This window comes from Microbacterium sp. Soil_N32 (assembly GCF_057655505.1).
On record NZ_JBDGME010000018.1, the window covers coordinates 276,855 to 331,781 of the forward strand.

Below are 54,927 nucleotides of genomic sequence, written 5' to 3' on the forward strand. Positions count from 1 at the left end.
GCGCTCGCGGAGGTAGTGCCACAGCGTGACGAGGGCCGTGCCGCCGACGGCGGCGAGCAGGATGAGATCGATGTAGCGCTCGACGAAGTCGGCCACGGGCGGGATGAACCCGATCGCGTAGCCGAACATCGTGAGGCCGAAGCCCCACAGCACGGCGCCGATGAGGTTGTACAGCGTGTACTTGCGCCACGGCATGTGACCGACGCCCGCGGCGACGGGGGCGAACGTGCGCACGATCGGCACGAAGCGGGCGAGGATGACCGTGATGCCGCCGAAGCGCTCGAAGAATGCATTCGTGCGCTCGACGTTCTTGCGGCTGAACAGGCCGGATTCCTTGCGTTCGAATACGGCGGGCCCGCCCTTGTGTCCGATCACGTAGCCGACCTCGCCGCCGACGAACGCCGACAGGCCGATCAGCAGTGCGACGAACCAGACGTTGATGCCGAACACGCCGTGCTCGGACCCGGCGATCGGGTGCGACAGCAGGCCGGCGATGACGAGCAGGGTGTCGCCCGGCAGCAGGAAGCCGACGAGCAGGCCGGTCTCGGCGAACACGATGAAGCACACCACCAGGAGCGCCCACGGGCCCGCGGCGCCGATGATCGTGGCGGGGTCGAGCCAGGGGAGGAGTGCGGCGTGATGCATGGGTGTCCCGTCGAGTGTTGCGGTGCGGCGGTCGTGCAGACGACCGCGGACAGCGGCCGATCGGTGCGGAAGGTGGGACTTGAACCCACACGCCCTGGGGCACAGGAACCTAAATCCTGCGTGTCTGCCAATTCCACCACTCCCGCGCGCGCCCAGTCTACCGAGCCGGCGTCGCTTCTCACCGGGAATCCGCCGCGTGAAGAGCGTGCGCGGAGCCGTTTCGAGGGCGATCCGCACGCGCTGTGGATAACTCCCGAGGCCGGAGCGCGATTCTTGCGAGGATTCCTCGCGTGCATTCCCCTTCCTTCACCGTGGCCGACCGCGTTCGGATGCGTCTGCGCCGTGACGGCACCGATCCGCGTACCGACCCCGACGCGGCGCAGCGGGCGGCGGAGGAAGAGGTGCGGCGGCACAACGATCTCGCGCTCGCCCGCGGGGGCGCGCTGATCGACGACGAGGCGCGGTCGGTGCGTGAGGTGCTCTCGGTCGTCCACGGCTACGGCGTGCTGCAACCCCTTCTCGACGACCGGGGCATCGAGGAGATCTGGATCAACGGCGACGGTCGAGTGCACGTCGCCCGAGGCGGGGTGGGGGAGCGCATCGACCTGCGTCTCGAAGGCCCGGCGATCCGCGACCTGGTCGAGCGGATGCTGCAGGCGACGGGGCGTCGGGTCGACATCGGTCAGCCATTCGTCGACGCGTCGCTGCCCGACGGTTCCCGGCTGCACGTCGCGATCGCCGACGTGGTGCGCGGGGGGTGGGCGGTGAACATCCGCAAGTTCCTCCCCGGCCACCGTACGCTCGACGAGCTGGTCGCGCAGGGCGCGCTCCCCGCCGACGTGGCGGGAATGCTGCGGGCCGCGATGAGAGACGGGCGCACGGTGATCGTGTCGGGGGCGACGCATGCGGGCAAGACGACGATGCTCGGTGCCTTGCTGGGCGCGTGCGCGAATGTGCAGCGCATCGTGACGGTGGAGGAGACATTCGAGCTCGCGGTCGACGGTCCCGATATCGTCGCGCTGCAGGGGCGCCAGGCGGGCCTGGAGGGAACGGGTGAGATCACCCTGCGGCGACTCGTCAAGGAGGCGTTGCGTATGCGACCGGAGCGTCTGGTCGTCGGCGAGGTGCGCGACGCGGAGGCGCTCGACCTGGTGCTCGCCCTGAACACCGGGGTGCCCGGCGCCGGGACTGTGCACGCCAACTCGGCGGCCGACGCTCTCGAGAAGCTCGGCCTGCTCCCGCTCCTCGCCGGACGCAACATCGATCGGTCGTTTCTTCTGCCCGTCCTGGCCACGGCTGTCGACCTCGTCGTGCACTGCGTGCGGGAGCCGAGCGGTGCGCGACGAGTGGCCGAGGTGATCGCTCCGACGGGCGAGGTTCGCGATGACCGCCTCGTGACCGAGACGCTGTTCGCCGGGGCCGGCCTATGAGGCTGCTGCTGGGCGCCCTGCTCGCGGCCGGACTGCTCCTGTGCGTGTCGCCGTGGCTGTGGCCTCGACGCCCGAAGGTCGAATCCGAGCGGCCCGCCGGGCGCATGGCGCGACTGCTCCGCGAGGCCGGAGCGGCGGCGGTCACACCTCGGGCGCTGCTGACCGTGATGGCGGCGGCGGGCGCGACCGCCGCAGCGCTGGCCTGGCTGCTCTCGGGACTGACCGTGCTCGCGGTCCTGGCGGGGATGGCGGCGGCGACAGCGCCGATCGCTGTGCTCCGTGGGCGTCGATCGCGGCTGCGGCGCATGCGCCGTCAGCTCTGGCCCGACGTCTGCGATCTGCTGATCGCCTCGCTGCGGGTGGGACTGTCGCTCCCCGATGCCGTGGCGGCGCTCGAACAGTCCGCGCCGGTGGTGCTCCGCCCGGCCTTCGAGGTGTTCTCGCGCGACCTCGTCGCGACCGGTCGGTTCGACGAGGCGCTCGACAGGCTCAAGGAGTCGCTCGCGGATCCGATCGCCGACCGCATCATCGAGACGCTGCGGATGGCGCGGCAGGTCGGAGGCACCGAACTGACGGCCGTGCTGCGGGCGCTCGGTGCGTCGGTCCGCGCCGACGCCGCCGTCCGCGGCGAGGTCGAGGCGCGGCAGTCGTGGATCCGCGGTGCCGCCGTCCTCGGGGCGGTCGCCCCGTGGGTCATCCTGGGGCTGCTGGTCCTCCGGCCGGAAGGGGCGGAGGCCTACGGCACCCCGGAGGGCGTGCTCGTGATCGTGATCGGAGCGGCCGTGTCGGTCACCGCCTTCCGCATCATGACGCGCATCGGCCGTCTACCCGAGCCGCGGCGGTGGTTCGGATGAGCGGGGGTACGGCGCTCGCGACGGCTCTGCTCGCCGGAGGTGCGTTCGCCGCCGGCATCCTGTGCCTCCTCTCCCTGCTGCCCGCGTGGCGCGCGGCGCCGCTCGCCGTGCGCATCGCGCCATACGTGCGCGACGTGGTGCCGGACGCTGCGCTCCCCGGTGGGGTGCGACCCATCCTCGGGCTCCTCCCGAGCGGGCGGCCGCTGCGTGAGCAGGTCATCGCTCTCGCGGATCGGATGCTGGGCGGGAGCGTGATGCTCGGACGCAGGTTGGCGCAGGCCGGACTCGACACGTCCGCGACGGTGTTCCGCTCCCGACAGCTCGCGTGGCTCGTCGGTGGCCTGATCGCGGGCGCCTGCGTGGTCATCGTGCTGGCGCTGACCGGGCGCATGTCGCCGCCGGTCGTGGTGCTCCCCGCGCTGACGGCGCTCGGCGCGGCTGTCGCGTGCGACATGCAGCTCACGGCTCGGGTTCGTGCGCGTCGTTCGCGCCTCGCCGACGAACTGCCCACGACGCTCGAGTTCCTCGCGCTCTGCCTCTCGGCGGGGGAGGGCTTCCCCGACGCGCTCCGACGCGTCGCCGCCATCGGATCGGGCGAGCTCACCGCCGAGCTGCGCCGCGCGGTGATCGCCGCGGGAACCGGGTCGCCGCTCGTCGAGGCGTTGACCGAGATGGCGTCGCGGCTGCAGTTGCCCGCGCTGTCGCGGGCCGTCGATCAGATCGTGGCGGCGTTGGAGCGCGGGGCGCCCCTGGCCGCCGTGCTCCAGGCCCAGGCCGGCGATGCGCGAGAGGAAGCGAAGCGCCTGCTCATCGAGCAGGCGGGCCGCAAGGAAATCCTCATGCTGCTGCCGCTGGTGTTCCTCATCCTGCCGCTGTCCGTGCTCTTCGCAATCTTCCCCGGTCTGTTCATCCTGAGACTCGGCATCGGCTGAGCTCCCGCAGAGAAGGAAATCCATGACGACGATTCGACGATCCTGGTCCGCCACCCGTGCCTGGGCCCGCGACCTGCGCGCCGACGAGCGAGGGGACGTGCCCGGCTGGGTGCTCGTGACCCTCATGACCGCGGGACTCGTGGTCATCATCTGGGCCGTTGCCGGTCCCGCCCTGACGTCGTTGTTCGAGCAGGCCATCCAGCGGGTCTCGGGGCTGTGATCCCACGGTCTCACAGACTCGGTGACGAGGGGTCGAGTCCGGTCGAGTTCGTGCTCGTCGGATCGCTCCTCACGCTGCTGACCCTCGCCGTGCTGCAGCTCGCGCTCGCCGTGTACGTGCGGAACGTGGTGCACGACGCGGCGGTGGAGGGGGCCTACCACGCGGCTCTCGCCGACACCGACCTCGATGCGGGCGTCGACCGCACGCGAGAGGTCATCACCCGTGCGATCGGCGCGGCCTACGCCGAGGACATCGCCATCGGAGTGGCCGATGTCGGCGACGCGGAGCGGATCGATGTGCGGGTGCGCACCTCCCTCCCGGTCGTCGGGCTCATCGGGGTCGCGGGTGTGCTGGAGGTGACCGCGCATGCGCCGAGCGAGAGCCTGGGTGACGGATGACACGGGGTCGGCCGCGCTGGAGTTCATCACGGTGGGGGTCATCCTGCTCGTACCGCTCGCCTACCTCGTGATCGTGCTGGGTGCGCTGCAGACGCAGTCCTTCGGGGTGGAGGCCGCCGCCCGGCACACCGCGCGAGCGATCGCGCTCGCGGACGGCCCGGAGTCCGCTCGGGAGATCGCCGAACCCGTGCTGGCGAACGTGGTGGCCGAGTACGGGCTCGACCCGGAATCGCTCGCGATATCGATCGATTGCGCTCCCGCAGCGGGTGACTGCCCGGAACCCGGGGCGATCGTCACCGTGACGGTGCACGCCACCGCACGGCTGCCTTTCGTTCCGCCCGTGCTCGGACTCGACAGGGCGACGGCCATCCCCGTCGAGGCGTCATCGGTGCAGAGGATCGGCGCGAAGGGAGCGGGATGACCGGTTGCGGGCCGCGAGGCCACCAGTGGGGCGGTGCACGCGTACACCGGCCAGGCGACGAGGGCAGCGTGCTCGTGCTGACGCTCGGGTACGTGCTGCTCGCGCTCGCCGTGGTGCTCGTCTGCGTCTGCGCCACCGACCTGCACCTCGCCCAGAAACGTCTCGATGCGCTCGCCGCCTCCGCCGCTGCCGCGGCTGCCGACGGGTACACCCTCGAACCGACGGCGGATGGGGTGAGGGCGGTCGTGACGGATGATGGCGTGCGCGAGCAGGCGGCGCTGATCCTGGCTGCGCTCCCCGGTGACGCGCGGCTCGTCTCCGCGGAAGCACCCGACGGGGTCTCCGCCCGGGTGACCCTGTCGGCCACCTGGCATCCGCCCCTCATCGCCCCGTTCGTCCCCGACGGCGTCGAGCTGCGCGCCGTCGGCACGGGGCGCACCGCGTTGCAGTGAGGCGGTTCAGCAGAGAAGCCCGACCACGGATATGCTGCCGCGATGATCGGCGTCTGGAATCGACTTTCCGAGGAAGAGAATCGCGACGCTTGGGACCGGTTCTACGACCGCTTCGATTTCGTAGCCACGGGTGGGCGGCCCGAGCGAGCCATTCGAGAGCCCTCACCGTCGATCACCTTCGGGCTCGGCCCGGTGTGGGATGCGGAACACCCGGACCGGTCGGATGCGGCGATCGAGGCGGTAGAGGACAGTGCCAGGCGCGCGTTCCTCGCTGTCCTGGGCACGGACGTCGAGCTGCTCGTCCTCGATTGGCAGCATCCGGGGTTCCGTGTCAGGCCTGCGCAGACCGTCCCGTCCGATCAACGCTCCGATGGATGGTGGACTCATCCGACCGTCGTTCCGGACGGTGACTACTACATCTACGCGTCTGCCGATCTGTCGGAGGGGACGTTCGGGCATCCCTGGGAGCAGTCGTTGTGCGTTTTCGGACGGGGAATGACTCGTACGCTCGGCAGCGAGTTACGTACCTGGTTGCCGGTGATCCGCGAACGGACCGAGTGAGCGCGGTCTGCAGAGGGTGGAGCAGCGTCAGAGCGTCGTCATGCCGCCGTCGACGACGAACACCGAGCCGGTCGCGTAGCGCGACTCGTCGCCGGCGAGGTAGACCATGATGCCCTCGACGTCGGCGACCGAACCGGCACGACGCATCGGGATGCGGGAGAGGATGGCCGTGCGGGCCGCCTCGTCTTCGACGATGCCCGACACGAGCGGCGTGAGGATGTGGCCGGGAACGACCACGTTCACGCGTATGCCCGCATCGGCATAGTCGGCCGCGGCGGTGCGCGCGAGGCCGTGCACGCCGGCCTTCGAGGCACTGTAGGCCGCGAAACCGGCGCCCTCGCCGTTGAGCGCGGTGGGGCTGCCGGTCACGATGATCGACCCGCCGTCGGGAGTCATGGCGCGCACGGCGTACTTCAGCGTCAGGAACGTGCCCGTCACGTTCACGTCCTGCGTGCGGCGCCACACGTCGAGGTCGAGGTCGCCGACCCGGGCATCCGATCCGATCAGCTGCACGCCGGCATTGGCGACCACCACGTCGAGTGGCCCGGCCTCGGCGAACGCGGCAGCGACAGACGCCTCGTCGGAGATGTCGACGCCGAGGGCGTGCGCCGCGCCGTCGACCTCCGCGGCGGCCTCGCGCGCGCCGGCCAGGTCGCGGTCGGCGAAGAACACCGTCGCGCCTTCGCGCACGAAGCGCTGGGCCGTGGCTCGGCCGATGCCCGAGGCGGCGCCGGTCACGAGTGCGGTGCGTCCCTGCAGTGCGGTCATGAGGCATCCGTTCCGTCGACGGGTTCGTAGTACTGGCGCGAGTCGTCGAGGTGACCGCCCATCGCCTCGCGGGCGCGGCGCGGGTCGCGGGCGCGGAGGGCTTCGAGCACGGCACCGTGCTGCGCGAGGGTGCGCTCGCGGCGTCCGTCGAGTTCGAGGCTGTGCTCACGGATGGGCATCATCACCGCGTTCAACGATTCGAGCAGTGCGACGTACAGGGCGTTGTGGGTGGCGAGCGCGATGCGGCGGTGGAACTCGGCGTCGTCAGCGGCGGCCTCGACCGCGGTCGCGGCATCGGCCATCGCGTCGAGGCTCGCCTGGATCTCGTCGAGGTCGGCGTCGCTCGCCTTCTCGCACGCGAGCTCGACGAGCCGCAGCTCGAGCGTGCCACGCACCTCGCTGATCTCGGCCGGTCCGAGCAGCTGCTGCGACTGCGCGCCGCTCAGGTACAGCTGCAGGCTCTCCGACACGCGCGACGAGCTGACGTGCGCGACGCGGGCTCCGCGCCCCGACCGCACCTCGACCACGCCCTTGGCCTCCAGGCCCCGCACGGCCTCGCGGATCACCGTGCGCGAGACGCCGAACTGATCGGAAAGCTCGCGCTCCGACGGCAGCCAGTCGCCGGGGGAGAAGCGCCCGGAGGCGATCGTCGCGAGCATGCTCTCGGTCACCCGAGACGCCAGCGACGGCTCGCGCTGCAACTGAGTGAACTCCATCGGTCCTCCTGTGTATCCGCGGATGCGCGCCTCCATCATCGCAGGTGGCGGGTCTCGCCGACCGTGTTGTGTGTCGGCATGCGGCCTGGCTATAGTGTGGCATACCAGAGACCAAGTGCGTCTCTGACGAGTCAAGGAGGCCTCGTGTCGCGCACACGCACCCTCGCTGCGGGCATCGCCGTCGCAGCGTTCACCGCACTGGCACTGTCCGGCTGCGCCACCACCGGTGGCGGCGGAGGCGGAGATGCCGCATCGTCCGAGAACGCCGCGATCGACGTGGGCGTCTCGCTGGAGGGCAAGACGATCTGCTTCGGGTTCTCGGGCAGCGAGACCGAGTTCTGGGCGGCCGGCATCGCCGCCATCTCCGACTCGCTCGAGGCCGCGGATGCCCGCGTGATCGAGCACAACTCGAACGAAGACCCCAACAAGCAGCTCGAGCAGATGAACGACTGCATCACCCAGGGTGTCGACGGCATCATCATCATCCCCGAGGACGGGTCGAGCGCCGACACGATCATCGCCGAGGCGAACAAGGCCGACATCCCGATCGGCGTGTTCAACCGCCCGCCGGCATCCGAGGACGGAGCGGCCATCGTGGCCGTCGCCGACAACCGCGGCGTCTCGTCCGCCACCATGGAGCACATGGTCACGCAGGCCGAGGCGCTGGGCCTCGACCGCAAGATCCGCTCGGTGATCATGGTCGGCAACCTCAGCGACCAGAACGCGCTCGAGCGCCGCAACGGCTTCTACGACGTCGTCGACGCGCACCCCGACCTGTTCGAGGAGCCGATCGAGGTGCAGACCAACTGGGATGCCGCGACCGGCCAGGCGAACCTCGAGGCGGCCATGCAGGCGAATCCCGAGATCGACCTGCTCTTCACCTCGTCGGACTTCCTGTACCCGCAGATCCGTTCCGTGCTCGAGCCGATGGGCCTGTGGAAGGCCTCCGGTGAGGAGGGCCACGTGATCATGGGCGGCATCGACGGCGACAACCGCGCGTGCACGCTGCTCAAGGACGGCTTCGTCGACGCGACCGGCGTGCAGGACCTCTTCACCGAGGCCGAGCAGCTGCTCACCGCTCTCGCCGGGGCGATCGACGAGGGCGAGACCGACCCCGACGAGCTGCTGCTCGACCCCGGCTTCGCCCTCACCCAGGACAACGTCGGCGAGAAGGAGAAGGACACCTGGGGCTGCGTCATCACGCCCCCGAACTCCTGATCGCCCCCGGTGCGGCGCGCCCACGGCGCGCCGCACCCCGCCCCTGCCCGTCACCCGTCGGAGGAACCACGTGTCCACCACTCAGAAGACCGCCCCACCCGTCGCGGCACCCGAAGGCGCCCGCCGTGGCGACGGGCTGCGCCGCTTCCTCGCCGGTGAGGGCTTCGTCCTCGCCCTGATCGTCGTCTACGTCGTCGCCGTCTCGCCGTTCGCCAACGGTCTGCTCAGCGAACGCAACGCCGTGAACGTGCTCTCGAACCTGTGGCCGCTCGCGATCATCGTCATCGGCCAGTCGTTCGTGCTCATCCTCGGCGGCATCGACCTCTCGCAGACCGCCGTCATCAGCGTCGCGAACACCTTCGGCGCCCTGTTCATCGCGCAGGCGTTCACCCCGACGCTCTTCTCCGACACCGTCTTCTGGGGCAGCGTGATCGGCGAGGACGGGGGAGTGCTCTCGGATGCGGGTCTCGGCGGCGTCGTGCTCGCCATCGCCCTCACGGTCGCGGCCGGATGCCTCATCGGTCTGCTGAACGGCTGGGCGGTCGCAGTGCTGAAGATGCCGCCGTTCATGGTGACCCTCGGCACGATGCTGCTGTTCGGCGCGGTGGCGATCTGGATGACCCGCAGCGAGAACGTCACCGGGCTCCCCGAGGAGTACGTGGCGATCGGCAGCACGCAGGGCGGGGGCCTGTCGTCGTTCCTCACGCTGTCGATGGTGATCGCCGTCGTCGTCGCGATCGGCGCGCACTACGTTCTCTCGCGCACCACCTACGGCGCCTGGCTGTACGCCGCGGGCACGAACCGCCGCACGGCGATCGTCTCCGGCGTGCCGCACACCCGCATGGTCGTGTCGGCGTACGTCATCAGCGCCGGCCTGGCGGCCCTGGGCAGCGTGCTCTACTCCTCGCGCCTGGGCGCCGGTCGCCCGACGCTCGGCGACGACATGCTGCTCGACGTCATCGGCGCCGCGATCATCGGCGGCATCTCGCTGTTCGGCGGCAAGGGCAGCGTGCTCGGCGCCTTCCTCGGGGCGCTGTTCTTCGTGATCCTCAGCAACAGCCTCAACCTCATGAACCTGCCGTTCCACGTGGTCTGGGTCGTGAAGGGCCTCGTCATCGTGGCCGCCGCCCTGCTCGACGTGGGGCGCAACCGTCTGATCGGAGGCCGACGATGACCTCGTCTCCCCGCCTGGAGCTGCACGGCATCTCGCACAGCTTCTTCGGCATGCCCGTGAACCGCGACATCTCGCTGCGCGTCGAACCCGGCGAGGTGCTCGGGCTCGTCGGCGAGAACGGCGCCGGCAAGTCGACGCTGATGAACATCGTCGGCGGCGTGCTCGTGCCCGACGAGGGGCGGATGCTCGTCGACGGCGAGCCTTACGCGCCGAAGTCGACCGGCGAGGCGCGGGCCCGCGGGATCGCCCACGTGCACCAGGAGCTGAACCTGTTCTCGCAGCTCTCGGTCATGGACAACGTCTTCCTGACCGCCTACCCGCGGCGCTGGGGCGTGTTCACCGATCGACGGAAGGCGCGTCGCGCCACGGCCGACGCCCTCGCCCAGCTCGAGCTGCCGTTCTCGCCGTCGACGATCGTCGAGCAGCTGAGCCCCGGCCACCGGCAGATGCTCGAGATCGTCAAGGGCACCCTCGGCGGTCCCGGCCTCATCATCCTCGACGAGCCGACGACATCTCTCACCAGCCGCGAGACGCAGCTGCTGTTCGGGCTCATCGAGCGGCTCACCGCCCAGGGCACCTCCTTCATCTACGTCTCGCACATCCTCGACGACGTGAAGCGGCTCTCCGACCGCATCGCGGTGATGCGCGACGGCGCACTGATCGACGTGCGGGCGGAGGCCGATCTGCCGGTGCGCGAGCTCATCACGCTCATGGTCGGGCGTCCCCTCGACAGCCTCTACCCGGAGCGCGCGGGTCACACGCCGGTGGACCCCGGCGCCCCGCCCGCTCTTCGGCTCGACGACGTCTCGGCGACCGGCCTGGTCGACGATGCATCGCTCACCGTCGAACGCGGCGAGGTCGTCGGCGTGTTCGGTCTGATGGGGGCGGGACGCACCGAGCTGGCGCGCGTGATCGCCGGACTCGACACCGCCGACAGCGGACGCATCGAGGTGGCCGGCACCGACGTGACGCGGCTGTCGCCGCGCGCCCGCATCGCGGCCGGCCTGGCCTTCGTCACCGAGGACCGCCGGGGCGAGGGGCTGCTGATGGAGTTCCCCGTCGTCACCAATGCGGCGCTGCCCTCGCTCGCCCGATGGAGCGGGGGAGTGCTGGCGCCCCTGCGCCGCCGCGCCCTCCGCTCGCGCGTGCAGGCGGTGACGGATGCTCTGCGCCTCAAGTCGGCCGACCTCACCCGCTCGCCCGTGCAAGCGCTCTCGGGCGGGAATCAGCAGAAGGTCGTGCTGGCGAAGTGGCTGCTCACGGAACCCGACCTGCTCATCCTCGACGAGCCGACGCGCGGCGTCGACGTCGGCGCCCAGTACGAGGTCTACCGCACGGCGCTGGAGCGCGCCGACGCGGGCACCGGCATCCTCGTCATCTCGTCGGAGCTGCCGGAGCTGCTCGGCATCGCCGACCGCATCGTCGTCATGCGCCTCGGGCGCATCGTCGCCGAATTCCCCCGGGCGCAGTTCGACGCCCGCATCATCCTCGGCGCCGCGTTCGGCGAGCGACCGGACGAGGTCGCCGCGGGCGAGGCGGCATCCATCCAGATCCAGGGAGGCGTCTGACATGTCGCGCATCAAGGACCTCGCACTGCAGAACGTGCCGGTCATCCTGCTGGTCGTCGTGTTCCTGGCGTTCGCCGCCGTGGACCCGCGCTTCCTGTCGGGCGACACCATCACCCTCATCCTGCGGCAATCCGCGTACGTCGGCATCCTCGCCGTCGGCATGACCCTGGTGCTGATGACCGCGGGCATCGACCTCGCCGTCGGCTCGCTGCTGTACCTGACGGCGGTCGTCGTCGGTCAGATCGTGCACACGATCGCCATGCCGATCTTCGTGGTGCCGCTGCTCGCCGTGCTCGTCGGCGCCCTGTTCGGGGCGTTCAACGGGTTCGCGGTCTCGGTGCTGAAGATCATCCCGTTCATCGTCACGCTCGCCATGCTCACCGCGTTCCGCGGACTGGGCTACGGCGTCTCCGACTCGCGCGAGGTCAACTACCCCGACGCGATCACCGCGCTCGGGGCCCAGTCGGTGCTCGGCATCCCGCTTCCCATCGTCGTGTTCGCGCTCGTGGTGCTGCTCGCCCACGTCACGGTCACGCGCACGCCCTTCGGCCGGCAGCTGCTGGCGACGGGCGAGGACAAGCAGGCGGCGGCGCGCGCGGGCGTGAAGGTCGGACGCATCCAGTTCACCGTCTACGTCATCTCCGGCGCGCTGGTGGGACTCGCGAGCTTCGTCGCCGTCATCCAGCAGTTCTCCGGAACCGTCACCCCCGCCGCCGGCAAGGGCATCGAATTCGACGCCATTGCTGCCGCGGTGCTCGGGGGCACGAGCCTGTTCGGCGGACGCGGCTCGGTGTTCCCCGGCACCGTGGTCGGCACGCTGCTCATCCAGCTGGTGAACACCGGCCTCGGGTTCGTGCGGGTCGACCTGTACCTCACGCAGATGGTGCAGGCCGGGATCATCCTGCTCGCGGTGCTCATCGACAGCATCCGCACCGGTCGGCTCGAGAAGCTGCGCCGCACGGTGATCACGAGTGGACGGCAGGAAGCGGATGCCGACCCCGACCCCGCGCGCACGCCGGCACCCGGCGCCGGGGAGCCCGTGCGATGACGACGCCCCTGCTCTCGTTCTACGGCGACGACTTCACCGGCTCCACCGACGTGATGGAGGCGCTCACCACCGCGGGCGTCGACACCGTGCTGTTCCTCGAACCGCCGACCGCCGACGACCTCGCACGCTTCCCCGGCGTGCAGGCCGTCGGGGTCGCCGGGATCGCCCGCACCATGACGCCCGCGCAGATGGATGCCGAGCTGCCGCCGATCCTCGCCTCGCTGCGCGCCACCGGTGCGCCGCTCTTCCACTACAAGATCTGCTCGACGTTCGACTCGTCGCCGACCATCGGCAGCATCGGCCGCGGGCTCGACATCGCCCGGCGCACCTTCGATGCGGGCCTCGTGCCGATGGTCGTCGGGGCACCCGCGCTGCGCCGCTACCAGGTGTTCGGGAACCTCTTCGCGACCGTCGACGGGGTGACCCATCGCCTCGACCGGCACCCCACGATGACCCGGCATCCGATCACGCCCATGCACGAGGCCGACCTCATCGCGCATCTCGCTCACCAGACCGACGCCTCGGTCGCGCTCGTCGACCGCCTCGCGCTCGCCGCGGGTGCAGACGCGGTGGACGCCCGGATGACGGATGCAGCGGCGCAGGGCGCCGACGCCGTGCTGTTCGACGTGCTCGACGTGAGCGATCTCGTGCAGATCGGTCGGGCGCTCGACGGCCTGGTACAGGCGGCGGACCGCACGGTCGTCGCCGTCGGATCGAGCGGGGTCGAGTACGCGCTCGCCGCGTTCTGGGCCGCGCGGCGCGGCGGCGGCCCCGGCCCGACCTTCCGGCCCCGGCACGGGGACCGTGCGCAGACCCTGGCGGTCAGCGGGAGTCGCGCCCCGGCCAGCGACGCCCAGGTCGCCGACGCCCTCAGGCGCGGGTTCCTCGGCGTGCCGGTCGATCCGGTCGCCCTCACCGCGGGCGACGAGGGCGTCGACGTTCTCGTCGCCGCCGCCCGCCGCGCGCTCGACAGCGGGCAGGACGTGCTGCTGCACACCCCGCCGCGCGACGGACGCCCCGTCGACTCGCATCGCCTCGGTCTCGCCCTCGGCGCGGCCACCCGCCGCATCGTCGCGGAGCAGAGCGTGCGGCGCGTGGTCGTGGCCGGCGGCGACACCTCCGGACTCGTGGCGCGGGCCCTCGGCATCCGCGCGCTGCAGATGATCGCCGAGGTGGCGCCCGGCGCGCCCCTGTGCCGCGCCACCGCCGACGACCCCGCGGTCGACGGACTCGAGATCGCCCTCAAGGGCGGACAGGTCGGTCGCCCCGACTACTTCACCACGGTCGCCTCGCTCGACGGCGCCGCTTCTCCCACCCCCACACCCAACCAGTAAGGAACGACAATGACCTCGATCGCGATCATCGGCGCCGGCGGCAAGATGGGCTTCCGCACCAGCGCGAACCTGCAGGAGACCGACTACGACGTCGCCCACGTCGAGCCCGGCGAGGCGGGGCGCGAGCGCCTCGCGACCCTCGGCATCGAGGCGGCCGAGGTCGCCGACGCCGTCCCGGGGGCCGACGTCGTGATCCTCACGGTTCCCGACAACCGCATCGGACGCGTCTCGAAGGAGATCGTGCCGCAGATGAAGGCAGGGGCCACCCTCGTCGTCCTCGACGCCGCGGCCCCGTACGCCGGTGAGATCGCGCTGCGCGAAGACATCAGCGCCGTCGCCTGCCACCCCTGCCACCCGCCGGTGTTCAGCGACGAGGTCGAGACGGCGGCGCAGCAGGACTACTTCGGCGGCGTGGCCGCCAAGCAGGACGTGGTGATCGCGGTGATCAGCGGCACCGACGCCGACTACGACCGCGCCGAGCCCGTCGTGCGCGCGATGTTCGCCCCCGTGCGCGACGCGTACCGCATCACCGTCGACAACATGGTGCTGCTCGAGCCCGTGCTCGCCGAGACGACCGCGGCCACCTGCGTCACGATCATCCGCGAGGCCACCGACGAGGCGATCGCGCGCGGCGTGCCCGCCGACGCCGCGTTCGCGTTCATCCTCGGGCACCTGCGGGTGGAGCTGGCGATCCTGTTCGACCAGATCGGCTCGCCGTTCTCGGACGGAGCGATCAAGGCCATCGAGCAGGCGCGCGACATCCTGTTCCGCCCGGACTGGAAGCGCGTGTTCGACGAGGAGAACATCCGCGCCTCCGTCGCCGACATCGTCGCCGAGTAACGGGAACGGGCAGGATCGGATGCGATGACGGGAACGACGATGACACGGATGCTGCGGGCCGGCGCCTGGACGCTCGACCTCGACGACCGCGGCGTGCTGCGGCACGTCCGACTCGGCGACCACGAGGTGCTCCGCGGCCTCGCGGGGGTCGTGCGCGACGCGGACTGGGGCACCGTCGATGGGGTCGTCACGATCGAGCGATGCGAGATCGACGAGGACGGGTTCTCGGTGACGTTCACCTCGGCGCACCGCGGGGCGGGCGTCGACCTCGTCTGGACCGGCACCGTCACCGGTCTTCCCGACAGCACGGTGCGGATGACGTTCGACGGGCGAGCGGGCGGGGCGACGCGGACCAACCGCATCGGGCTGGTCGCGCTGCACGCCCTCGACGGGGCCGGCCGCCCCGTCGACGTCATCCACACCGACGGCTCGGTGCAGCCGTCGCGCTTCCCCGAGCTCGTCTCCCCGCACCAGCCGTTCCTCGACGTCGCCGGGTTCCGGCAGCGGACCGACGACGGCGCCGACATCGAGATCCTGTTCGAGGGAGACGCCTTCGAGACCGAGGACCAGCGCAACTGGTCGGATGCGTCGTTCAAGACCTACAGCCGTCCGCTGTCCCTGCCCTTCCCCTACGCGCTCGACCCGGGGGAGACCGTGCGCCAGAGCATCACCCTGCGCGCGACCGGCACCCTCCCTCCGCCGGCCGACCGCGCGCCGCGGAACGCCACGGTGCGCATCCACGACGAGCCGGCCTCCTGGCCGCGCCTCGGCACCGGATGGGCGCCGGGGCACTCCCGGGCCGCGGACGCCCTCGCCGAGCTGCGCCCCGCGTGGGTCCGCGTCGACGTCACCGTCGACACGCACGGCGACGTGTCGGGGGCGACGGCGCTCGCCGAGGCGGCAGCCGCCGGGCTGCCCGTCGAACTCGCCCTCACGGTCTCCGACGGAGCACCGAACGCGGTGATCGCCCCGCTTCTCGACAACGCCGCCGTGGACCACGTGCTCGTGTACAGCTCCGGAGCGCCGACCACCACGGCCGCCGCGCTCGCCGCGGTGCGCGCGCTCGTGCCCACGGCGACGCCCGTCCGCGGGGGCACCGACGGCAACCTCGCCGAGCTCAACCGCTTCCCCCCGGCATCCGTCGGCGACGGGGTCGCCCTGTCGATCAACGCCCAGGTGCACGACGACGCCGCCCTCGCGGTGATGCAGACCACCGAGGCGTACCCGGCGATGATCGCGACCGCCCGCCACCGCGGCGGCTCCGCGCACGTCACGGTGTCTCCCGTGACGCTGCGCCCGCGGCGCAACCTCTACGCGACCGCGGCGCCGCTCCCCGTCGGCGAGGGCCTCGACCCGGCCACGATCGACGCTCGCCAGCACGACCCCTTCGCCGCGGCGTGGACCGTCGCCGTGCTCGCGGCGCTGTCGGCCGCAGAGGTCGGCGACGCGACGCTGTTCGAGCATGCGGGCCCGCGGGGCATCCTCCACGCCGACGGCGGACGCACACCCGTCTCCGACGTGCTGGCCGCGGCGTTCTCGGCCGACGGCGCCCTCCGGCTCACCACCGACGATCCCTCCGTCGCGGGGATCGCGCTCCGCATCGACGGGAGCGTGGTCGTCGTCCTCGCGAACACCACCGACCGCCCCCGCCACGTCGCCCTCGACGGCCTCGTGTCGATGCCGCCGCGCACGATCGCGCCCTTCGACATCCTCCTCCACACAGACGGGACAGCATGAGCACCGACCGCATCCACGCCCACTACGTCATCGAGACCGGCGACAGCCTCGAACGCGCCGCCGCCGCGATGGCCGGCGAGCAGTCCACCGGCACGTTCGTCGCCCTGCCCGGCGAGACCCCCGAGCTGCACGCCCGGCATGGGGCCACCGTCGAGCGCATCACCCCGCTGGACGACGGCGATTCCCCGTCGCTGAGCGGCGGCGTGGTGCCGGCCGACGGCCGCTACCGCCGCGCCGAGGTCGAGCTCTCGTTCCCCCTCGACAACGTCGGCACGGCCCTGCCGAACTTGCTCGCCACGGTCGCCGGCAACCTGTTCGAACTGCACCAGCTCAGCGGCATCCGGCTCGAGGCCCTCGAGCTGCCGGCCGCATTCGGCGAGGCGCACCCGGGCCCGCAGTTCGGCATCGAAGGCACGCGGCGACTGGCCGGGGTGCACGGCCGCCCGATCATCGGCACCATCATCAAGCCCAGCGTGGGGCTGACGCCCGACGAGACCGCCTCCCTCGCGGGCGACCTGGCGCGCGCCGGCCTGGACTTCATCAAAGACGACGAGCTCATGGCGAACTCGCCCCACTCGCCGTTCGACGAGCGGCTGGGCGCCGTCATGCGCAGTCTCCATGACGCCGCCGACGACACCGGCGCCCTCGCGATGTACGCCGTGAACGTCACCGACGAGCTCGACGAGATGCTGCGGCACGTCGACGCCGTCGCCGAGGCCGGGGGCACGTGCGTCATGGTCAGCGTGAACGCCGTCGGCATCGGGGCGCTGCGTGCGGTCCGCGAGCGCAGTGCCCTCCCCATCCACGCCCACCGCAACGGCTGGGGCGCGATGACGCGCGACCCGATGCTCGGGTACTCGTACGGGGTGTGGTCGCAGCTCTGGCGGCTGGCGGGCGCCGACCAGCTGCACGTGAACGGACTGCGCAACAAGTTCTGGGAGCCCGACGAGTCGGTTCTCCGCTCCGCGCGCGCCTGCCTGCAGCCGCAGAACGGGCACCCCGCGGTGATGCCCGTGTTCTCGTCGGCGCAGTCCGCCGATCAGGCCGCCGACACGTATGCGGCCCTCGGAACCGTCGACCTCATGTACGTGTGCGGCGGGGGCATCATGGCGCACCCCGACGGGCCCGCGGCGGGGGCGGCCAGCATCCGCCAGGCCTGGCAGGCGGCCGTCGAGGGCGTTCCCGCACCGGAGTACGCGCAGACGCATCCCGAACTCGCCGCCGCGCTGCAGATGTTCGCCCGGTGACCCGGTTCCGCGGCGCCGATCAGGCGCCGCGGAAGGCCCGGTACGCGGCGATGTACTCCGCGATCCCGTCGTGCAGGTCGGGGAAGCGCAGAGAGTAGCCGAGCTCGTCGCGCAGCGCCGACACGTCGAGCACACCGCGGTACGCGCTCTCGACGGACGCGGCGACGGACTCGGCGCCGCTCGCCGGAGCGAACCGCACCCGCAGGTCGGGGAGCTGCAGGCGAACGGTCTCGATCAACTCCTCCTCGCTGACGAGCGCGCGCCCGGTGGCGGCGTAGAAGACCCGCTGCGGCGTCGGCGGATGCTCCAGCAGCCGGGCCACCACTCCCGCGACGTCGGCGACGTGGGTGAAGTCGCGCGACGGCAGGGGCGCGGTACCGAGGTCGACCTCGATCCCGTCGACGCCGCCCTCGACGAGCGGCTTGAGGCCGATGGGCCACTGCATCCCGAAGCCGTACACGGCCGAGGGGCGCACGATGCGCACGTCCATTCCGAAGCTCGTCACGTACTCGAGAGCGAACACCTCGGCGGCGGCCTTCGACGCGCCGTAGAACCCGCCGCCCGGACCCTCGGTCGCGGTGACGGTGGGGTGGTGGACGGGGATCGGTTCGGTGCGGATGCCCGGCAGCACGGCGATCGACGACAGGTAGACGACCGACCGCACACCCGTGTCGCGCGCCGCTTCGAGCAGACGCAGGGTCGGCAGGACATTGCTCTCCAGGGCGCGCATCGGCGCGGTGCGGAGCCCCGCCACATCGACGACGGCATCGACGTGAACCACGGCGTCGGGGCGGTGCCGCTCGCAGACGCGCCGGATGCCCTCGATATCGTCGGCGGGAAGCAACTCCAGGCGCAGACGGTCGACGTCGGGGCCGAGGAGGTATCGGGTCTCGGGGCGGAGCGGGTAGCGGCTCGCACCGATCACCTCATGGCCGGCGTCCAGCAGCTCGCGCACGATGTGACCGCCGATGAACCCCGTCGCGCCGGTGACGAGGACTCCACTCATGACTACGAGTGTAGAAGGAGGCGCCGGGTCAGCGCGGGTCGCCGGGAGGGGCCGCGCGCGGCACGAACCGTGGGATCCACCGCACGAAGCCGAGGGCGCCGAGCAGGCCGATCACGCCCATCGCCGCGGCCGCGATCGGCAGCGATGCGATCGCCGTGATGCCCGACACGAGCAGGGGAGCCGCCGCCCCGCCCGCGTCGGTGAGCGTGCGCCACGAGCCGAGGAACGCCGCCGGCTCGCGCGCCGGCGCCACATCGGCGCCGAGGGTGAGCAGGATGCCGCTCGACAGGCCGTTGCCGACGCCGAGCACGGCGGCGAACATGCCGAACCACAGCACCGGCGCCTCGACGTCGTGGGTGAGCGAGAGGGCGAGGAAGCCCGCGCCCATGAGGATCATCGCCGGCATCGCCGCCCACATGCGCCCGAAGCGGTCCATCACCTGCCCGCTGGCGTAGAACAGCGCGAAGTCGATCGCCCCCGAGATCCCGACGACCAGCGCGATGGTCTGCGCATCGAGTCCGAGCGACAGCCCCCACAGCGGCAGGACGACCTGGCGGGCCGACCGCACCGCCGACAGCGAGGCGGCGGCCAGGCCCAGGCGGCTCAACACGGTGCGCTGGCGCCACATGGTGCGGAACACGCCGGTCGGGGGAGTGCGCGCCGTGGTGGCAGCGGCGGCGGCGACTGTGGTGTCGTCCGCCGTGCCGGTGCGGATCGGGGTGACCGCCACGGGCACGGTCTTCTCGGGGTCGGGTCCGAACAGCACGAGGACGACCATGACGACGAGACACACGAGGAAGAACCAGATGGCGGCCAGCTCGGTGCCGAAAAGCGCCAGCAGGCCGGCGGCGACGAACGGACCGATGAAGATGCCCAGGCGGAAGCTGCCGCCCAGCAGCGACAGGGCCCGAGCGCGCATCGCGATCGGCACGCGCGTCGTCATGAAGGCGTGCCGGGCCAGGCCGAACGCCGCGGCGCAGAACCCCAGCACGAAGACGGATGCCGCGAGCAGGCCGATGGAGGGGGAGAAGACCATCCCGACGCCCGCCAGGATCGCGATGACGCCGGCGACGACCATCGTGAGGCGTTCTCCGATGCGCGCCACCGCCCACCCCGCGGGGAGGTTGCCGCACAGCTGCCCCACCACGAGCGCCGACGCGACGAGAGCGGCGAAGGCGACATCGGCGCCGAGCTGTGACGCGATGACGGGGATGAGCGGGATCACCGCGCCCTCACCGAGAGAGAACAGGACCGTCGGCAGGTACACCATCGGTCCGAACCGCCGAAGGACCGTCGAAGCACCGCTCACCGTTCGAGGCTACCCCCGCGGACGCACGGGGAGCGGCGACAGGATAGGCTGGGGTGCCATGCTCGAACTCGATCTCTCCGCCGACATCCAGGCGCTCAGGCACACCTTCGGCGACATCAGCGAGGTCGTCGACGTCACCCGTCTGCGCGAGGACATCGCGCGCCTCAGCGAAGAGGCCGGCGCCCCCGACCTCTGGGACGACACCGAGCGCGCGCAGAAGGTGACCAGCGCGCTCAGCCACCGCCAGTCCGAACTCGCCCGCATCACCGGAATCGCGCAGCGCCTCGACGACCTCGAAGTGCTCGTCGACCTGGCGAACGAGATGGGCGACGAGGATTCGGCGCAGGAGGCGCGCAACGAGCTCGCAGCCCTCGGCGAGCTCATCAACCAGCTCGAGGTGCAGACGCTGCTCGACGGCGAGTACGACGACCGCGCGGCGATCATCACGATCCGCTCCGGCGCCGGCGGCGACGACGCCACCGACTTCGCCGAAATGCTCATGCGCATGTACCTGCGCTGGGCCGAGCAGCACAAGTACCCGGTCAAGGTCATGGACACCTCGTACGCCGAGGGTGCGGGCATCAAATCCGCCACGTTCGAGATCGACGCCCCCTACGCGTTCGGCACGCTGTCGGTCGAGGCCGGCACGCACCGTCTCGCCCGCATCAGCCCGTTCGGCTCGGCCGACAAGCGCCAGACGTCGTTCGCCGCCGTCGAAGTCATCCCCCTCATGGAGGAGGCGACCGAGGTCGACATCCCCGAGAACGACATCCGCGTCGACGTGTTCCGCTCCTCGGGCCCGGGCGGCCAGTCGGTCAACACGACCGACTCCGCCGTGCGCCTCACCCACCTCCCGACCGGCATCGTCGTGTCGATGCAGAACGAGAAGTCGCAGATCCAGAACCGCGCCGCCGCCATGCGCGTGCTCCAGACCCGCCTGTTGCTGCTGCAGAAGGAGCAGGAGGCCGCCAAGAAGAAGGAGCTCGCCGGCAACATCACCGCGAGCTGGGGCGACCAGATGCGGTCGTACTTCCTCTACGGTCAGCAGCTCGTGAAGGACCTGCGCACCGGCCACGAGTCGGGCAACCCCGCGGCGGTGTTCGACGGCGACCTCGACGGCTTCATCTCGGCGGGCATCCGCTGGCGGAAGCGCCCGGAAGAGGACTGAGCGTCCCTTCGATCTTCGACGAAGCCCCCGAGAGCAGTGCTCCCGGGGGCTTCCTCGTGTGACGGTCGGCGTGCGTCTGTCAGAACAGGCACACCCCCGCGGCCGAGGTCAGCTTCTCGCTGAACTCGTAGGCGGCGTCGGGGTCGGTGAACGTGCCGTCGCTCTCGGCGATCTCCCGCAGCGTGTCGTCGGGGATGTCGGAGTCGACGAACTCCTGCGCGATGCAGGTGATCTGCTCGTCGGTGAAACCGGCGTCGGCGGTCTGGTCGACCACGGCCCTCACCCCGACCGCGACCTCCTCGACGGTCGGCCGGCCTGCCCCGCCGGTGGTCTCCTCGGGCTCGGGCGACGGGCTGGAGGTCTCGCTGCCGTACGAGGGCGACGACGACGGCAGCGACTCGGCGACCTCGATGGCGGTCTGGGTGATGCCCATCGCGAGCAGCACGAAGAAGGCGATCACGCCGACGATCGTGCCGAGGATCGAGACTCCGATGCCGGTGATCCCTGGCCACTTCTTACCGCGCAGGAACAGCGACACGATCGACACGACGAACCCGGCGAAGAGCAGCACCCATCCGAAGATCATGGTGATCGGGAAGAGCACCAGGATGGTGCCGAGCACCGCAAGTCCGAACCCGACGAGGCCGACCACCGACATCGGCTTCGGTGCGTCGGCCACCGCGCCGTACCCACCGGGAGCGCCGTAGGTGCCGGGTGCGCCGTACCCGGCACCGGACGGGGCGGAGCCATATCCGACCGCAGCGGGCGCTGCGGGAGGGGAATAGGGGGAGGCCTCGGACGATGGGGAGGACGGTGGGGACGAGGGAGCCGACGCCGCGGCATCCGGCGCGTAGTGATCGGTCCACTGCTGCCCGTCCCACCAGCGCTGGCGTCCGGAGCCGTCGTCGTACCAGCCGGCAGGTGTCGTCATGGGTCCCCCTCGCATCGCGGCCCGCCCCGACGGCGCAGGCGTCCCCTCCTGTATAGCAGCGGTCTCCGACGAGCATCCGGCGCGAGGACGGGCAGCATTGCCCATCCGGATGCCGGCGGCCGGGGTGTCGTGCCCGGTCGCCGCGCCGGCGCGCACGTAGGCTCGTATCGCCATGATTCGGTTCGAGAACGTCACGAAGCGCTACCGCGGGACGTCGAAGCCCGCCCTGTCCGGTGTGGATTTCGAGGTGCAGCGGGGCGAGTTCGTCTTCCTCGTCGGCGCCTCCGGGTCCGGCAAGTCGTCCTGCCTCCGGCTCATCCTCCGCGAGGACGTGCCGTCGAGCGGACGCGTCGCCGTGCTCGGTCGCGATCTGCGCGCCCTCGCCAACCGGAAGGTGCCGTACTTCCGCCGCCACATCGGCTCGGTGTTCCAGGACTTCCGCCTGCTGCCGTCCAAGACGGTGTACCAGAACGTCGCCTTCACCCTGCAGGTGACGGGCTCGTCCCGCGGATTCATCCAGCAGGCGGTGCCCGAGGCGCTCGCCCTGGTCGGCCTCGACGGCAAGCAGAAGCGCATGCCGCACGAGCTGTCGGGTGGCGAGCAGCAGCGCGTCGCGATCGCCCGCGCGCTCGTCAACCGCCCGCAGATCCTGCTCGCGGACGAGCCCACCGGCAACCTCGACCCGGCGACCTCCGTCGGCATCATGCAGTTGCTCGCGCGCATCAACGCCGGCGGCACCACGGTGCTCATGGCGACGCACGAGGCCGCCTTCGTCGACCAGATGCAGCGCCGCGTGATCGAGCTGAAGGACGGCGTCATGGTGCGCGACGAGACCCACGGCGGGTACGGCGACACCTCGAACATCCCCCGTCTGGCCCCCGAGGAGGTGCGCGGCGCGGCCGCGGCCGCCGCGCTCACCGCCGTGCAGGAGGTGCAGCGGCAGACCGCCGACCTCTCGGTCGTCCGTGCGGCTCTCGTCGGCGAGCTCGACGCGCAGCGCCGCGCCGCGGCATCCGGCCCGTCTCGCGACGCCGCGCCCTCGTCCGATGCGTCGTCCGAGCCGGCCCGCACCACGCCGACCGCTGCCGCGCAGCCGACCGCTGCCGCGCAGCCGTCGGTCACGACGCCCGCCCCCGACGACGAGTCGGTCGACGCACCCGCCGCGCCGGGCACCCGCCCGATCGTCCTCCCCGCCGTCGATGTCGCGGAGCTGGGGGTCGCCGATCGCCTGGGACTCTCGGATGCCGACGACGAGGAAGTGGGGCCGACCTCATGAGAATCGGTCTGATCCTCACCGAGGCCCTCGTCGGCCTTCGGCGCAACCTGTCGATGGTCATCTCGGTCGTGCTCGTCACGTTCGTGTCGCTGACGTTCGTCGGCGCGGCGATCCTCATGCAGTCCCAGATCGGCGTGATGCGCGGGTACTGGAGCGAGCGCGCGCAGGTCGCGGTGTACATGTGCTCGTCGGTGTCGGTCGCAGACACCTGCGTCGACGGAGCCGCCAGCGAGGAGCAGGTGCAGTCGGTGCGCGATCAGCTCGAGGGCGATGCGCTCGCCCCGCTGATCAGCTCGACGACCTTCGACTCGCGCGAAGACACCTACGCGAAGCTCGTCGATCAGCTCGGCGAGGATCAGGCGAGCGTGCTGACGCCCGACCAGGCGTTCGAGGTGTTCTTCGTCACCATGAAGGACCCGTCGCAATCGACCGTGATCTACGAGGCGTTCAACGGGCAGGTCGGCGTCGAGCAGGTGAAGGACCAGCTGCAGTACCTCGAGCCGCTGTTCTCGGCGCTGACCGTCGCCACCTACATCGCCGTCGGCATCGCGGTGCTCATGCTCATCGCGGCGACGCTGCTCATCGCCACGACCATCCGGCTGTCCGCCTACGCGCGGCGCAAGGAGATCGGCATCATGCGCCTCGTCGGCGCGTCGAACCGCTTCATCCAGACGCCGTTCGTGCTCGAGGGCGTGTTCGCCGCGCTACTGGGTTCGGCGCTCGCGAGCGCCGCCATCGTCGCCGGCGTGCACTTCGGCGTGAACGGGTACCTGCGCGGACGGGTGCCTTTCATCACCACCTGGATCGGCATGCAGGACGCGGCGTGGGTCGTGCCCGTGCTGATCGGGATCGGCGTGGTGCTCGCGGCGCTGTCGGCCGGGTTCGCGATCCGGCGGTGGCTGCGCACCTGATCGCTATCGCCGGCGTCGACCGACCTGTTCGACGGACGGTATGCTGTAAGGCTGCTGTGCGCCCGCACGGCACGGATCAGGAGAGCATCATGCCCAGGGAACGCGGGGAGAAGGTCATCGCGACCAATCGTCGCGCACGTCACGACTACAACATCGAGAAGTCGTACGAGGCGGGGATGGTGCTGACCGGCACCGAGGTCAAGTCGCTGCGCCAGGGACGGGCGAACCTGTCCGACGGCTACGCGTTCGTCAAGGGCAACGAGGTGTTCCTCGACGCCGTGCACATCCCCGAGTACTCCCAGGGGCACTGGACGAACCACTCGGCGAAGCGCATCCGCAAGCTGCTGCTGCACCGCGAGGAGATCGCGAAGCTCGCGCACGCCGTCTCGGCCGGCGGATACACCCTGATCCCGCTGAAGCTGTACTTCTCCGACGGGCGCGCCAAGGTCGAGATCGCCCTCGCGAAGGGCAAGCGCGAGTACGACAAGCGCCAGACCCTCCGCGAGCGTCAGGACACGCGCGAGGCCGAACGCGCCATGCGTCTGCGCAACCGCGTCGGAGAGTAATCCGCAGGCCGCTCAGAGCTGCGGCGTGAACCCGAACACCCGTCCGAGGAACGTCAGCTCCCTCTCGAGGGAGTCGACGATGGTCTCGCCGCGACGGAAGCCGTGCCCCTCCTCGGGGTAGAGCACGTACTCGTGGTCGATGCCGCGGCGCGCGAGCGCATCGCGGATCGCCTCCGACTGCGCGGGCGGCACGACCCGGTCCTCGCCGCCCTGCAGCAGCAGCACCGGCACGTCGATGCGGTCGGCGTTCTGCAGGGGCGACCGCTCGACGTACAGCTGTTCCGCCTCCGGCAGCGGGCCGACGAGACCGTCGATGTAGTGCCGCTCGAAGTCGGGGGAGTCGGCGACCAGCATCCGCAGGTCGGTGACCCCGTAGCGCGAGATGCCGGCGGCGAAGGTGCCGCCGCGGGCGAGCGCCGAGAGCACCGTCCATCCGCCGGCGGACCCGCCGCGGATGGCGAGGCGCGCAGGGTCGGCCAGGCCCGCATCGACCAGGCCACGGGCGGCCGTGACGACGTCGTCGACGTCGACCACGCCCCACTGGCCGAGCAGGCGTTCCCGGTACGCGCGACCGTAGCCGGTCGAGCCGCCGTAGTTGACGTCGAGCACGCCGATGCCCCGGCTCGTGTAGAACGCGATCGCCGCCGACGCCGCCCCGGTCACGTGCGCGGTCGGACCCCCGTGCACGAGCACGACGTACGGCGGCCGTTCGCCGGCCGGAGCGGTCGCGCCGGGGTTCGCCGGGGCGTAGGCGAAGGCGTGCACAGGACCGTGCGGCCCGTCGACCGTCAGAGGCCGTGCGGGCGGCATCCACGCGGGATCGACCGGTTCTCCGCCCCGCACCGCGACGACCTGCCGGGTGTCGACGTCGACGCACCAGACGCCGGATGCCGTGGCCGAGCCGTTGCCGGTGACGAGCACGAGCGATCCGGTCGCATCCTCGATGCTGACGTGCCCGTCGCACGGCAGGGGAAGCCGCTCCGCGCCCTCGCGGCCTGTCACGACGACCTCGTCCCGTCCGTGCGTGCGCACGGCGACGAGCCGTGCGTCGGCGAGCGGCCGGTACCAGCGGTTGCCGAGCACCCACAGCCCGTACCCGGTGTCGGCATCGGACGCGTCGAGGGCGTCGAGCGCGCGCGCCGCGCCCCGCGGACGCACGCCGTCGAGGTCGAGGCGGTGGAGAGTCCAGCGTCCGGAGGGGTCGTCGGCGAACAGGATCGTGGCGTCGTCGAGCCACTCCGGCTGCAGGGCCGCGCGCGTCGGGGTGTCCGTCGTCTCGCCGGAGGCGAGGTCGCGCACACGGAGGGTCGCCGCATCCCACGGCATGCGACGGCCGTCCCACTGCACCCACGCCAGGCGTGTGCCGTCCGGCGAGAGGGCGGGGTGGGCGAAGAACTCGGTGCCCTCGGCGAGGCGGGCGACAGCCGCGTCGTCGTCTGCGGCCGATCCGTCGGTGGGGATCTCGACGACCGCCCGCCGATGCGGCTCGACGGACAGGTCCTCGCGCACCGCGAGCAGACGTCCGCGATGCAGGCGGAGGCCGCCGTGCGCGGGCCCGGCGGACGTCAGGGGCTCGGGTTCCGCGTCGCGCCGCGCGCGGTAGACGCGCTGATCGGCGGCGTGGACGAAGTAGAGCGTGCCGTCGGCGTCGGCGGTCCACGCGCCGCCGCCGTACTCGTGCACGCGCGAGCGCGCGCTCCAGGGCGCGGCGAGCACCTCGTCGCCGAGCGAGGAGCGCACCGACATGCGCCCGCCCTCGTCGGGCACCGACTCGCCCCACCAGATCTCCTCGCCCACGAAGCGGGCGCCGTCGAGGCGCGGCGACGCGGCGGCGACCGACGACGCGGTGAACGGGGAGGGCCAGGAACCGGAGGGAGACGCCATGTTCCGAGCCTAGGCGTCCCGCCCGGGGCATCCGCCGACACACGGCGTCACAGAGCGTGCACGTGCGGGGCGCGGTGTTCTACCTTCGTGGAAACGCCCGGTCCGCCGCGGCGTGGAGCGACAGCCGAGCCCGGCACCCGCCCGCGAATGATGCCCCGTCTGCGTCGTGCGCGGCCCCCGGCCCGCCCTGTCCCCAGGAGAAGAGATGTCCGTCGTGACTCCGCCCCCCGGCACCTCCCGCGTGCCGTTCTCCTTCGAGCTCTACCCGCCCCGATCGGCGTCGAGCGAGGAGGCGCTGCACGACACCGTGCGGCACCTCGCCGCAGCAGGACCCGACTTCCTCTCGGTGACCTACGGCGCGGGCGGATCGAGCGGGGGGCGCTCCCTCGAGGTGCTGCGTTTCATCCGCGAGCACACCGACGTCGAGCCGCTGGCGCACCTCACGTGCGTCGGGAACACCTATGCCGGGGCCGCGAAGCTGATCCGCGAGTTCCTCGACGCCGGCATCCTGAGCTTCCTCGCGCTCCGCGGCGATCCGCCCGCCGGGCAGACCGAGGGGTACCTCGGCGATCTCGAGAGCGCCGCACAGCTCGTGCAGCTCATCGACCGCGTTCAGGCCGAGCGGGCACCGTACGAGGAGGCCCCCGTGCCCGGCCTCCCCGGCGCGGCGCGCGTCGACCCGCGGCGCCGGGCCAGCATCGCCGTCGCCGCGTTCCCCAAGGGGCATCCGCGCGCGACGCATCGCACGCAGGACGTCGAGGCCCTGCTGGCGAAGCAGGCGGCGGGGGCGACCTTCGCGATCACGCAGCTGTTCTTCCACGCCGACGACTACCTGGCCTTCGTCGAGCGCGCGCGGGCGGGAGGAGTGGTGATCCCGATCCTCCCCGGGATCATGCCGATCACCTCGCCCGCCCGGCTCGCCCGCGTGCTGGAACTCACGGGGGAGGACTTGCCCGGCGAACTGTCGGTCGCCCTCGAGGTCGAGCCGACGCCCGAGGGGCGCCGCGAGATCGGCATCGCGTGGGCCGCGCGGCTCGCTCGCGATGTGGTCGCGGGCGGCGCGCCCGGCGTGCACCTCTACGCCTTCAACCAGCACGACACCGTTCTCACCGTCCTCGCCGAGGCCGGCATCCTCCCGGCCCTGCGCCGCTAGACCCCGCCGAAAGGAAAGACAATGACCGCATTCCCCGAGGGCACCATCCTGGGATATCCCCGCATCGGCCGGCGCCGCGAGCTCAAGAAGGCCGTCGAGGCCTTCTGGGCCGGACGCATCGACGAGCAGGAGCTGGAGCGCACCGCTGCCGACCTGCGCGGAGCGACCCGCGAGCGCCTCGCCGCACTGGGCCTCGGCCGCGACGACTCGGCGATCCCCGAGTCGTTCTCGTACTACGACCAGGTGCTCGACGCCGCCGTCACGGTGGGCGCCATCCCCACCCGCTTCGACGACCTGCGCGACGCCGATGGCACGATCGGTCTGCCGGCGTACTTCACGGTGGCCCGTGGCGAGGGCGAGCGCGCGCCGCTCGAGATGACGAAGTGGTTCGACTCGAACTACCACTACCTCGTGCCCGAGATCGGTCCTGAGACGGTGTTCTCGCTGGCGTCCGACCGTCTGGTGCAGCAGGTGGCCGAGGCCGCCGCGGCCGGCTACGTGACGCGCCCCACGGTCGTCGGGCCGGTCACGCTGCTCGCGCTCGCGAAGGCCTCGGACGACGCCCCCGAGGGCTTCGACCCGCTGTCCCGCCTCGACGACCTGCTGCCGGTGTACGTCGACCTGCTCGCTCGGTTCCGCGACGCGGGCGCGGCCTGGGTGCAGCTCGACGAACCCGCGCTCGTCAGCGAGTCGCTGCCCGCGACCGTCGAGCAGCTCTCCGCCGCAGCGGAGCGGGCGCTCGCGGTGCTCGGCGGAGCGCAGAACCGACCCGCCATCCTCGTCGCCGCACCGTACGCCGACCTGGGCGCCGTCTTCCCCGTGATCGCCGCAGCCCCGGTCGAGGCCATCGCGGTCGACCTCGTGCGCGGCGGCGTGCCGACCGCGGCACCCGGACTCGCCGACAAGGTCCTCGTCGGCGGCGTCATCGACGGACACAACATCTGGCGCGGCGACCTGTCGGCCGCCTTCGACCGCCTGGAGGAGTTGCGCGGACTCGGCGCCGCCGCCGTCGCGGCATCCCCCTCGACCTCGCTGCTGCACGTGCCGCACGACGTCGCCGACGAGTCGGCTCTCGACCGACGCCTCGTGTCGTGGCTCGCGTTCGCCGATCAGAAGGTCGAGCAGGTCGTCGTCCTCGCGCGCGGTCTCACCGCGGGCCGCGAGGCGATCGCGGATGCCCTCGACGAGGCATCCGCGGCCCTGACCGACCGGCTGTCGGCTCCCGGGGTGCGCGACGGTGCGGTGCGCGAGCGGACGCTCGCGGATGCCGACTTCTCACGCGTCTCGTACGCCGAGCGCGAGGGTGCGCAGGAGGCGCTGGGCCTCCCCGCCCTCCCGCTGACGACGATCGGGTCGTTCCCGCAGACCCCCGACATCCGTCGGGCGCGGGCGCGGTTCACCCGGGGCGAGATCCCTGCCGAGGACTACGACGACTTCCTGCGTCGCGAGGTGGCGAGCGTCGTCTCCCTGCAGGAGGACCTCGGTCTCGACGTGCTGGTGCACGGCGAGCCCGAGCGCAACGACATGGTGCAGTACTTCGCCGAAAATCTCGACGGCTTCGCCGTCACGGAGAACGGCTGGGTGCAGTCCTACGGCTCGCGCGCGACGCGCCCGTCGATCCTCTGGGGAGACGTCTCGCGTCCCGCACCGATCACCGTGGACTGGTCGTCGTTCGCCCAGTCGCTCACGACGAAGCACATGAAGGGGATGCTCACGGGACCGGTCACGATCCTCGCCTGGTCGTTCGTGCGCGACGACCAGCCGCTCGGCGAGACCGCCAACCAGGTGGCGCTCGCCCTGCGGGACGAGATCGCCGATCTCGAGGCCGCCGGCATCGCGATCATCCAGGTCGACGAGCCCGCTCTGCGCGAGCTGCTGCCGCTCAAGGCGGCCGACCAGCCGGCCTACCTCGACTGGTCGGTGGCCTCGTTCCGTCTCGCCACGGGTGGAGCGGCCGCCGCGACGCAGATTCACACGCACCTCTGTTACTCCGAATTCGGGGTCGTGATCGACGCGATCCGTGCGCTGGACGCCGACGTCACGTCGATCGAGGCCGCCCGGAGCCGCATGGAGGTCGTCGCGGACATCGCCGAGGTCGGCTTCGACCACGGCATCGGCCCGGGTGTCTACGACATCCACTCGCCGCGGGTTCCCGGTGTCGACGAGATCGAGGCGCTGCTGCGCCGTGCGGTCGAGGCGATCCCGACGCGTCAGCTCTGGGTGAACCCGGACTGCGGCTTGAAGACCCGCGGGTACGACGAGACGACACAGTCGCTGCGCAACATCGTCGAGGCGACGCGGCGGGTCCGCGAGGACGTGTCCGTCGCGGTCTGACGCGAGACGCACGGTCCGACGCGACCAGCAACGACAGAGCCGCCCTCCCGATCGGGGAGGGCGGCTCCGTCGTTGGTGCTCGGATGCGGTCAGACGGCGCGCAGCACCGCCACGACCTTGCCGAGCACGACGGCCTCGTCGCCGAGGATCGGTTCGAACGCGGAGTTGCGGGGGAGCAGCCAGGTGTGGCCGTCGCGACGGCGGAAGGTCTTCACGGTCGCCTCGCCGTCGAGCATGGCCGCGACGATCTCGCCGTTCTCGGCCGTGTGCTGCGAGCGCACGACCACCCAGTCGCCGTCGCAGATCGCGGCGTCGATCATCGATTCGCCCGACACCTTGAGCATGAACAGGTCGCCCTTGCCCACGAGCTGACGGGGGAGGGGGAAGATCTCCTCGACCTGCTGGTCCGCGGTGATCGGTACTCCGGCGGCGATCCTACCGACCAGCGGCACCAGAGCCGCATCGCCGACGGGGGTCGCGACGTCGGCGGGGTTCTCGGCGGACGTGCCGGGGAGGTCGATGAGCACCTCCATGGCGCGGGTCTTGCCAGGGTCGCGGCGGAGGTAGCCGCTGAGCTCGAGCTGGCCGAGCTGGTGGGTGACGCTCGACAGCGACTTGAGGCCGACCGCGTCTCCGATCTCGCGCATGCTCGGCGGGTAGCCCTGCTGGGCGATCGACGCCTGGATGACCTCGAGGATCGCCATCTGCTTCGCGCTGAGGTTCTTGCGACGGCGCGTGCGCGTGACCTCGGAATCGGGGGCGGCGATGTCGCTCATGGTGCTCCTTCGAAGCGCGGATCCGGGCGTCGCGTCGCAATGTCGGTGGCCCGTGATGGTCTGTCGTTATCGAAACCGTATCCGAGAGGACGACGGATCTGGAAGATCTGTTCGAGCGTGTCGACGAATCCGTGCGAACGAGTTCGAAGAAAGCTTGACAGATGTTCGAATTCGAAGATACCTTCGGAACGTAGCTTCGCACCCGCCCCTCCCGGCCGAGTGGCGGATGCGAACGCTACGCCAACGTGGTCATCGCTTGCGGGCGATGACGAACTCCGGTCACCGGAGAGAGGCAGAGGAGACAGACATGAGCACGATCACCTTCCCCACCGCACCCGTCCTTCCGACCGGCGCCACGCGGCTCCGGATCACGACGCGCGGTCGTCGCGTACTGCTCGCTCTCGCCGCCCTCCCGCTCGCCGGCGGGATCGCCTTCGCCGCGCTCAGCGGCGGCGACGCCCTCGCCTCGAACGAGGCCCCCGCGGTTTCGGCCACCTTCGAGACGGTGACGGTCATGCCCGGCGACACCCTCTGGTCCATCGCGGCCGAGATCGCTCCGACCGCCGACCCCCGCGAGGTGATCGGCGAGATCACCCGCCTGAACATGCTGCAGGGCGGCGTGCTCCAGATCGGTCAGGAACTGTCGATCCCCACGGCCTACGCGGGCTGAGGCTCCTGCTCGGCGGCCTAGCATGGAGGGGTGACTTCTTCACTCGACGACCTGCCGCTCCGCGACGATCTCCGAGGCCTCACCCCCTATGGGGCTCCGCAAGCGCCGCTTCCCATCGCCCTGAACGTCAACGAGAACACGCATCCGGTTCCCGACGAGGTGGCGAGCGACATCCTCGACGACATCGCCGTGGCGCTGCGTGACGTCAACCGTTACCCCGACCGCGAGTTCACCGCGCTTCGCGAGGGCTTCGCGGAGTACCTGGGGCACGGCCTCGACGCCTCGCAGATCTGGGCGGGCAACGGCTCGAACGAGGTGCTGCAGCACATCCTCCAGGCGTTCGCCGGTCCTGGGCGTACGGTCTTCAGCTTCGCGCCGACGTACTCCATGTACCCGCTGCTCGCGCAGGGCACCGGCGCGCGGTGGGTCGCGGGTCGCCGTGAACCCGATTACACGCTCACCGCCGACGAGGCGGTCGCCCAGATCGAACAGGTCGATCCCGACGTCGTGCTGCTCTGCGCTCCCAACAACCCGACGGGCACGCCCCTCGGTCTCGACGTCGTCGAGGCGGTCTACGAGGCGACGCGCGGTGTGGTCGTCGTCGACGAGGCCTACCAGGAGTTCGCGCCGCACGACGCCCCGTCGGCGCTCACCCTGCTCGATGGACGCCCGCGGCTCGCGGTGTCGCGCACCATGAGCAAGGCGTTCGCCTTCGCGGGCGCACGCGTGGGCTATCTCGCCGCCGACCCCTCGTTCATCGACGCGCTCCGTCTCGTGCGGCTGCCGTACCACCTCAGCGCACTGACCCAGGCCGCCGCCTCGGCCGCCCTCCGCAACGCCGACGTGATGCTGGGCATGGTCGAGGAGATCGTCGCGCAGCGCGACCGCATCTCGGCGACCCTCGAGGCGCTCGGGTACACGCCGCACGACTCGTGGTCGAACTTCGTGCTCTTCGGCGGCGTCGCCGACCCGAAGCGCACGTGGCAGGAGCTGTACGACCGCGGCGTGCTCATCCGCGACGTCGGCATCCCCGGTCACCTGCGCGTGACGGCCGGCACCGAGGCCGAGACCACGGCGTTCCTCGAGGCCCTGGCCTCGATAGGATCGGAGTCATGAGCACCCCCGCCTCGACCCCGCGCACCGCGCGTCGCGTGCGCAGCACGTCGGAGTCCACCGTCGAGCTCGAGCTGAACCTCGACGGCACCGGGGAGAGCCGTATCGACACGTCGGTGCCGTTCTTCGACCACATGCTCACGGCCTTCGCGAAGCACTCGCTCACCGATCTCACCGTGCGGGCGTCCGGCGACACGGCCATTGATGCGCACCACACCGTCGAAGACATCTCGATCGTGCTCGGACAGGCCATTCGCGAGGCCCTCGGCGACAAGGCCGGCATCTCGCGCTACGGCGACGCGCTCGTGCCGCTCGACGAGGCGCTGGCGCAGGCGGTCGTCGACATCTCGGGCCGCCCGTACCTCGTGCACGAGGGGGAGCCGGCCGGGTTCGAGCACCACCTGATCGGCGGTCACTTCACGGGCTCGCTCGTGCGCCACACGTTCGAGGCGATCGCGTTCAACGCGGCCCTCACCGTCCACGTCCGCGTCCTGGGCGGGCGCGACCCCCACCACATCGCCGAGGCCGAGTACAAGGCGTTCGCCCGCGCGTTCCGCCAGGCCAAGGCCCTCGATCCGCTTGTGCAGGGCATCCCGTCGACGAAGGGCGCGTTGTGAGCCGCGCACCCCGCGTCGCGGTGTTCGACTACGAGTCGGGCAACGTGCACTCCGCCGTGAAGGCGCTCGTCGCGGCGGGTGCCGACGCGGTGCTCACCCGCGACCGTGCCGAAGCGTTGGAGGCCGACGGGCTGGTGGTGCCCGGTGTCGGTGCGTTCGCCGCGGTCCGCGACGCCCTGCGCGCGCACGGCGGCGACGAGATCATCGGCCGACGGCTCGCCGGTGGACGCCCGGTGCTCGGCATCTGCGTGGGCATGCAGGTGCTCTTCGAGCACGGTGTCGAGCGCGGGCAGGACGCCGAGGGGCTGGGGGAGTGGCCGGGAGCGGTCACCGAGCTCAACGCCCCCGTGCTGCCCCACATGGGCTGGAACACCGTCGCGCCCGGCGAGGACAGCATCCTCTTCGACGGCATCGAAGACGAGCGGTTCTACTTCGTGCACTCCTACGCGGCGCAGAAGTGGGAGCTCGACGTCATCCCGCCGTTCCCGCAGCCGGTGCTCACCTGGACGACCTACGGCGACCCGTTCCTGGCGGCCGTCGAGAACGGCCCGCTGTCGGCGACGCAGTTCCACCCCGAGAAGTCCGGCGAGGCGGGCATCCGGCTCCTCCGCAACTGGACCCGGAGTCTCTGAGGTCCGCGCGCGTCACGCGTTTTGGGGCGCGCGCCACCGCAGAGTACCCTCGATTCTCGTGCCCGCAACGGGTGCGGAACCCCCTCACCCAAGGACCCCATGAACGACTTCGCGCAGTCCCCCTCCCTCACCCTGCTTCCCGCGGTGGACGTCGCCGGCGGCAAGGCCGTGCGCCTCACGCAGGGCGAGGCCGGCACCGAGACCAGCTACGGCGACCCGGTCGACGCGGCAGGGGAGTGGGTGTCGCAGGGCGCGCAGTGGATCCACCTCGTCGACCTCGATGCGGCGTTCGGCCGCGGCACGAACGCCCCGATCCTGCGCAAGGTCATCAAGCAGTTCCGCGGCGTCTCGATCGAGCTGTCGGGCGGTATCCGCGACGACGCCACGCTCGAGGCCGCCCTCGAGAGCGGAGCCACGCGCATCAACCTCGGCACGGCCGCCCTCGAGAACCCCGAGTGGGCCGCCGACGTCATCAGCCGCTTCGGCGAGGCGATCGCCGTCGGGCTCGACGTTCGGGGCACGACCCTCGCGGCGCGCGGCTGGACCAAGGAGGGCGGTGACCTCTGGGAGGTCCTCGACCGCCTGGAGGATGCCGGATGCAGCCGTTACGTCGTGACCGACGTCACGAAGGACGGAACGCTGCGCGGCCCGAACCTCGAGCTGCTGCGCGAGGTCACCGCGCGCACTCCCAAGCCCGTCGTCGCCTCGGGCGGGATCTCGAGCCTCGACGACATCGCCGCACTCCGGGAGCTCGTGCCGCTCGGCGTCGAGGGCGCGATCGTGGGCAAGGCCCTGTACGCCGGTGCGTTCACACTGGCCGAGGCGCTGGATGTCGCCGGCGACTGACGACCACGGCGCCCCGAACGCCGGCGATTCCGCGGGCGTCCCCTGGGCGGGGCGCAGTTTCGAGGCCAACCCGCACGCCGCCGACGACGGCGCGGCCGACCCCGCACTGCTCGCCGCCCTGCAGCGATTCCGGGCCGGTGAGGGTTCCCAGGCCGAGGTCGTCGATGCCTTCCGGCACGCCCGAGTGCTCATCCCGCTGATCGCGGAGAAGGGCGAAGAGGGCGTCGCACCGAGCGGGCTGGCGGTCGACAAGACGCAGGAACTCTCGATCGTCACCGTTGCGGCACCGGACGGGCGACGGGTGCAGCCGGTGTTCTCCTCGGTCGACACCATGCGCGTCTGGGATCCGCTCGCCCGGCCCATCCCCGTCGAGGCGCTGCGCGCGGCTCTGGCGGCCTCCGCCGAGGACACCGACCTCATCGTGCTCGACCCGACGGCCGAGACCGAGTTCGTCCTCCGCCGTCCGGCGGTGTGGGCCGTCGCCCAGGGGCTGACATGGGAGCCGAGCTTCCTCTCTCCGGAGGTGTTCGCGGCTCTGCAGGAGAGTGTGGCGCACGAGCTGGCGGTGATCGACGTGTCGGTCGCGCCGGGCGATCCCGATGCCCGTCTGCGGGGTCCCGAGCTGGTCGTGGTGCTCGAACTGGTCGACGGCCTCGAGCGCGAGGTGCTCGACGCGGTGCTGGCGCGGCTCGCGCAGCGCTGGGCATCCGACGACCGCATCGCGGTGCTCGCCGACTCGCTGACCGTCAAGCTCCGCCGCAGCGTCTGACCGCCGGGCTGCGCGTCGTCGTCGTGTTGGCTACGCTCGGCTCATGACCACCCGTCGCCGTCGTGTCGCCGCGGCGGTCGGCCTTGTACTGGGCGGTGCGGTCGCGGCGCCGGGGTGCGCGGTCGCGTGCCCGGCTATCGCCTACATCAGCACCGTCGTGATCGACGCCCGCACCGTCGACGGCGTCGAGGCGATGCAGGTCTGCATCGAGAACGACTGCACGCCAGCGCCGGGGGAGGAGGCCGACCCCACGAGCATGCTCGGGGTGGATCGGCAGGACGACGGCACGTGGAGTGCGATGCTCGACATGCGCACGCCCGACAGGTTGACCGTCCGCCTCTACGACGGCACCGACCTGCTTCTGCGCGACACCGTCGAACCGGTCGACTGGACGTTCACCGGAGGGGCGTGCCCGGGGCCGGCCTTCGCCGACCCCGTGGTGCTCCGGTGACGGAGCACGGTCGGATCAGTTGACCGGACCGGTCCACTTCTCGCCCGGCCCCTTGCCGATCGGGTCGGGGATGACGGATGCCTCGCGGAACGCCAGCTGGAGCGAGCGGAGGCCGTCGCGCAGGGAACGGGCGTGCATGTCGCTGATCTCGGGGGCGCCCGCGGTGATGAGGCCGGCGAGGGCGTTGATGAGTTTGCGGGCCTCGTCGAGGTCGAGCTGAGCGGCGGCATCCGGCTCGTCGGCGAGACCGAGCTTGACGGCGGCGGCGCTCATGAGGTGCACCGCGGCAGTGGTGATGACCTCGACGGCCGGCACGTCGGCGATGTCGCGGACGGCCGACGATGCGGCCTCCTCCTGTCGTGCCCAGCGCTCCTCGCGCTCGTGGTCCGCCGCGTGGGATTCCTGGTTCGTCACTTCGCCTTGCCTTCTGTTAGACTGTGTCGGGCTCCGGAGCGTCATGCTCCGGCACGAAAGAGGATTCACTTCCCACCCGCGCTTGCCGTTCCAGGCTACCGGGTCTTGCACTCCACCGGATCCGTTCCAGAAGCGGACCGGTCGTCAGGGTGCGGAGCCGGCATCTGAACGCCGGCGGGTGGGACGACTCCGAATTCGCCCGGGATGCCGACAGCATCCTGGTGGCCGAATCCCCACGTCTAAGGAGTTCCGCATCAGCGATCCCCGCACCAATGAGCGCATCCGCGTCCCCGAGGTCCGCCTCGTCGGTCCGTCGGGTGAGCAGATCGGCGTCGTCCGCATCGAGGCGGCGCTGCGCCTTGCGCAGGAGGCCGACCTCGACCTCGTCGAGGTCGCCCCCAACTCGAAGCCGCCCGTGGTCAAGATCATGGACTATGGCAAGTTCAAGTACGAGGCCGCCCAGAAGGACAAGGAAGCTCGCCGCAACCAGGCGAACACCGTCCTCAAAGAGGTCCGCTTCCGTCTGAAGATCGAGGCGCACGACTACACGACCAAGCTCAAGCGCGCCGAGGGCTTCCTCAAGGCGGGCGACAAGGTCAAGGCTATGATCCTGTTCCGCGGTCGCGAGCAGTCGCGCCCCGAGCAGGGCGTGCGTCTGCTGCGCAAGTTCGCCGAGGACGTCGCCGAGCTCGGCACGGTCGAGTCGAACCCGACCATCGACGGCCGCAACATGGTGATGGTCGTCGCGCCGCTCAAGAGCAAGTCCGAGGCCAAGCAGGAGCAGAACGCCGCTCGTGACGCGCAGCGCGCCGCCAACAAGCAGGCCGCACGTGAGGCCAAGGGCGAGACCGGGGCTCCGGCCGCGGCCGCGGCGGAGTGATCCGCCCCACCGACTCCCGCACTGCGGGTTGACACCGTCGCCTGAGAAGGCGCCATACGAAGGAAGAGAAGATGCCGAAGCAGAAGACCCACTCGGGTGCGAAAAAGCGCTTCAAGCTCACCGGTAGCGGAAAGCTGAAGAAGCAGCAGGCCGGTATGCGCCACAACCTCGAGCACAAGTCGAGCCGCCGCACCCGTCGCCTCAACCAGGACCAGGTTCTGTCGAAGGCAGACGCCAAGGTCGCGAACAAGCTTCTCGGTCGCTGACGCGCCGACGCACGAATAGGAACACAGGAAAATGGCAAGAGTCAAGCGGGCGGTCAACGCCCACAAGAAGCGCCGGGTCATCCTCGAGCGCGCCTCCGGCTACCGCGGCCAGCGTTCGCGCCTCTACCGCAAGGCCAAGGAGCAGGTCATCCACTCCCTGGTCTACTCGTACCGGGACCGTCGCAAGCGCAAGGGCGACTTCCGTCGTCTGTGGATCCAGCGCATCAACGCTGCGGCTCGCCAGAACGGCATCACGTACAACCGCTTCATCCAGGGCCTGGGCCTGGCCGGCGTGACGGTCGACCGTCGCATGCTCGCCGACCTCGCGGTCAACGACGCGGCGACGTTCACGACGCTCGTCGAGACGGCCAAGAAGGCGCTGCCTTCCGACGTCAACGCGCCGAAGTCGGCCGCGTAAGCAGCTGCATCCCACGATGGGCGCTCTCCTCCGGGAGGGCGCCCATTGTCGTTCCCGGTGCTGTCGTCGCATCCGACGGGCACTCTGCTCCTACACTGAGAGACGTGCTGGAGAACCCCCGTTCCCCCCGAGTCCGTGCCGTGGCGAAGCTGACGAAGCGCAGCGCGCGCACCGAGACCGGGCTGTTCCTCCTCGAGGGCCCTCAGGCCGTGCGAGAGGCGTTGACCTACCGCCCCGAGGCCATCGCCGAGATCTTCGCCACACCCGCCGGGTGGGAGAAGCATCCCGACATCCGTGCGAAGGCGGCGGATGCCGACATCGCCGTCGAGCACGTCACCGAGTACGTGCTGAACGCCATGGCCGACACGGTGACGCCCCAGGGTCTGGTCGCCGTCGTGCAGCAGACGCCGAGCTCGGTGCGCGACGTGTTCGCCGGGTCGCCCCGTCTCGTGGCGATCTGCCACGAGGTGCGCGACCCCGGCAATCTGGGCACGATCATCCGCGCCGCCGACGCCTCGGGAGCGGATGCCGTGGTGCTCACCGGCCATACGGTCGACCCGTACAACCCCAAGGTCGTCCGCGCGACGACCGGCTCGCTGTTCCACCTGCCCGTCTCGGTCGGGGGCGAGTTGTCCGATGTGCTGGCTCGCGCCCAGGAGGCCGGATTGCGGGTTCTCGCGGCAGACGTGAAGGGCGACGACCTGCTCGCCGCCCGCGCCGACGGCGTGCTGACCGAGCCGACGGCCTGGCTGTTCGGCAACGAGGCGCGCGGCCTCGAGGACGACGCCCTGCAGCTGGCCGACCAGGTGCTGCGGTTGCCCATCTTCGGTCGAGCCGAGTCGCTCAACCTCGCGACCGCCGCGAGCGTGTGCCTCTACGAGAGCGCGTTCGCGCAGCGGGCTGCCGCTCAGAGCTGACGCCGCCGCCGCCCCGGGACCGTGGGAGCGGTGCGCCGGCTGGTAGTTTTGCACCCTGCCGGTCGCCGGCGACCGAGAGAGAGGACCGGGATGCGCATCCTGATCGTGGAGGACGACGACCGCGTCGCCGCCGCGCTCGATGCGTTCCTCGCACGGTCCGGCTATGCGACGGTCCGCGCCTCCGACGGCGTCGAAGCGATGGCGCTGCTCGGGGCCGACACCGAGGTGGTGCTGCTCGACCTCGGTCTGCCGGACGTCGACGGCATCGATCTCTGTCGACGCATCCGTGGGCGCTCCGAGGTGCCGATCGTCATCGTGACCGCGCGCAGTCAGGTCGCCGAGCGCATCAAGGGACTGCGGGCCGGAGCCGACGATTTCGTCGTCAAGCCGTACGACGTGCACGAGCTGCTCGCGCGCATCGAAGCCGTCACGCGCCGCACCCGTCCGGTGCGGCCGGAGTCGGAGGGCGTCGTGACGATCCAGGCGGGCGCGGTCGAGATCGACCTCGTGAGCCGTCAGGTGCGCATCGAGGGCTCGGCGGTCGAACTCACGCCGAAGGAGTTCGACATCGTCGCCGTGCTGGCCCGCTATCCGGGGGTGGCTGTGCCGAAGGACCGCCTCATCCGCGAGGTGTGGAACACCGATTGGCGGGGGTTCGCGCACTCGCTGGAGGTGCACGTCGGCGCCATCCGCAGGAAGACCGGCACCCACCGCATCATCGACACGGTCCGAGGGGTCGGGTACCGGCTCATGGGGTCGTGAACCATGCGCACGCGTCTCGTCGTCGTGTTCCTCGTGCCGCTCGTCGCGATCCTGCTGTCGCTGGGGGGTGCGGCCGGCTGGAGCGCCTCACGCAGCATCCAGCAGGCCGTCTTCACACAGCAGCTCGGCGACCTGGGGTATTTCGTGACGAGTGCCAGGCAGGCGCTGCGCACCGACACCCGGGCCGTCGTCGAGGGTGAGGCGCGGCGCTTCGCCGACGTGTACGGCATCGAGGTCGCCGTCTTCGATCTCGCGGGGTCGGTGTGGGCGTCCGGCGGGGGAGACGACCGCGTGCTGACCGAGGGAGAGGCCGAGCAGCTGCGTCTGGCCCTGTCCGGACGACGCGCGGAGGCCCCGGAGGCGGTGTTCCCGTGGGAGTTCTCCGAGACGACCATGGTCGAACCGGTCTTCGACGACGGCGATGTGATCGGTGCGGTGATGATCTCGACACCGCTGGATGCGCCGCGCACGGCGATCCTCCAGCAGCTGCTGATCCTGGGTGCCGTGGGCGTGGTGTCTGTGGCGTTGGGCGTGCTGCTCGTGATGCGTCTCGCCGGGTGGGTGCTGGCTCCCGTGCGGCGTCTCGACGAGGCGATGGTCGCCATCGAGCGCGGCGAGATGGATGCCCGGGTGGTCGACGACACCGGCCCCCCGGAGCTGCGTCGCATGACGCGGGTGTTCAACGGCATGGCGGGCGAGATCGAGCGCGTGCTCGCCCGACAGCAGGAGTTCGCCTTGAACGCCTCGCACGAGTTGCGCAACCCGCTCAACGCGCTCCTGTTGCGCGTCGAGCATCTTGCGACGGGTCTCGGCGACGACTGGCGCGACGATGTGGAGGAGACGCGTGAAGAGGGGCGTCGCATGACCCGCATCCTCGAGACCCTGCTCGGGTTGGCGCGAAGCGGGAGAGCCGACTCCCTGCTCGCCGCCGTCGATCTGTCGACGCTCGTCGAACGACGTGTCGACGCCTGGCGGGAGGTGGCGGGCCCGCGCGGTATCTCGTTCCGTCGCTCCGGCCCCGCGGGAGTGATGTGCGTGACGGATCGCACCATCGTCGAGAGCGCGCTCGACGCCGTGATCGACAACGCGGTGAAGTTCTCGCCGGCCGGCGGGGTGATCGAGTTGTCGGTCGAGGAGGACGGGGATGTGCGGCGCCTCGGCGTGCGCGACCACGGACCCGGTCTCTCGGATGACGAGGTCGCCTCTGCGACCGAGCGATTCTGGCGCAGTTCTGCGACCGACGAGACGCCCGGCTCGGGCCTCGGGCTCGCGATCGCGACCGACCTGCTGGAGTCCGTCGGGGGAGAGCTGCGGGTGTCCAGTCCGGCCGACGGCGGACTGCGGGTCACGCTCGTCGTGCGGAACGGGGTGTTCGAGTGATGCGGCGGATGCGGACGGTGTCGGCGGCGGTCGTGGCGATGCTCCTCGTCCTCGCGGTGAGCGGATGCGCCCCTCGTGCGTCCGAGTGGGCCGACGTTCCCGCGGTCATCGCGGGCGGCAGCGCCACCGGGGTGTACTACGACTACGGCAGCCGTCTCGCCGATGAGCTGTCGGGTGCCCTCGACGTCGACGCCTCGGTCGACGAGACCGAGGGCTCGGTCGACAACCTGCGACGCGTCGCCGCGGGCGAGGCCCTGCTCGGCTTCGCCCAGGGTGACGCGGCGGCGGACGCCGTCGCCGGTCGCGGGGCGTTCCCGGAGCCGCTCGACATCCGCGCCGCCGCGCGGCTGTACGACGAGTACGTGCACGTCGTGGTGCGCGAAGACGCCGAGATCAACGGTATCGGCGGTCTCGCCGGACGGGTGGTGTCGCTCGGGGCGGTCGGCTCGGGAGTGAACGTGATCGCGACGCGCATCCTCACGGCGGCGGGGGTCGATCCCGGCGAGGTGCGCAACCCGCAGCTCGACCTGCGGGAGTCGATCGATGCCCTGCAGGGCGGTGAGATCGACGGCTTCTTCTGGGTGGGTGGTCTGCCCACCCCCGGGATCGAGGACCTTTCGGGGGAGGTTCCGCTGCGCCTCCTCCCGATCGAGCAGGAGTGGGTCAACGCGGTGAATGCGCAGTACTCCGACGCGTACCGGTCGTCGGATTTCCCGGCGGGGGTCTACGCGCTCGACTCCTCGGTGCCCACCATGGCCGTGCCCAACTATCTCGTCGTCTCGTCGGATGCTCCGGACGCGGTCGTGCGCGACGTGCTGGAGGTGCTGTTCGAGGCGCGCACACGGATGGCGGCGGAACTCCCCGCGGCGGCACTGCTGGGCCGACGGCAGGCCATCTTCACCGAGCCGGTCGAGCTGCACCCCGGGGCGGTCGAGTACTACCGCGACGAGCGCGGCTGAGGCCGCGCGCCGCCGTTCCCGGCCGCCCGGTAACACCCGTGTTACGACCCTCAAGAAATCCTCAAGAAGTCTGACACCGCGGGAACGCTCTGGGATCGTGAGGTCGGTCGCGCATGATTCGACGACGAACAATGATGCCCGTGGGGACGGGTGGCGCGCATACTGAACCCACCGGGGACGAGCCCCGATCGAGCATTGCCGACGACCTGGCGAGTTTGGAGAGAACATGACCGGTCAGCCCCTTGTCGTGGTCGAGAACGTGCAGAAGCACTACGGAGACTTCCAGGCACTCACCGACATCGACCTCGCGGTCAACGCCGGCGAGGTCGTGGTGGTGATCGGCCCGTCCGGGTCGGGCAAGTCCACCCTGTGCCGCACCATCAACCGCCTCGAGACGATCACCAGCGGCAGCATCCGCATCGACGGCAAGGAGCTGCCCGCCGAGGGCCGCGGTCTCGCGACGCTGCGCGCAGACGTCGGGATGGTCTTCCAGTCGTTCAACCTGTTCGCCCACCTCACGATCCTCGAGAACGTGACGCTCGGCCCGATCAAGGTGCGCGGCCTGAAGAAGGCCGACGCCGAGCGCGAGGCCATGGAGCTGCTCGAGCGCGTCGGAGTGGCGAAGCAGGCGTCGAAGCTGCCCGCCCAGCTCTCGGGCGGCCAGCAGCAGCGCGTCGCCATCGCGCGGGCGCTCGCGATGCACCCGAAGGTCATGCTCTTCGACGAGCCCACCAGCGCCCTCGACCCCGAGATGATCAACGAGGTCCTCGACGTGATGGTGGAGCTCGCCCAGGAGGGCATGACGATGATCGTCGTCACGCACGAGATGGGCTTCGCCCGCAAGGCGGCCGACCGGGTGGTGTTCATGGCCGACGGGCGGATCGTCGAGGAGGCGACGCCCGAGGAGTTCTTCACCCACCCCAAGAGCGACCGGGCGAAGGACTTCCTGTCGAAGCTCCTGACCCACTGATCATCCACAGACCCGCACCACACAGCACATCAAGGAGATGCACATGCGACGCACACGCACACTGGCAGGGATCGGGATCGCGGCAGCCGCACTGCTCGCGCTGACCGCCTGCAACAGCGGCACCCCGTCGAACCCCGGCGGCGACGCCGGCGGTGACGCAGGCGAGGACAGCACCTGGTTCGAGGTCGCCTCGGACGTCACCGTCGACGGCAGCCCCACGTTCGAGCGCATCACCGACCGCGACAAGGTCGTCGTCGGTGTCAAGGAGGACCAGCCGGGTCTGGGCTACCTCGACGTCACGTCGGGCGAGCGCACGGGCTTCGACGTCGACATCGCGCGGTGGATCGCCGCGTCGCTCGGCTACGACGAGGACAAGATCGAGTTCAAGCCGATCGCCTCCGCCAACCGCGAGCAGGCGATCGTGAACGGCGACATCGACTACTACGTCGGCACCTACTCGATCAACGACAAGCGCAAGGAGCAGATCGACTTCGCCGGCCCGTACTTCATCACCGGCCAGGGCCTGCTCGTCGCGGCCGACGCCGAAGAGGCCGACAAGCTCGAGGACTTCAACGGCAAGACCGTCTGCTCGGCGACCGGCTCCACCCCGATCCAGAACATCAAGGCGAACTTCCCCGACATCAAGACCCAGGAGTACGACCTGTACTCCGCCTGCGTGCAGGACCTGATCGACGGCAAGGTCGACGCGGTCACCACCGACCAGGCCATCCTGATCGGCTACGCGGCGCAGTACCCGGACGACGTCAAGGTCACCGGCGGCCTCTTCACCGAGGAGCGCTACGGTGTGGGCCTCGAGAAGGGCGACGACGCGCTGCGCGCGCACATCAACGATCTCTTCACCGAGAACCCCGACATCTGGCAGGCGATCTTCGACAAGAACCTCGGTTCGAGCGGCATCGAGGTCGAGCAGCCCGAGGTCGACGCGTACTGATCTGATCCCGTCATGGGCGGCCTCCGAGGGGGCCGCCCATGACCTCCGGAAGAAGGGGAGGGTGGCGTGGACGTCATCTTCGGCAATCTCGACCTGTGGGGGCAGGCGATCGGCAACACGCTGCTCGTCTTCGCCATCGGCGGGATCATCGCCCTCGTGCTGGGCATCATCGTGGGCGCCATGCGCGTCTCGCCCATCCCGATCGCGCGCGGTGTGGGTACCGCGTACGTCAACATCGTGCGCAACACCCCGCTCACGCTCGTCTTCTTCTTCTTTGTGTTCGGGTATCCGCAGCTCGGCCTCCCCGAGCTGTCGAACCTCACCCTCGGCATCCTCGCCATCGGCATCTACACGGCGACGTACGTCGCCGAGGTGCTGCGCGCCGGCATCAACACGGTGCCGGTGGGGCAGGCCGAGGCCGCCCGCGCCATCGGCCTGCCGTTCGGTCAGGTCATGACCCTCGTCGTTCTTCCGCAGGCCTTCCGCTCGGTCGTCCCGCCGATGATGAGCGTGTTCATCGCCCTGCTGAAGAACACCACCGTCGCCGCGGGCTTCTCGGTCGCCGAGCTCGCCGCGCTGCGGTCGACGATCAACGACTCGGCCGACCGGCCGGGCAACCCGATGGAGGTGCTGCTCTGGGTGGCGGTCGTCTTCGTCGTCCTCGTGCTGCTGATGAGCGCCGTGCAGCGCCATCTCGAGAACCGATGGAGGATCGCGCGATGACTTCCGTGCTCTACGACGTCCCGGGACCCCGGGCGATCGCCCGCAACCGCATCCTGGCCGTGGTGACGGTCCTGGTGATGGTCGCGGCCATCGGCTTCATCGTCTACCGCATGGTCGAGACCGGGCAGTTCTCGGCCGAGAAGTGGTACGTCTTCACGTTCGCGAACGTGTGGATGGGCATCGTCAAGGCGCTCGGCAACACCCTCGCGGCGTTCGCCCTCGCCGCCGTGCTGAGCCTCGTGCTCGGGTTCGTGCTCGCGATCGGTCGTCTGTCCGACCACGCCTGGGTCCGCGTGCCCGTCACCGTCATCACCGAGTTGTTCCGAGCCGTTCCCGTGCTCGTGTTCATGATGCTGCTGTACTACGGCCTGCCGGTCGTCGGGGTGAAGATGGAGCCCTACTGGGCTGTCGTCATCGCCCTCATGGCCTACAACGGCTCCGTGCTCGCGGAGGTCATCCGTGCCGGTGTCGAATCGCTCCCCAAGGGGCAGAAGGAGGCCGGTTACGCGATCGGTCTGCGCAAGAGCGGGGTCATGCGGCTCATCCTCTTGCCGCAGGCCATCCGCGCCATGCTGCCGGTGGTCGTCGCGCAGCTCGTGGTCACCATGAAGGACACGGCGCTCGGCTTCATCATCACCTACCCCGAGCTGCTGTACTACGCCAAGCAGCTGACGTCGCAGCAGGGACGTCCGATCCTGCAGTCGGCCTTCGTCATCGGCGGCATCTACATCGTGCTGTGCCTCATCCTCGCGGGCATCGCGAAGTGGGTCGAGGTGCGCACGCGTCGCTCGACCAAGGTTCGCGGGATCGAAGCCGCGGTCGCACCCGACCCGCGCACGCACGAGGACGGCACGAACACCGAGCTCATCGCCCTGCAGCGCGGGGCGGGCAAGTACGACGGCACCAGCACCGGCGGATGAGCGGGGGCGGGGGTCCGTTCCCGCCACCCTGCGCCGGTAGACTCGACTCTCGTGTCCGAGACTCCAGAAATCACCCCGGAAGCGGTCGAGCAGGCCGTCGCCGCTGCACTCGCGGCGATCGCCGCGGCGTCCGACACGGCCGAGCTGAAGGCCGCCCGCGCCGCGCACGTCGCGGACGGCTCGCCGCTCGCCGTCCTCAACGCATCGATGCGCCAGGTCGCGCCGGCCGACAAGGCCGCGTTCGGCAAGCTCATCGGTCAGGGCCGCGGGCGGGTCACGCAGGCGCTGGCCGCCAAGGAGGCCGAGCTCGAGGCTGCCGAGGTCGCCGCCCGACTCGAGGCCGAGCGCATCGACATCACCGCCGTGCCGTCGCGGGCGCGGGTGGGAGCGCGGCATCCGCTCTCGCTGCTGCAGGACCAGGTCTGCGACATCTTCGTCGGCATGGGCTGGGAGATCGCGGAGGGACCCGAGCTCGAGCACGAGTGGTTCAACTTCGACGCCCTGAACTTCGACGTCGATCACCCCGCCCGCCAGGAGCAGGACACGTTCTACGTCGATCCGACCTCTCGCCACCTGGTGATGCGCACGCACACGAGCCCCGTGCAGGTGCGCTCGATGCTCGACCGCGAGCTTCCCATCTACGTGCTGTGCCCCGGCCGCGTCTACCGGACGGACGAGTTCGACGCGACGCACCTGCCCGTGTTCACACAGTTCGAGGGCCTCGTCATCGACAAGGGCATCACGATGGCGCACCTCAAGGGCACGCTCGACCACTTCGCGAAGCAGCTCTTCGGCCCCGAGGCGAAGACGCGGTTCCGCACCAACTACTTCCCCTTCACCGAGCCGTCCGCCGAGCTCGACCTGTGGCACCCGACCTTCAAGGGCGGCGCGCGCTGGATCGAGTGGGGCGGGTGCGGCATGGTCAACCCGAACGTGCTGCGCGCGGCGGGGATCGACCCCGAGGTCTACAGCGGCTTCGCGTTCGGCATGGGCATCGAGCGCGGGCTGATGTTCCGCAGCGATGTGCAGGACATGCGCGACATGGCCGAGGGCGATGTCCGTTTCAGCGAGCAGTACGGGATGGTGGTGTGATGCGCGTCCCGCTTTCGTGGTTGCGTGAGTTCGTCGAGGTGGCACCGGATGCCACGCCCGAGGATGTCCTCGCGGCGCTGGTGACGGTCGGCTTCGAGGAAGAGGACGTCCACCGCTTCGATATTTCGGGTCCGGTCGTCGTCGGGCAGGTCGTGTCCCTCGAGCCCGAGCCGCAGTCCAACGGCAAGACCATCAACTGGTGCCAGGTCGACGTCGGCGACGCGAACGGCGGCGTCCGCGGCATCGTGTGCGGCGCGCACAACTTCGTCGCGGGCGACAAGGTCGTCGTGACGCTGCCGGGTGCCGTTCTGCCCGGGCCGTTCCCGATCGCCGCCCGCAAGACCTACGGTCATGTCTCCGACGGCATGATCGCCTCGGCGCGCGAACTCGGTCTCGGAGACGAGCACGACGGCATCCTCGTGCTGAGCGCCCTCGGCATCGACGCGCCCGTCGGCACCGACGCCATCGCGCTGCTCGGGCTCGACGACGTCGCGATCGACATCAACGTCACGCCCGACCGCGGTTACGCCTTCTCGGTGCGCGGCGTCGCCCGCGAGTATTCGCACGCCACCGGGGCCGCGTTCCGCGATCCGGCCGACCGCGACTTCGCCGACCTCCAGCCCGGCACCGGTCGCACGGCGATCGTCGACGACCGGGCACCCGTGCGCGGACGCGCGGGCGCCAGCGAGTTCGTGACCCGCGTCGTGCGCGACGTCGACCCCGCACGGCCGACCCCGCCCTGGATGGTCGCGCGCCTCTCGCTCGCCGGCATGCGCTCGCTCGGTGTGCTCATCGACATCACGAACTACGTCATGCTCGAGCTTGGCCAGCCGCTGCACGGCTACGACCTCGATCGGCTCACCGGCGGCATCACCGTTCGACGCGCCGGGCCCGGCGAGAAGCTCACGACTCTCGACGGCCAGGAGCGCACGCTCGACGGCGAAGATCTGCTCATCACCGACGACTCGGGCCCGATCGGCCTCGCCGGGGTCATGGGCGGGGGAACGACCGAGATGAGCGCCGCCACCCGCAACGTGCTCATCGAGGCCGCGGCGTTCGATCCGACGACGATCGCCCGCACCGCGCGCCGGCACAAGCTGCCCAGTGAAGCCTCCAAGCGCTTCGAGCGCGGCGTCGACCCGCTCATTCCGTTCGTGGCTGCGCGCCGGGCTGCCGACCTCATGGTCGAACTCGCCGGCGGCACCCTCACCGACGAAGGAGGGGCGCTGTTCGCCGAGGTGTTCGTGCCCGGCATCGAACTCCCCACCGGGTTCGTCGAGGGACTCATCGGGGTCGACTACTCGACCGACGAGATCGTCGGCGCGCTCGAGACGATCGGGGCGGAGGTCGAGGAGTCCGACGCGGGCTGGAACGTCATCCCGCCCAGCTGGCGCCCCGACCTCACCGACAAGTGGACGCTGGCCGAGGAGGTCGCGCGCATCCACGGGCTCGACCGCATCCCGTCCGTTCTGCCCACGCCTCCGTCCGGGCGCGGCCTCACGGCGCATCAGCAGGGCCGCCGACGGGTGGCCGACGCTCTCGCCGCCGCCGGGTTCGTCGAGACGCCCGCGTTCCCCTTCACGACGCAGGCGCAGAACGACCTGCACGGTTCGCCGACGGGCGAGGCTCTGCCGAGCATCCGTCTGGCGAATCCGCTCGACGGCCAGGCGCCGTTCCTGCGCCGGTCGCTGATCCCCGGGCTGTTGCAGACCGCCCACCGCAACATCGCTCGCGGCCTCACGGACCTCGCGATCTTCGAGACCGGATCGGTGTTCCTCCCCGTCGAGGGCGAGACCTACGGCACCGACGACGTGCCCCCGCTCGGCGAGCGTCCTTCCGACGAGACCCTGGCCGCGTTGAACGCGTCGATTCCGCCCCAGAACCGCCATGTCGCGGCGCTGCTCACGGGCAACGTCACGCCGCGACAGCCCGGTCGAGCGGCCGAGGCGGCCGACCTGTCGGTCGCGCTCGACGCCGTGCACGTGATCGGGGTGGCTGCGGGCGTCGAGATCGACGTCGTGCAGACGCGTCGCGCGGCGCTGCACCCCGGACGCGCGGGAGAGCTGCGTGTCGGCGACACCGTCGTCGGGTACGTCGGCGAACTGCATCCGTCGGTGTCGGCCGATGCCGACCTGCCGGGACGCGCGATCGTGTTCGAGCTCGACCTCGACCTCGTCCTCGCGCTCGCGGGGGAGCGGATCGTCGCAGCCTCGCTGTCGACCTTCCCGGCGGCGACGCAGGACGTGTCCCTCCTGCTCGCGGCCGATGTTCCCGCCGCCGAGGTCAAGGCGGCCCTCGCCGAGGGCGCCGGTGCGCTGCTCGAGTCGGTGCGGCTCGTCGACGACTATCGCGGAGAGGGTGTGCCCGAGGGGACGAAGAGCCTCACGTTCGCGCTGCGCTTCCGCGCCGACGACCGCACGCTCACCGCTGCAGAGGCGAGCGAGGCGAAGCTCGCCGGCGTGGCGGTCGCCGCCGAGCGGTTCGGAGCGGCGCTTCGCGACTGACGCCGCTCGCAACATCATCGCTCGAAGGGGCGTCGCGCTGACCGCGCGGCGCCCCTTCTTCGTTGGGAAACCTGCCGCCTCACCGGCCGGGAGACCACCGCGCAAGTTATCCACATGACGTTTTTACGTCGACGAAGAGTGCATTACTGTCTTCGAATGAGGGCGCGAGAACGGCTCGCGCCGATGTTCGGAGGGTGGTCCTGATGGCCAACATGAAGCTCAGCTATGACGAGATGGATGCCTCGGCGAAGGATCTGGATGCGGGGCGTGAGGAGATCACGCAGAAGCTGCAGAGCATGCAGGTGAAGATTCAGGGGCTGGTTGCGTCGGGGTTCGTGACGGATCAGGCGTCAGGCAAGTTCAACGACGCGTATTCGCGGTACACGACCAGTGCGAACTCGGTGATCGCGCAGTTGACGGAGATCTCGGCGTTCATCTCGGGTACGGCGAACGCCGGCCGCGAGTTCGACGCGCAGATCGCCTCGAAGATCAACTGATCCGATTCGGCTCGTGATGCGAGCGGGCCCGGCGGTGCGGGCGTACCCGCACCTCGGACCCGCTCGCCACGGAGGGAGCGAGAACCGATGAAGGTCGATTACGGAACGCTGGAGACGGCGGCCTCGGCACTGACCACCGCGGCGTCGGTCGTGTCGTCGGAGAGCAGCGTACCGGCGGATCTGGGCTCGGGTGCAACCGGGCCGGACGGCGCTCACAGCGGGGGAGTGACCGAGCGCGGGACGACGGCGACCGCGATGCGAGACCTCATGGTCGCGCAGAGCAAGGCGTGCACCGAACTCATCGCGCTGTTCCGACTTTTCGACGCGCAGATCGCGTCGCAGATCCCGGAGGGGTGAGGAAGACATGACGGCAGGAGATGCCGCACTGGCCGGTGACGCGGGCGACGTGCGAGAAGTGGGCTCCGACATGCGGGGGCGGATGTTCGGCACCGATGTCGGTGCAAAACTGATCGAGGCCATCGCCGGGTTCGGGCAGCAGTCGGGGAACGCGGTCAGCATCGACCGGACGGTGGCGATGATCCAGGCGGCGCTCGCGCCGGCCGACCTCATCACCCTTGCCGATCAGGCCTGGGGTGACGCGGCCGAGACGCTCGGCGTGCAGATGGAGGACATCGCCACGCGGGCGAAGAGCGAGCGCGTGACCCTCGAGGAGGCGAAGGCGGCGGAGATCATCGCGCAGGATGCGGTGGACGCTTTCGAGTCGACCGGCGACGCCCATGACGACGCGGCGGCGCGACGCAGTCTCGTGGGCGCCTCCGACCAGGCGGGCGACGACATCGCGGCGTCGACGCAACGGCTCACCGCCCTCGACGAGGAGCGCCGCGGGGCCGATGCCACCGCAGCCACCAGCCTGAATGCGGCGACGTCCCAGTACGTCGCCGCGCGAACAGCGATGCCGAATGCCCCGACGCTGTCGGCGGGCGTCGCGGTGTCGGTTTCGCTGCCGGACGGCACCACGCAGTCGGTCACGGCCGTCGACATCGCCGAGCTCAAGGATCCTGCCGCGATCCGCGCGCTGTGGGACGCCATGACCCCCGAGCAGCGGAACACGCTCATCTACGACTTCCCGATGCTCATCGGCAATCTCGAAGGCATCCCCCTGCGCGACCGCAACACGGCCAACCGCATCACGGCCGTCGCTCATCGGACGCAGCTGGAGAAGCAGATCGAGATGCTGACCCTGCTGCGCGAGCAGGGCGCTCGCGAAGACCTCGCACCCCTCATCGAGGAGATGAAGGGCGAGGTGAAGAGCATCGACGCGATGCTCGGAGACCGCAACGGCGAGCACGCCGATGAGAAGGACGCGAGCGGTCAGAGGTTCGGCGAGTATCTCGTCTTCGACGAATCGGGAGAGCCCCTGGCACAAAAGGGAGTAACAATCGTGGGATTCAGTCCGCTCCGCGATAGCTATATCACCTACCAGGGCGCGCTCGACCCCGAGACGGGGGACGTGCCGACGTGGATCGAGCACGTCGGCGTGCTCATCCCCGGAACCACGTCCCGGTTAGCGTCGTTCACGAGTGACATCGACCGTAGCAAAGTTCTCGCTGAGCAGTCCCGTGCCAAGTCCGCATACTTCACCTGGCACGGCGCCCCCATGCCGCAATTCGACCTCAATCACATCGATGAAGCCTCGCGGCGCGGCTTCGCTGACACAGCGGCGCCGCGTCTCACCGCTTTCGTGAACAACTTGGGCGTCTCCGAGGGCTGTGACGTCGTCCCCATTGCTCACAGTTTCGGCGCGGCCGTGCTGGGCGGAGCCGAGTATCGCGGCCTCGAGGCCGACCGCGTGGTGTATGTGGCGCCGGCGGGCCTCGGCCACCACGTCGACGGTATCGAAGACTTCCCGGAAACCAAGGATGTACCGCACTTCGTGCTGCAGGCGCGCTCGGATGGCGTCGTCGGATGGAACCAAGGCAACTCCGGTCTGAACCGCGGCCACGGTGTCACCAACCCGCTGACGGCGGACGGGATCACGAGGCTGGAGACGGGGTATCTCGACACACGAGACCCTGCGCGCGGAACCATCGAGAGCACGGGTGCCGTGGAGAGCCACAGCGCGGTCTTTGCCCCGCGCAGTACATCGATGAGGAACATATCCCGCGTCGTCACCGGAAAGCCGGTGTCGCTCTACCACGAAGACGATTCCTTCGTCGGCGGCATCAGGCCGCGGCGCCAGACGATATCCGACAGCGGTGTGAAGAAGCCGGAAGAACTCATCTCGCCCATCACCCTGGAGCGGATCGAATGACCGATTTTCGGAACCGTGTGTCAACGGTTGCGGCGGGTGTGGTGCTCGCCGTCGGGCTTAGCGGGTGTGGGTTGAGTGCTGAGGAGAGGATCGCGGTGCAGGAAGAACAGTTGGCGTCGTTCATCGAGCGTGCGGACGGCTGGGGTGCGGAGATCATCGCGCAGATTCCAGAGGGCGAGATAAAGCTGCTGTCGGAGGAGTTTGGAGGGTCCCGGGGTGCGAACGGATATGAGCAGTGGCCGCGGTACTACTACTTCGATCGCTTTGTGGTCCTGCATCCGGATGGCCCGCGCTCACCGACGGACGTCGCGGATGACTTGGAGCCGTGGCTCGAGGAGCAGGGGTGGGAGCGGTCGACCGAAGGTGAGTTCCCGCCGGACGAGGAGGGTTTCGAGAGGGACTACTTTCGGGACGGCTATCACCTGGTGTTGGACATCTACACCGTTGAACCGCCCCAGGCTCAGTCACTGCAGATCGTCATCGTGACGCCCACTACTGATCCCGGTCGGAGCTTCGATGAGTGAGCACTCGGACAGTGAGGCGGAACGCGCGGATGTCGGCCACAGCGTCGGGCGGGTCATCGCCTTCGTCGTGTGCGCGATCGTTCCTCTGGTGGTGGCGGCACCCATGACGATCCTGGGACGGTTCCTGGGTTACGCGGGTCTCGTCACGACACAGTCGGATGGCGTCTTCATGCTGTTCCTCTCGATCGCGTCGGTCGGCCCGAGCGTGATCGCGCTCGTGTCGATCGTCTGGGGTGCCCAGCGGCTCATCAGCGAACGCGCGGCGCCCTTCGCGATACCGCTGCTCGGTGCGCTGGCGATGCCTATCCTTTATTTCCTCTGCGCCGTGATCCTCGCGTCATGAGCCGTCGGACTGCTCGCGCTCGGGTCCGTCCCTCGAAACACCGTCGTGTCGGTGCTCGCCGGCGAGTCGCCGCGCCCTCGATTCTGACCATCGGTGCGGTGCTCCTGTCCGGGTGCGGACTGAGCGCGGAGGAGCGCATCACCGTGCAGGAGGAGCAGTTGGCGTCGTTCATCGAGCGTGCGGACGGCTGGGGTGTGGAGATCATCGCGCAGATCCCCGAGGACGAGATCGAACTGGTCTCCGATGTGGCCGGCGGGTCGCGGGGAGCGAACGGGTACGAGCAGTGGCCGCGGTACTACTACTTCGACCAGATCGTGGTCCTGCATCCGGATGGCCCGCGCTCACCCACGCAGGTGGCCGACGATCTGGAGCCGTGGCTCGAGGAGCAGGGGTGGAAACGGTCGACCGAAGGTGAGTTCCCGCCGGACGAGGAGGGTTTCGAGAGGGACTACTTTCAGGACGGCTACCGCCTGGTGCTGGAGATCTACACCGTCGAACCGCCCCAGGCGCAGTCGCTGCAGATCGTCATCGTGACGCCCACCACTGATCCCGGTCGGAGCTTCGATGAGTGAGCCGACGTCGACCGTTCGCTCCCGTGGGGAGCGCACCCGCGACATCCTCGGTTTCCTATTCTTCGCAGCCTGCGCGCTGGTGCCGGTAGTGGTGGCCACACACATGACGATGCTCGGCCGCTTCCTCAGCTACGGAGGGCTCACCACGTCGCAACCCGACGCCATGTTCTTCGCGCTCCTCGCGATGGCCGTCCACGGCCCGACCCTCATCGCGATGGGGTTTGTCGTGTGGGGAGCGCAGCGCTACATCGCCGGGCGCCGTGGGGCCTTCGTCCTCCCTCTGCTGGGCGCGGCGTCCATTCCCGTTCTGTACGTCGTCTGCGGTGCGCTGATCGCCGCGTGAGCATCGGTCCTACCGCGACGGCCAGTGCCAACTGGGTCGTTCCAGCGGCAGCTGGTCGCGCACCTGCGTGCCGAACCCCTCCGATTCGAGTTCCACGACCTCGCCGCCGGCGCGCCCGAGAGCGGTGCGCAGGCTCGCCGAGTGCGTGACGACGATCACCTGGGTCTGGGTCGCCGCTTCGGCGAGCAGCGCTCCGAGCGGCTCGATGAGGCTCTCGTGCAGGCTGGCTTCGGGCTCGTTGAGCACGAGCAGCGGAGGCGGGTCGGCGGGCAGCAGCGCTGCGGTGAGCAGAAGGAACCGCAGGGTGCCGTCGGAGAGCTCGGAGGCGTCGAGCGGGCGCAGCAGACCGGGTTGCTGCAGTTGCAGGCGGAACGAGCCGTCGGCCGTCGAGACATGCACTCGCGACCCCGGGAACGCCCGATCGACGGCCGCGTCGAGCGGCGCACCCCGTCCGGCCTCTGCCGTCGTGGCCCAGACCGCCGCGAGATCATGACCGTCATCGCTGAGCCAGCGCGTCCGCGTGCCGATCTGCGGCAGGCGCGCCGGCGCCCCCGCATCCGTGCGGAAGTGGTCGTAGAAGCGCCACGACGCGATGCGGTGGCGCAGGGACACCGTCTCCCACAGCGCCGAACCGTCGGTGAGGTCCAACAGCACGCTCTGTCCCGGCCCCAGTGCCTGCGTCGACGACGCCCACCCGTCGTCTCCGCGCACGCGCACCCCTCCGCGCTGACGATCGATGATGAGCGTGCCGGGCCGGGCGAAGGGGCCGGTGAAGACCTGCTCGCGCTTGATCTCGGGGTCGCGCGAGAACAGGCTCCGCTGGTCGGTCTGCGGCAGACCGAGGTCGATGATGTATCCCAGCTCGTCGGAGGCCACGCCCAGTCGTACCGACACGGGGCGCGTCCGCATCGTGCCCTGCGCTCCCGCGCCCTGCGGTGTCTCCGGGCCCGCCCACAGCACGCTGTCGAGTCCGCCCTCCCGAGCGATCGCCGACACCGCGCGCCCGTGTCCTGTCTCGGCGAGCAGCCGCAGCGCCCGATAGAGGTTCGACTTGCCGGTGCCGTTCGCGCCCGTGATCACGGTGAGCGGATGCAGCGGCACCACCACGTCGACGAGGGAGCGGTATCCGGCGACGGCGAGGGTGGTGAGCATGCGGCCCATCGTGCCAGAGGCATCCGACACGATGCCCTGAGCGAACGCGCTTCCCGCCGACGGCCGATGCTGCTGTCATGGACGGATGGCTC

General features: G+C 70.5%; 60 protein-coding genes and 1 tRNA gene (2 of these 61 running past the window's edge). 50 read left to right on the forward strand and 11 right to left on the reverse strand.

The features are described from left to right. Both AC3A3J_RS07670 and AC3A3J_RS07675 read right to left on the reverse strand, forming a co-directional pair. A protein-coding gene (locus AC3A3J_RS07670; RefSeq protein ID WP_487671707.1) for a DedA family protein crosses the window boundary here: on the reverse strand, positions 1-645 show its 5' portion. Its footprint begins 126 nt before the window's first position; only the first 645 of its 771 coding nucleotides appear in the window; its start codon is at positions 643-645; its stop codon lies beyond the left edge, outside the window. A 64-nt stretch (positions 646-709) separates the two neighbouring features. Further along, a tRNA-Leu gene (locus AC3A3J_RS07675) sits at positions 710-791 on the reverse strand. A 144-nt stretch (positions 792-935) separates the two neighbouring features. On the opposite strand from AC3A3J_RS07675, the gene AC3A3J_RS07680 reads away from it, so the two are divergent. The 8 genes from AC3A3J_RS07680 (at position 936) to AC3A3J_RS07715 (ending at position 5,913) form a co-directional block, all read left to right on the forward strand. Then, positions 936-2,075: a TadA family conjugal transfer-associated ATPase gene (locus AC3A3J_RS07680; RefSeq protein ID WP_487671708.1), complete on the forward strand. Its 1,140-nt coding sequence runs from the start codon at positions 936-938 to the stop codon at positions 2,073-2,075. Beyond that, positions 2,072-2,929, forward strand: a complete 858-nt coding sequence (locus AC3A3J_RS07685; RefSeq protein ID WP_487671709.1) for a type II secretion system F family protein — start codon at positions 2,072-2,074, stop codon at positions 2,927-2,929. Before AC3A3J_RS07680 ends, AC3A3J_RS07685 begins: the two co-directional genes overlap by 4 nt. Beyond that, positions 2,926-3,861, forward strand: coding sequence for a type II secretion system F family protein (locus tag AC3A3J_RS07690; RefSeq protein ID WP_487671710.1), 936 nt, complete (start codon positions 2,926-2,928; stop codon positions 3,859-3,861). The genes AC3A3J_RS07685 and AC3A3J_RS07690 overlap by 4 nt, the downstream gene beginning before the upstream one ends. Before the next feature lie 22 nt (positions 3,862-3,883). Further along, positions 3,884-4,081 (forward strand): hypothetical protein, encoded by a 198-nt coding sequence (locus AC3A3J_RS07695; RefSeq protein ID WP_487671711.1) that lies wholly within the window; start codon positions 3,884-3,886, stop codon positions 4,079-4,081. Between the two features lie 50 nt (positions 4,082-4,131). Next, a complete protein-coding gene (locus AC3A3J_RS07700) occupies positions 4,132-4,479 on the forward strand; it encodes a TadE/TadG family type IV pilus assembly protein (RefSeq protein WP_487671712.1) in 348 nt (115 codons plus the stop codon). Then, complete coding sequence (locus AC3A3J_RS07705; RefSeq protein WP_487671713.1) at positions 4,469-4,900, forward strand: TadE family protein; 432 nt, start codon at positions 4,469-4,471, stop codon at positions 4,898-4,900. The genes AC3A3J_RS07700 and AC3A3J_RS07705 overlap by 11 nt, the downstream gene beginning before the upstream one ends. A gap of 68 nt (positions 4,901-4,968) precedes the next feature. Beyond that, positions 4,969-5,352, forward strand: a complete 384-nt coding sequence (locus AC3A3J_RS07710) for a hypothetical protein (RefSeq protein WP_487671714.1) — start codon at positions 4,969-4,971, stop codon at positions 5,350-5,352. Positions 5,353-5,394: 42 nt separating this feature from the next. After that, complete coding sequence (locus tag AC3A3J_RS07715) at positions 5,395-5,913, forward strand: DUF2716 domain-containing protein (RefSeq protein ID WP_487671715.1); 519 nt, start codon at positions 5,395-5,397, stop codon at positions 5,911-5,913. A gap of 27 nt (positions 5,914-5,940) precedes the next feature. Here the strand turns inward: AC3A3J_RS07715 and AC3A3J_RS07720 are convergent, their stop codons facing one another. Then, positions 5,941-6,681 (reverse strand): SDR family NAD(P)-dependent oxidoreductase, encoded by a 741-nt coding sequence (locus tag AC3A3J_RS07720; RefSeq protein ID WP_487671716.1) that lies wholly within the window; start codon positions 6,679-6,681, stop codon positions 5,941-5,943. Beyond that, positions 6,678-7,397: a FadR/GntR family transcriptional regulator gene (locus tag AC3A3J_RS07725; RefSeq protein ID WP_487671717.1), complete on the reverse strand. Its 720-nt coding sequence runs from the start codon at positions 7,395-7,397 to the stop codon at positions 6,678-6,680. The genes AC3A3J_RS07720 and AC3A3J_RS07725 overlap by 4 nt, the downstream gene beginning before the upstream one ends. A 144-nt stretch (positions 7,398-7,541) precedes the next feature. Between AC3A3J_RS07725 and AC3A3J_RS07730 the strand changes: the two genes are divergently transcribed. The 8 genes from AC3A3J_RS07730 to AC3A3J_RS07765 all read left to right on the forward strand — a co-directional run bounded on the left by AC3A3J_RS07730 (position 7,542) and on the right by AC3A3J_RS07765 (position 17,563). Beyond that, positions 7,542-8,615 (forward strand): sugar ABC transporter substrate-binding protein, encoded by a 1,074-nt coding sequence (locus tag AC3A3J_RS07730; protein WP_487671718.1) that lies wholly within the window; start codon positions 7,542-7,544, stop codon positions 8,613-8,615. Positions 8,616-8,685: 70 nt separating this feature from the next. Then, entirely contained in the window at positions 8,686-9,789 is a 1,104-nt protein-coding gene (locus AC3A3J_RS07735) for an ABC transporter permease (RefSeq protein WP_487671719.1), read from the forward strand. After that, positions 9,786-11,357: a sugar ABC transporter ATP-binding protein gene (locus AC3A3J_RS07740; protein WP_487671720.1), complete on the forward strand. Its 1,572-nt coding sequence runs from the start codon at positions 9,786-9,788 to the stop codon at positions 11,355-11,357. Before AC3A3J_RS07735 ends, AC3A3J_RS07740 begins: the two co-directional genes overlap by 4 nt. Before the next feature lies 1 nt (position 11,358). Next, positions 11,359-12,405 (forward strand): ABC transporter permease, encoded by a 1,047-nt coding sequence (locus AC3A3J_RS07745; protein WP_487671721.1) that lies wholly within the window; start codon positions 11,359-11,361, stop codon positions 12,403-12,405. Beyond that, positions 12,402-13,739, forward strand: coding sequence for a four-carbon acid sugar kinase family protein (locus AC3A3J_RS07750; RefSeq protein ID WP_487671722.1), 1,338 nt, complete (start codon positions 12,402-12,404; stop codon positions 13,737-13,739). Before AC3A3J_RS07745 ends, AC3A3J_RS07750 begins: the two co-directional genes overlap by 4 nt. Positions 13,740-13,748: 9 nt before the next feature. Next, positions 13,749-14,579 (forward strand): phosphogluconate dehydrogenase C-terminal domain-containing protein, encoded by an 831-nt coding sequence (locus AC3A3J_RS07755; RefSeq protein ID WP_487671723.1) that lies wholly within the window; start codon positions 13,749-13,751, stop codon positions 14,577-14,579. A 24-nt stretch (positions 14,580-14,603) separates the two neighbouring features. Beyond that, on the forward strand, positions 14,604-16,316 hold the full coding sequence (locus AC3A3J_RS07760) for a D-apionate lactonase family protein (protein ID WP_487671724.1): 1,713 nt from the start codon (positions 14,604-14,606) through the stop codon (positions 16,314-16,316). Then, positions 16,313-17,563, forward strand: coding sequence for a ribulose-bisphosphate carboxylase large subunit family protein (locus tag AC3A3J_RS07765; RefSeq protein WP_487671725.1), 1,251 nt, complete (start codon positions 16,313-16,315; stop codon positions 17,561-17,563). Before AC3A3J_RS07760 ends, AC3A3J_RS07765 begins: the two co-directional genes overlap by 4 nt. A gap of 19 nt (positions 17,564-17,582) precedes the next feature. On the opposite strand, the gene AC3A3J_RS07770 is transcribed toward AC3A3J_RS07765, so the two are convergent. After that, positions 17,583-18,569, reverse strand: a complete 987-nt coding sequence (locus AC3A3J_RS07770; RefSeq protein WP_487671726.1) for an NAD-dependent epimerase/dehydratase family protein — start codon at positions 18,567-18,569, stop codon at positions 17,583-17,585. A 28-nt stretch (positions 18,570-18,597) separates the two neighbouring features. Continuing rightward, on the reverse strand, positions 18,598-19,839 hold the full coding sequence (locus tag AC3A3J_RS07775) for an MFS transporter (RefSeq protein WP_487671778.1): 1,242 nt from the start codon (positions 19,837-19,839) through the stop codon (positions 18,598-18,600). Positions 19,840-19,936: 97 nt separating this feature from the next. Here AC3A3J_RS07775 and prfB point away from each other — a divergent pair, with 97 nt between their 5' ends. Continuing rightward, on the forward strand, positions 19,937-21,046 hold the full coding sequence (gene prfB, locus AC3A3J_RS07780) for a peptide chain release factor 2 (RefSeq protein WP_487671727.1): 1,110 nt from the start codon (positions 19,937-19,939) through the stop codon (positions 21,044-21,046). Between the two features lie 79 nt (positions 21,047-21,125). On the opposite strand, the gene AC3A3J_RS07785 is transcribed toward prfB, so the two are convergent. After that, positions 21,126-21,977: a DUF2510 domain-containing protein gene (locus AC3A3J_RS07785; RefSeq protein ID WP_487671728.1), complete on the reverse strand. Its 852-nt coding sequence runs from the start codon at positions 21,975-21,977 to the stop codon at positions 21,126-21,128. Between the two features lie 172 nt (positions 21,978-22,149). Between AC3A3J_RS07785 and ftsE the strand changes: the two genes are divergently transcribed. The 3 genes from ftsE (at position 22,150) to smpB (ending at position 24,730) form a co-directional block, all read left to right on the forward strand. Continuing rightward, a complete protein-coding gene (ftsE, locus tag AC3A3J_RS07790; RefSeq protein ID WP_487671729.1) occupies positions 22,150-23,253 on the forward strand; it encodes a cell division ATP-binding protein FtsE in 1,104 nt (367 codons plus the stop codon). Further along, positions 23,250-24,164: a permease-like cell division protein FtsX gene (gene ftsX, locus AC3A3J_RS07795; RefSeq protein WP_487671730.1), complete on the forward strand. Its 915-nt coding sequence runs from the start codon at positions 23,250-23,252 to the stop codon at positions 24,162-24,164. The genes ftsE and ftsX overlap by 4 nt, the downstream gene beginning before the upstream one ends. Positions 24,165-24,253: 89 nt before the next feature. Further along, positions 24,254-24,730 (forward strand): SsrA-binding protein SmpB, encoded by a 477-nt coding sequence (gene smpB, locus AC3A3J_RS07800; RefSeq protein ID WP_050722832.1) that lies wholly within the window; start codon positions 24,254-24,256, stop codon positions 24,728-24,730. Positions 24,731-24,742: 12 nt separating this feature from the next. On the opposite strand, the gene AC3A3J_RS07805 is transcribed toward smpB, so the two are convergent. Further along, positions 24,743-26,614, reverse strand: a complete 1,872-nt coding sequence (locus AC3A3J_RS07805) for a S9 family peptidase (RefSeq protein WP_487671731.1) — start codon at positions 26,612-26,614, stop codon at positions 24,743-24,745. Positions 26,615-26,828: 214 nt separating this feature from the next. On the opposite strand from AC3A3J_RS07805, the gene AC3A3J_RS07810 reads away from it, so the two are divergent. Together AC3A3J_RS07810 and metE are read left to right on the forward strand one after the other, a co-directional pair. Continuing rightward, positions 26,829-27,767 carry a methylenetetrahydrofolate reductase gene (locus AC3A3J_RS07810; protein ID WP_487671732.1) on the forward strand — a complete coding sequence of 313 codons (939 nt, stop codon included), beginning with the start codon at positions 26,829-26,831 and terminating at the stop codon, positions 27,765-27,767. A 21-nt stretch (positions 27,768-27,788) separates the two neighbouring features. After that, entirely contained in the window at positions 27,789-30,101 is a 2,313-nt protein-coding gene (metE, locus tag AC3A3J_RS07815) for a 5-methyltetrahydropteroyltriglutamate--homocysteine S-methyltransferase (RefSeq protein ID WP_487671733.1), read from the forward strand. An 89-nt stretch (positions 30,102-30,190) separates the two neighbouring features. Here metE and lexA read toward each other — a convergent pair whose 3' ends face one another. Next, positions 30,191-30,877: a transcriptional repressor LexA gene (gene lexA, locus AC3A3J_RS07820; protein WP_487671734.1), complete on the reverse strand. Its 687-nt coding sequence runs from the start codon at positions 30,875-30,877 to the stop codon at positions 30,191-30,193. A 307-nt stretch (positions 30,878-31,184) separates the two neighbouring features. On the opposite strand from lexA, the gene AC3A3J_RS07825 reads away from it, so the two are divergent. The 7 genes from AC3A3J_RS07825 (at position 31,185) to AC3A3J_RS07855 (ending at position 35,975) form a co-directional block, all read left to right on the forward strand. Further along, positions 31,185-31,547: a LysM peptidoglycan-binding domain-containing protein gene (locus tag AC3A3J_RS07825; RefSeq protein ID WP_487671735.1), complete on the forward strand. Its 363-nt coding sequence runs from the start codon at positions 31,185-31,187 to the stop codon at positions 31,545-31,547. Between the two features lie 30 nt (positions 31,548-31,577). Further along, entirely contained in the window at positions 31,578-32,663 is a 1,086-nt protein-coding gene (locus tag AC3A3J_RS07830) for a histidinol-phosphate transaminase (RefSeq protein ID WP_487671736.1), read from the forward strand. Next, positions 32,660-33,277, forward strand: coding sequence for an imidazoleglycerol-phosphate dehydratase HisB (gene hisB / locus AC3A3J_RS07835; protein WP_487671737.1), 618 nt, complete (start codon positions 32,660-32,662; stop codon positions 33,275-33,277). The genes AC3A3J_RS07830 and hisB overlap by 4 nt, the downstream gene beginning before the upstream one ends. Next, positions 33,274-33,909, forward strand: a complete 636-nt coding sequence (gene hisH / locus AC3A3J_RS07840; protein ID WP_487671738.1) for an imidazole glycerol phosphate synthase subunit HisH — start codon at positions 33,274-33,276, stop codon at positions 33,907-33,909. The genes hisB and hisH overlap by 4 nt, the downstream gene beginning before the upstream one ends. Positions 33,910-34,008: 99 nt before the next feature. Then, complete coding sequence (gene priA / locus AC3A3J_RS07845) at positions 34,009-34,755, forward strand: bifunctional 1-(5-phosphoribosyl)-5-((5-phosphoribosylamino)methylideneamino)imidazole-4-carboxamide isomerase/phosphoribosylanthranilate isomerase PriA (protein ID WP_314650717.1); 747 nt, start codon at positions 34,009-34,011, stop codon at positions 34,753-34,755. After that, positions 34,739-35,524: an SseB family protein gene (locus tag AC3A3J_RS07850; RefSeq protein WP_487671739.1), complete on the forward strand. Its 786-nt coding sequence runs from the start codon at positions 34,739-34,741 to the stop codon at positions 35,522-35,524. The genes priA and AC3A3J_RS07850 overlap by 17 nt, the downstream gene beginning before the upstream one ends. A 43-nt stretch (positions 35,525-35,567) precedes the next feature. Next, positions 35,568-35,975: a hypothetical protein gene (locus tag AC3A3J_RS07855; RefSeq protein ID WP_487671740.1), complete on the forward strand. Its 408-nt coding sequence runs from the start codon at positions 35,568-35,570 to the stop codon at positions 35,973-35,975. A 15-nt stretch (positions 35,976-35,990) separates the two neighbouring features. On the opposite strand, the gene AC3A3J_RS07860 is transcribed toward AC3A3J_RS07855, so the two are convergent. Continuing rightward, entirely contained in the window at positions 35,991-36,389 is a 399-nt protein-coding gene (locus AC3A3J_RS07860) for a DUF1844 domain-containing protein (protein WP_314650713.1), read from the reverse strand. A gap of 253 nt (positions 36,390-36,642) precedes the next feature. Between AC3A3J_RS07860 and infC the strand changes: the two genes are divergently transcribed. The 20 genes from infC to AC3A3J_RS07960 all read left to right on the forward strand — a co-directional run bounded on the left by infC (position 36,643) and on the right by AC3A3J_RS07960 (position 53,683). Beyond that, complete coding sequence (gene infC, locus AC3A3J_RS07865; protein WP_487671779.1) at positions 36,643-37,269, forward strand: translation initiation factor IF-3; 627 nt, start codon at positions 36,643-36,645, stop codon at positions 37,267-37,269. Positions 37,270-37,340: 71 nt separating this feature from the next. Beyond that, positions 37,341-37,535 (forward strand): 50S ribosomal protein L35, encoded by a 195-nt coding sequence (gene rpmI, locus AC3A3J_RS07870; RefSeq protein ID WP_487671741.1) that lies wholly within the window; start codon positions 37,341-37,343, stop codon positions 37,533-37,535. A gap of 31 nt (positions 37,536-37,566) precedes the next feature. Further along, positions 37,567-37,953, forward strand: a complete 387-nt coding sequence (rplT, locus tag AC3A3J_RS07875; RefSeq protein WP_045252681.1) for a 50S ribosomal protein L20 — start codon at positions 37,567-37,569, stop codon at positions 37,951-37,953. Between the two features lie 104 nt (positions 37,954-38,057). Continuing rightward, on the forward strand, positions 38,058-38,870 hold the full coding sequence (locus tag AC3A3J_RS07880; RefSeq protein ID WP_487671742.1) for a TrmH family RNA methyltransferase: 813 nt from the start codon (positions 38,058-38,060) through the stop codon (positions 38,868-38,870). 90 nt (positions 38,871-38,960) lie between these two features. Continuing rightward, a complete protein-coding gene (locus AC3A3J_RS07885) occupies positions 38,961-39,632 on the forward strand; it encodes a response regulator transcription factor (RefSeq protein ID WP_487671743.1) in 672 nt (223 codons plus the stop codon). Positions 39,633-39,635: 3 nt separating this feature from the next. Further along, entirely contained in the window at positions 39,636-41,012 is a 1,377-nt protein-coding gene (locus AC3A3J_RS07890) for a sensor histidine kinase (protein ID WP_487671744.1), read from the forward strand. A gap of 8 nt (positions 41,013-41,020) precedes the next feature. Then, complete coding sequence (locus AC3A3J_RS07895; protein ID WP_487671745.1) at positions 41,021-41,971, forward strand: TAXI family TRAP transporter solute-binding subunit; 951 nt, start codon at positions 41,021-41,023, stop codon at positions 41,969-41,971. 226 nt (positions 41,972-42,197) lie between these two features. Then, a complete protein-coding gene (locus AC3A3J_RS07900) occupies positions 42,198-42,941 on the forward strand; it encodes an amino acid ABC transporter ATP-binding protein (RefSeq protein ID WP_314650702.1) in 744 nt (247 codons plus the stop codon). 43 nt (positions 42,942-42,984) lie between these two features. After that, on the forward strand, positions 42,985-43,893 hold the full coding sequence (locus AC3A3J_RS07905; protein WP_487671746.1) for a glutamate ABC transporter substrate-binding protein: 909 nt from the start codon (positions 42,985-42,987) through the stop codon (positions 43,891-43,893). A 66-nt stretch (positions 43,894-43,959) separates the two neighbouring features. Continuing rightward, positions 43,960-44,616, forward strand: coding sequence for an amino acid ABC transporter permease (locus AC3A3J_RS07910; protein ID WP_487671747.1), 657 nt, complete (start codon positions 43,960-43,962; stop codon positions 44,614-44,616). Beyond that, a complete protein-coding gene (locus tag AC3A3J_RS07915) occupies positions 44,613-45,536 on the forward strand; it encodes an amino acid ABC transporter permease (RefSeq protein WP_487671748.1) in 924 nt (307 codons plus the stop codon). The genes AC3A3J_RS07910 and AC3A3J_RS07915 overlap by 4 nt, the downstream gene beginning before the upstream one ends. Before the next feature lie 51 nt (positions 45,537-45,587). Continuing rightward, positions 45,588-46,628: a phenylalanine--tRNA ligase subunit alpha gene (gene pheS, locus AC3A3J_RS07920; protein WP_487671749.1), complete on the forward strand. Its 1,041-nt coding sequence runs from the start codon at positions 45,588-45,590 to the stop codon at positions 46,626-46,628. Then, positions 46,628-49,132: a phenylalanine--tRNA ligase subunit beta gene (gene pheT / locus AC3A3J_RS07925; protein ID WP_487671750.1), complete on the forward strand. Its 2,505-nt coding sequence runs from the start codon at positions 46,628-46,630 to the stop codon at positions 49,130-49,132. The genes pheS and pheT overlap by 1 nt, the downstream gene beginning before the upstream one ends. 203 nt (positions 49,133-49,335) lie before the next feature. After that, positions 49,336-49,629, forward strand: a complete 294-nt coding sequence (locus AC3A3J_RS07930) for a WXG100 family type VII secretion target (RefSeq protein WP_314650692.1) — start codon at positions 49,336-49,338, stop codon at positions 49,627-49,629. A gap of 87 nt (positions 49,630-49,716) precedes the next feature. Next, the gene (locus AC3A3J_RS07935; RefSeq protein ID WP_487671751.1) at positions 49,717-49,986 is read left to right on the forward strand and encodes a hypothetical protein; all 270 of its coding nucleotides are present in this window, start codon (positions 49,717-49,719) and stop codon (positions 49,984-49,986) included. Positions 49,987-49,993: 7 nt separating this feature from the next. Then, positions 49,994-51,901, forward strand: a complete 1,908-nt coding sequence (locus AC3A3J_RS07940; protein ID WP_487671752.1) for a hypothetical protein — start codon at positions 49,994-49,996, stop codon at positions 51,899-51,901. Then, positions 51,898-52,425, forward strand: a complete 528-nt coding sequence (locus AC3A3J_RS07945; RefSeq protein ID WP_487671753.1) for a hypothetical protein — start codon at positions 51,898-51,900, stop codon at positions 52,423-52,425. Before AC3A3J_RS07940 ends, AC3A3J_RS07945 begins: the two co-directional genes overlap by 4 nt. Next, positions 52,418-52,768: a hypothetical protein gene (locus AC3A3J_RS07950; RefSeq protein WP_487671754.1), complete on the forward strand. Its 351-nt coding sequence runs from the start codon at positions 52,418-52,420 to the stop codon at positions 52,766-52,768. Before AC3A3J_RS07945 ends, AC3A3J_RS07950 begins: the two co-directional genes overlap by 8 nt. A 98-nt stretch (positions 52,769-52,866) precedes the next feature. Beyond that, positions 52,867-53,340, forward strand: coding sequence for a hypothetical protein (locus tag AC3A3J_RS07955; RefSeq protein WP_487671755.1), 474 nt, complete (start codon positions 52,867-52,869; stop codon positions 53,338-53,340). Then, positions 53,333-53,683 (forward strand): hypothetical protein, encoded by a 351-nt coding sequence (locus AC3A3J_RS07960; protein WP_487671756.1) that lies wholly within the window; start codon positions 53,333-53,335, stop codon positions 53,681-53,683. The genes AC3A3J_RS07955 and AC3A3J_RS07960 overlap by 8 nt, the downstream gene beginning before the upstream one ends. Positions 53,684-53,692: 9 nt before the next feature. Here AC3A3J_RS07960 and AC3A3J_RS07965 read toward each other — a convergent pair whose 3' ends face one another. Further along, positions 53,693-54,835, reverse strand: coding sequence for an AAA family ATPase (locus AC3A3J_RS07965; protein ID WP_487671757.1), 1,143 nt, complete (start codon positions 54,833-54,835; stop codon positions 53,693-53,695). Positions 54,836-54,920: 85 nt separating this feature from the next. Here AC3A3J_RS07965 and AC3A3J_RS07970 point away from each other — a divergent pair, with 85 nt between their 5' ends. Continuing rightward, positions 54,921-54,927, forward strand: the 5' end (the start) of a protein-coding gene (locus AC3A3J_RS07970) for an NAD-dependent epimerase/dehydratase family protein (protein WP_487671758.1). 968 nt of this gene lie beyond the right edge of the window; 7 of the gene's 975 nt are visible here — the first part of the coding sequence; it begins with the start codon at positions 54,921-54,923; its stop codon lies beyond the right edge, outside the window.

Excerpts from the sequence above, each read along its gene's own strand:
- AC3A3J_RS07685 (WP_487671709.1), top strand. The coding sequence starts at position 2,072 with ATGAGGCTGCTGCTGGGCGCCCTGCTCGCGGCCGGACTGCTCCTGTGC.
- AC3A3J_RS07690 (WP_487671710.1), top strand. The coding sequence starts at position 2,926 with ATGAGCGGGGGTACGGCGCTCGCGACGGCTCTGCTCGCCGGAGGTGCG.
- AC3A3J_RS07695 (WP_487671711.1), top strand. The coding sequence starts at position 3,884 with ATGACGACGATTCGACGATCCTGGTCCGCCACCCGTGCCTGGGCCCGC.
- AC3A3J_RS07715 (WP_487671715.1), top strand. The coding sequence starts at position 5,395 with ATGATCGGCGTCTGGAATCGACTTTCCGAGGAAGAGAATCGCGACGCT.
- AC3A3J_RS07720 (WP_487671716.1), bottom strand. The coding sequence starts at position 6,681 with ATGACCGCACTGCAGGGACGCACCGCACTCGTGACCGGCGCCGCCTCG.
- AC3A3J_RS07725 (WP_487671717.1), bottom strand. The coding sequence starts at position 7,397 with ATGGAGTTCACTCAGTTGCAGCGCGAGCCGTCGCTGGCGTCTCGGGTG.
- AC3A3J_RS07740 (WP_487671720.1), top strand. The coding sequence starts at position 9,786 with ATGACCTCGTCTCCCCGCCTGGAGCTGCACGGCATCTCGCACAGCTTC.
- AC3A3J_RS07745 (WP_487671721.1), top strand. The coding sequence starts at position 11,359 with ATGTCGCGCATCAAGGACCTCGCACTGCAGAACGTGCCGGTCATCCTG.
- AC3A3J_RS07750 (WP_487671722.1), top strand. The coding sequence starts at position 12,402 with ATGACGACGCCCCTGCTCTCGTTCTACGGCGACGACTTCACCGGCTCC.
- AC3A3J_RS07755 (WP_487671723.1), top strand. The coding sequence starts at position 13,749 with ATGACCTCGATCGCGATCATCGGCGCCGGCGGCAAGATGGGCTTCCGC.
- AC3A3J_RS07760 (WP_487671724.1), top strand. The coding sequence starts at position 14,604 with ATGACGGGAACGACGATGACACGGATGCTGCGGGCCGGCGCCTGGACG.
- AC3A3J_RS07765 (WP_487671725.1), top strand. The coding sequence starts at position 16,313 with ATGAGCACCGACCGCATCCACGCCCACTACGTCATCGAGACCGGCGAC.
- AC3A3J_RS07770 (WP_487671726.1), bottom strand. The coding sequence starts at position 18,569 with ATGAGTGGAGTCCTCGTCACCGGCGCGACGGGGTTCATCGGCGGTCAC.
- AC3A3J_RS07775 (WP_487671778.1), bottom strand. The coding sequence starts at position 19,839 with ATGGTGTACCTGCCGACGGTCCTGTTCTCTCTCGGTGAGGGCGCGGTG.
- prfB (WP_487671727.1), top strand. The coding sequence starts at position 19,937 with ATGCTCGAACTCGATCTCTCCGCCGACATCCAGGCGCTCAGGCACACC.
- AC3A3J_RS07785 (WP_487671728.1), bottom strand. The coding sequence starts at position 21,977 with ATGACGACACCTGCCGGCTGGTACGACGACGGCTCCGGACGCCAGCGC.
- ftsE (WP_487671729.1), top strand. The coding sequence starts at position 22,150 with ATGATTCGGTTCGAGAACGTCACGAAGCGCTACCGCGGGACGTCGAAG.
- ftsX (WP_487671730.1), top strand. The coding sequence starts at position 23,250 with ATGAGAATCGGTCTGATCCTCACCGAGGCCCTCGTCGGCCTTCGGCGC.
- smpB (WP_050722832.1), top strand. The coding sequence starts at position 24,254 with ATGCCCAGGGAACGCGGGGAGAAGGTCATCGCGACCAATCGTCGCGCA.
- AC3A3J_RS07805 (WP_487671731.1), bottom strand. The coding sequence starts at position 26,614 with ATGGCGTCTCCCTCCGGTTCCTGGCCCTCCCCGTTCACCGCGTCGTCG.
- metE (WP_487671733.1), top strand. The coding sequence starts at position 27,789 with ATGACCGCATTCCCCGAGGGCACCATCCTGGGATATCCCCGCATCGGC.
- lexA (WP_487671734.1), bottom strand. The coding sequence starts at position 30,877 with ATGAGCGACATCGCCGCCCCCGATTCCGAGGTCACGCGCACGCGCCGT.
- AC3A3J_RS07825 (WP_487671735.1), top strand. The coding sequence starts at position 31,185 with ATGAGCACGATCACCTTCCCCACCGCACCCGTCCTTCCGACCGGCGCC.
- hisB (WP_487671737.1), top strand. The coding sequence starts at position 32,660 with ATGAGCACCCCCGCCTCGACCCCGCGCACCGCGCGTCGCGTGCGCAGC.
- priA (WP_314650717.1), top strand. The coding sequence starts at position 34,009 with ATGAACGACTTCGCGCAGTCCCCCTCCCTCACCCTGCTTCCCGCGGTG.
- AC3A3J_RS07850 (WP_487671739.1), top strand. The coding sequence starts at position 34,739 with ATGTCGCCGGCGACTGACGACCACGGCGCCCCGAACGCCGGCGATTCC.
- AC3A3J_RS07855 (WP_487671740.1), top strand. The coding sequence starts at position 35,568 with ATGACCACCCGTCGCCGTCGTGTCGCCGCGGCGGTCGGCCTTGTACTG.
- rpmI (WP_487671741.1), top strand. The coding sequence starts at position 37,341 with ATGCCGAAGCAGAAGACCCACTCGGGTGCGAAAAAGCGCTTCAAGCTC.
- rplT (WP_045252681.1), top strand. The coding sequence starts at position 37,567 with ATGGCAAGAGTCAAGCGGGCGGTCAACGCCCACAAGAAGCGCCGGGTC.
- AC3A3J_RS07885 (WP_487671743.1), top strand. The coding sequence starts at position 38,961 with ATGCGCATCCTGATCGTGGAGGACGACGACCGCGTCGCCGCCGCGCTC.
- AC3A3J_RS07890 (WP_487671744.1), top strand. The coding sequence starts at position 39,636 with ATGCGCACGCGTCTCGTCGTCGTGTTCCTCGTGCCGCTCGTCGCGATC.
- AC3A3J_RS07895 (WP_487671745.1), top strand. The coding sequence starts at position 41,021 with ATGCGGACGGTGTCGGCGGCGGTCGTGGCGATGCTCCTCGTCCTCGCG.
- AC3A3J_RS07900 (WP_314650702.1), top strand. The coding sequence starts at position 42,198 with ATGACCGGTCAGCCCCTTGTCGTGGTCGAGAACGTGCAGAAGCACTAC.
- AC3A3J_RS07905 (WP_487671746.1), top strand. The coding sequence starts at position 42,985 with ATGCGACGCACACGCACACTGGCAGGGATCGGGATCGCGGCAGCCGCA.
- AC3A3J_RS07915 (WP_487671748.1), top strand. The coding sequence starts at position 44,613 with ATGACTTCCGTGCTCTACGACGTCCCGGGACCCCGGGCGATCGCCCGC.
- pheT (WP_487671750.1), top strand. The coding sequence starts at position 46,628 with ATGCGCGTCCCGCTTTCGTGGTTGCGTGAGTTCGTCGAGGTGGCACCG.
- AC3A3J_RS07930 (WP_314650692.1), top strand. The coding sequence starts at position 49,336 with ATGGCCAACATGAAGCTCAGCTATGACGAGATGGATGCCTCGGCGAAG.
- AC3A3J_RS07935 (WP_487671751.1), top strand. The coding sequence starts at position 49,717 with ATGAAGGTCGATTACGGAACGCTGGAGACGGCGGCCTCGGCACTGACC.
- AC3A3J_RS07940 (WP_487671752.1), top strand. The coding sequence starts at position 49,994 with ATGACGGCAGGAGATGCCGCACTGGCCGGTGACGCGGGCGACGTGCGA.
- AC3A3J_RS07945 (WP_487671753.1), top strand. The coding sequence starts at position 51,898 with ATGACCGATTTTCGGAACCGTGTGTCAACGGTTGCGGCGGGTGTGGTG.
- AC3A3J_RS07950 (WP_487671754.1), top strand. The coding sequence starts at position 52,418 with ATGAGTGAGCACTCGGACAGTGAGGCGGAACGCGCGGATGTCGGCCAC.
- AC3A3J_RS07960 (WP_487671756.1), top strand. The coding sequence starts at position 53,333 with ATGAGTGAGCCGACGTCGACCGTTCGCTCCCGTGGGGAGCGCACCCGC.
- AC3A3J_RS07965 (WP_487671757.1), bottom strand. The coding sequence starts at position 54,835 with ATGCTCACCACCCTCGCCGTCGCCGGATACCGCTCCCTCGTCGACGTG.